The sequence below is a fragment of the Flavitalea plasmicola genome, assembly GCF_030546645.1.
In the GTDB taxonomy this organism is placed as follows: Bacteria; Bacteroidota; Bacteroidia; order Chitinophagales; family Chitinophagaceae; genus Puia.
On record NZ_JAUOTO010000002.1, the window covers coordinates 634,386 to 692,056 of the forward strand.

The window sequence follows — 57,671 nt, forward strand, 5'->3', positions numbered from 1 at the left end:
CTCCAGGCGCCTTTTTGCGTCAGCATGGGCAGGCTTTTGATCTCCAGGCGCCAGCCCTGGTCATCACTGAGGTGAAGATGAAGGGTATTATATTTATAACGGACCATTTCGTCGATGTATCTTTCCACTTCCTGTTTGGTAAAGAAATGACGGCTGACATCCAGCATCAATCCGCGCCAGCCGAAGCGGGGATAGTCGGTGATCTCCGCGCAGGGGATGGGAATGGGGCCTTTGGAAGCGGCGGTGGTTTCGGGCGGCGTTAATTGCAATAGGGTCTGCAAGCCGTAGAAGACGCCGGCAGCTTCGTTGGCTTTTATACGAACAGTGGAGGGCGTGATGGTCAGCACATATCCTTCTTTACCCAGGAGGTTGCGGTCTTTCATGGTACCTACTTCCAGGATTATTTGTGTTTTCCCTCCTTTGCCCTGTGGTAACGGTGTTCCCACCTGCGTGGAGAACCATGCGGCGGCTGGCTGCAGGGAAGGGTCGTTGGTCTGAAGATGGGTGCCGGCATCGATGGTAAACTTACCTGGCTTTTCTGTCAGGGCGACGGGCTGCGGGATCAAATGAATGGGTTCGGCTACGGCGCAGATACTGACAAAAAACAAAGTGAGGAGGGAAACTACCTTCATAACAACAATTTATATTGAAGTCATGAATTTAGGCATTATGGACGACCCTGAAAAATTCATCGCGATAAAATCTGCTGAGCGGGATCTCCGTTTTTCCTATCGTGATACTTTCATTGTGGATGCTACAGATCTTATCCACCATTACGATAAAGGATTTATGCACGCGAATGTGCTTGCCGGCAGGCAGCCGCCCGCCGATGGTCTTCATGCTTTGTTTGGATAGAATGGCCCGGGGGGAGCTGGCCAGATGGATCTTAATGTAATTTCCCAGCCCTTCTATATAAAGAATGTCGTGAATGAACAATTTCGTCAGCTTGTATGCGCTCTGGATGAAGATGTAATCTTTTTTTCGCAGCTCCTGGTATTCGAGGGCTTTATGGGCGGCCTTGAGGAACCGTTGGAAGCTCACGGGCTTTACCAGGTAGTCCAGCACGTCCAGGTCATAGCCATCGGCTGCGTATTTCCGGTAAGCCGTCATAAATATGACCATGGGCTTATCCTCCAGCTCTTTCAGCAGGCGAAGCCCGCTGATACCCGGCATTTCAATGTCCAGGAACACCAGGTCTATGTTCTCTTCCCGCAGGACGTCCCTGGCCTGGTACGCGTTCTTGCACTTCTTCACCAATTGCAGGAAGGGAATGCGGCTGATATTATCTTCCAGGATATCCAGGGCGGGCGTCTCGTCGTCAACGGCTATGCATCTGATCATTGCAGGGGTATTTGCAGGGTGATGGCAAACCAGCTTTCTGTCGCCGCGTTGTCGCTGCGATAGCTTCTGGTCGTTTCCAGCCTATGGGTGCCGGGATAGATCAGGTCCAGTCTTTTTTGAAGGTTGATCAGCCCGATGCCCGGCAGCTTTTCTTCTTCCTGTAACAATGGATTGTACTTGTTCTTTACAGACACCGAAAGCATTTCGTTCGCTGCAAGGGATATATCGATCCGGATGGCGGGTGCGTCCACCAGTCCTATGCCATGCTTGAAAGCGTTTTCTACCAGGGGGATCAGCAGCATGGGCTCGATCAGCTGGCCTCCCACGCAATCCGGGGTATCGAACCGTACGGTGACATCGTCCCGGAAGCGCAGCATTTGCAGGTCTATATATGTCCGCAGGTATTCCAACTCATCTTCCAGCCGGATCTTTTCATGTCCGGTCTCATAGACAGAGTAACGCATCAGCCCGGCCAGCTCCAGCAAGGCGGGCTCCAGCATCTCCGACCTTTTCCGGGCCATCAGCACCATGCTGTTGAGGACATTCAGCATAAAATGCGGGTTTATCTGGCCTCTCAGGAAAGAGAGCTCGGTACGGAGATGTTCCGTTTCTTTTGCTTTGCGGGCCTTCTCCAGCCGGGCATTTTCGCGGAAAGCACCCATGCTGGCGCTGGCCAGGATAAAAAAGAGGATAGCCACTATCCGGCGCAGCACCGTGTGGTAATAATCATGGCCGGGCGGATGGTCATGGAGATAATAGGACAGGGCGGAAATGAAGGCTGCCGCCAGCGCCCCCAGGGCCACGGCCACGCCGTAGGTCAGGCGCTTCTTCCGGAACAGGTAGGCCGGCATCAGCCAGTAAGAATGCACATAAAAAAAGCCTATGAAAGGGACGACAGTCCATATCACCTGCAAACTTGTCCAGGACATCTGGCGGGCTTCAGGAGGGCGGGGTCCAATCAGGAGCACGCAGCAGATCAGCGCCGACCAGATGAAGCAATGGAATAATATCTTATAAAAATTACTCAATATGCACCTTGGTTTTTCCGGAGCGGAACGTATGCGCGCTGAAGTACCCCAGGGCCCCGTTGCTGATGTTGGATACCGGGTTGGCGGGGGAAGCCGCTGTATTGAAAGCCCCTCCCCTTCCTCCGGCCTCATCCAGCTGGTTGAAATAATTGAATACGGGCTCGTCGATGCAATACATCTGTACTTCCAGGGAATCGCCTTCATGCAGGGTCTCGTCGGAATTGCGCAGGTCCCGGCTGAAATATCTTCCATCTGAGAGGCGGTCGTCAAAAACAAAGATATCCTTTGTTACCAGCAATCCGTTGAGGTATTCGTTGAACAAGTAGTAATTTTTTATGCCGGGGGGGTCCTGGAAGTTCGGCACTGCACGGATGTTCTTATTGCCAAAAGCGCCCGCTTTGCGGAAAGTGATGGAATCGAGGACCACCGGATAAGGCATGGTGGAGGTCGCCGTATACAAGCTGTCCAGCAGCTGCACTGACATTGTATAGGTGTTGCCGGGCTTGCCCTGCAGCGACTGTGTGGCGTACACGCCTGGAGAGGACTCGGTGAGGCTGTCGGCATGGCCTTCATTGTCGCTGATCTTTATACTTGCACCGCTGACGGCAGGGAAGCTATTCTCCGACCCAAAGCTAACGCTTTGATTGATCTTTACTATATAGGGACCACTGGCATCTGTGATCTCGCCCTGGATGACGATGTGGGGACCGGCGTCGTCCAGGTTGAGTTTGACTTCTTTCTTACAGGAGTACAGGCTGATGGAGGCGAGTACGAGCAGGATCGGTCGCATGCTTAAAATTTGAAGTTATAGGTAACGGAAGGCACCCAGCGGAAGAGGGCGTATTGCAGGGCGCGGGTCCTGGATGGATTGTCCGGGTCCTGTTCGAAGGTGATGCTGTAAGGGTTCTCCCTTCCGTAAAGGTTATAGATGGAAAAATTCCAGTTGCTGTCGAACTTCTTCGTCTTCTTACCCTGCAGCGTAGCGCCGACATCCAGCCTGTGATAAGCCGGCATGCGATAGGTATTCCGTTGGGAATAGAGGAAGGCGATCTGGCCATTGACCTCGTACTTACCGGTGGGCCAGGTGACTGCGTTGCCGCTGTAATACGTGAAGTCTGCGGAGAGGGTCCATTTTTTACCGGCCTTGTAAATACCGACGATCGAAAGGTTATGGGTCCTGTCCTGGTTGGCCGGGAAGTAACTGCCATTATTTATCTCGCTGAACTGACGCTCTGTACGGGAAAGCGTATAGCTCACCCAGCCATTGAACTTTCCGTATTTCTTCTTGAAGAACAGTTCCCAGCCATAGGCCCTGCCTTTGCCGAATACCACCTGGGACTCTACATTCTCATTGGCTATCAGCTGCGCTCCATTTTTATAATCTATCTGGTTCTTCAGGTCGCGGTAGTAGAGTTCCGAAGAGAGCTCGTATTGGTTGTCGTGGAAGTTGCGGTAGTAGCCGGCGGAGACCTGGTCAGCCAGCTCCGGCCTTACATTATTGCTGCTGGGTATCCAGACGTCCGTGGGATTGGCGGAAGTGGAGTTGGACAGCAGGTGCAGATTCTGGGTTGTCCGCGTATAGGCCACCTTGATGGAGCTGCCGGCCGTGAGCTTGTAGCTGGCGGAGAACCGGGGCTCCAGGTTGAAATAACTTTTCACTACTTTTCCCGAGGCATAAGTGAAAGTATCCACGGCGTTGCCAGCCTTGTCATAGGCGTAGAAGTCACCCGGCCCCATGATGGTGAAAGCGGTAGCCCGGAGGCCATAGTTGATGTTGAGCCGGCGGGAGAGCGAAAGGTCATGGGAGAAATAGGCCGAGCTTTCCAGCGCATGTTTGTCCTGCAGGTGCAGGGGGTTGAAGCTGGAAGTTTCCGACGCCGAGATCACGCCGGGGGAAGTGGTATGTTGGATGACATCGATGCCGAAATTCACTTTGTTGCTGGCATTGGCATAATACTGCATGTCTTCCTTAAAGTGCAGGTCTTTTATATAGGAGGTAATGCCGATGTTATTATTTCCTGAATTGATCCTGATGTCATAATTGTATTTACTATAGATCAGCGACGTGTTGGAGAAAAGCCGGCTGTTGAAAATATGGTTCCAGCGAAGGGTACCCGTTACATTGCCGTAGTCGATACCGAAAGTATTGCCGAAACCAAGGTTATCCTTTCCGAAATAACCGGAAAAGTAGATATGGTCTTTGGCGCCGACGCGAATATTCGCTTTGGCGTTGATGTCATAGAAATAAAGGCTATTCTGATTGGTCGAAGTGTCCTTTGACAGTTTGAGGAAAACGTCCGCATAGGTCCTGCGGGCGCTGACGATGAAGGAGCTTTTATCTTTTTCAATCGGTCCCTCTATATTCAGGCGGGACGAGATGAGTCCGATGCCGCCACTCGCATGGAATTCCTTGTTGTTGCCATCATTCATTTTTACGTCCAGGACCGAGGAGAGGCGGCCGCCGTATTCGGCGGGGGTCGCTCCTTTATAAAGGGTGACGTCCTTGATGGCGTCGGAATTGAAAGTGGAGAAAAAACCCAGTAAATGGGAAGGGTTATAAACGGTGGCTTCGTCCAGAAGGATAAGATTCTGGTCCGTGTTGCCGCCCCTTACAAAGAAACCGCTGTTGCCGTCCCCCGCCGACTGGACGCCAGGCAGGAGCTGCAGTGTCTTCAGAATATCTTTTTCGCCGAAGAGCACGGGCAGGTCTTTAATTTCACTGATAGACAGCTTCTGTACGCCCATCAGAGGTTTTGTGACATTGTTGTTCCTGCCGGCAGTGACTATCGCCTCCTGCAATTGCCGGCTGCCGGCATCCAGTGTAATGGAAATGGATGTGTCCTTTGCGAGGTCTACGGCGATACTGTCACTGGTGTAACCGGAGAAGCTCACTACCAGGGTATAACGACCGGGGAAAGCGCTGATGCTGTAAAAACCGTAGGAATTGCTGACAACAGCTGCATAGGGTATTTCCATCAACATGACGCTGGCCCCGATCAGCGTCTCTCCCGACTGTCTGTCCCGGATGGTGCCGCTGACGACATGCCGCCCCTGGGCCGAGGCCATCACCGGAAGAAGCCATATATATAGAAAAAAAACGAATCTTTTCGGCTGCATTGATAGGAAGATTTTGTTTGGCGGTACAAGGATAGCGAGGGCTTCTGTTAAAAAAAAGTTATCGGGGACAAGATACGCGAAAATGGTGGCAAGAAGCATGGCCGGGCATTTGCTATACTAAAGCTATGAACTACCAGCCAATTGAAAATTACGGCGTTATAGGCGACCTGGGCACGGTGGCGCTGGTAAGCCTGGAGGGGTCCGTCGACTTCATGTGTTTCCCCGATTTCGATTCCCCCAGTGTATTTGCCGCCCTGCTGGACTACGACAAAGGTGGGTTCTTTTGCATCAGGCCTCAGTTCAAGCAGATGCGGAACAAGCAGCTGTATCTTCCCGACACCAATGTATTGCTAACCCGTTTCCTTTCCACTGACGGTGTAGGGGAAATTACGGATTTCATGCCTGTGAGCGGTGAGCCCAATGGCGAAAAGAAACTGGTGCGAAGGGTCACGACGATCCGTGGAGAAGTAACCTGGTGGCTGCAGTGCAGGCCCCGGTTCAACTACGGGAAGGACAAACATAAGGCCACGCAGGAGGGACCGAACGAGGTCTGTTTCAGTCCTGACGGAAATAAGAGCCCACGCCTGCGGCTGCGGTCCAATCTTCCTATCAGGATCGAGGAAAATGACGCTGTGATATCATTCAAGCTATCGGCCAATCAAACGGCCGATTTTATCCTGGAAGATGCGGGCGATGGAAAGGGAGAAGGAACTGCGGTGGACGCCCTGACCACCGAATATCTTTTCCGGACGGTGAATTACTGGAAAGACTGGATCTCCCACAGCGTCTACAACGGGAGGTGGATGGAGGCAGTCAACAGGAGCGCATTGGTCTTAAAGCTGCTGACCTCGTCCAAATATGGTTCCATTATTGCGGCGCCTACTTTCAGCCTGCCGGAGCATATCGGCGGGGATAGGAACTGGGACTACCGGTACACCTGGATACGGGATGCGTCATTCACCGTTTATTCGTTCTTACGATTGGGCTATGTCAAGGAGGCAGGCGCGTTCATGGGCTGGATGGAAAAGATCTGCCGGGACGTCGGGGAAAACGACCGGCTGGGCATTATGTATTCGGTCAATGGCGATGCCCCGCTGCGGGAATACGAACTGGATAACCTGGAAGGCTATATGGGTTCTTCTCCCGTACGGGTGGGCAATGACGCCTATGGTCAGCTGCAGCTGGACATTTATGGAGAGCTGATGGATTCCGTTTATCTCTTCAACAAGCATGGGGAGCCCGTCTCTTATGATTTCTGGAAGGACCTGGAAAAACAAATGGACTGGCTGGCCGGCAACTGGAACCAGCCGGACGATGGGATCTGGGAGGTCAGGGGCGGGAAGAATAATTTCCTCTGTTCCCGGCTGGCCTGCTGGGTGGCGCTGGACAGGGCGATCAAGATCGCGGAGGCGCGCAGCTTTCCCACGAATGGGCATTGGCGGACCGAAAGAGATAAAATATACCACAGCGTTTATGCGGATTTCTGGGATGACGAAAAGAAAGCCTTCATGCAATTCCCCGGCTCGGCTACGGTGGATGCTTCCAGTCTGCTGATGCCGCTGTTCCGCTTTATCAGCCCCAAGGACCCCCGCTGGCTGTCCACGCTGGAAAGGATCGAAAAAGAGCTGGTGACGGATTCGCTGGTCTACCGTTACAGGCCGGAGATCGCGTCCCCGGATGGGATGATCAGTCATGAGGGTACCTTCTCCATGTGCACCTTCTGGTATGTGGAATGTCTCTCCCGTGCCGGGCAGTTGGAAAAGGCCCGCTTCTATTTTGAAAAGATGCTGGGCTATGCGAATCACCTGGGGTTGTACTCTGAGCAACTGGGCTTCGAAGGGCAGCATCTCGGCAATTTCCCGCAGGCTTTTACCCATCTCGGGCTTATCAGCGCCGCGCATAACCTGAACAAGCAGCTGAATGACAACCGGAATAAAAATGTGGACGGCGTTTACAAAGGTTTTCCGGGAGATCCAAATGAGTGATTTTGTATTACATTTGGATACATGAACGAGAAACTGCTTTTAGGATGGCTGCTTGTCCTATTGTCCTTTTCCCTCAAAGGGCAGATACTGAATATCGATAAGACCGATACGGCGGACTATGTAAGGCAGACCCGGGCTTCCTTCAATCTCAATTCCGGGCTGGAGATCGACCAGCAAAAGCAGACCCTTTATGACGCTACGAACACCGCCGAGATGATGCTCCAGGAGTATAAGGAATTGTTTATCCTGGCAGCCAGCTACCGCTTCACCTACAATGGCCCCGACGACATCCTCAATGCAGGCTATATTCACCTGCGTTACCGGCACAATTATAAGGACAGGATCCAGGCTGAGCCATTCGCACAATATCAATGGGACAATAAGCGCGGGATACGCTATCGGGCCCTGGGTGGCATCAATGCCCGATATAACTTCTGGAAGGGGGACGGGTTCGATCTCAACTGTGGCGTAGGCCCCATGTATGAAACGGAAAAATGGGACTATACGGCGGTGGATTCCGCGAAGATCCCTGTGAATGCCCTTCCCGTCGTGAACCGTCTGATCAAGCTCAACTCCTATGTCCGACTGGATTGGAAGATCACTGCCAACAGCGATGTAACTTTCAATGTCTTTTTGCAGACAAGACCGGACAGGTTTCAGCCGCGCATCGCTCCCCATGCGCAATGGGATATCAAGGCAGGCAAGCATGTAGGGTTTTCCATTGCTTTTACAGGGCTTTATGATACGCGGCCGGTGGTGCCTATCGAGAAGTTCTATTACAGTCTCAGCAATAGTCTGTTGCTGAGCTTTTGAATTCATCGAACATTTGATCGAATTGGTCGAAAAACTTTCGTCCTCCTGCGGATAAGACTAGCTTTGAAGTACAATAACCCCTTATGGAATACGATAACGACAGGGTCAGGCGGCGGACTAACCAAACCGAGATCTTTTACTGGGGCCTTTTCGTCCTGATCTATCCCCTGATCAACAGCGCCTCGATGTTCCCCTCCGATTGGCGGATCTGGCCGGTGTTAATACTGGTGAGCATGTTCCTGTTCCCTGCCTACCTGCTTTATTCCCGGATCATGGGCACCATTTTTCTCATTCAGCGGCGGCGTTTGAAGGCCGGTCTAATGACGGTGCTTTCCTTCCTGGTGGTGCAGGTAGTGCAACTGGGGATCCATTCTTTGATCCTGAAGTTTAATCTGAATGCCTTCGAAAGGGCTTACTTTTCCTATTCATGGAACACCTTGCTACGGGAGAGCTTTTGGACCATCCTGAACATGAGCTTTGCCATGGCCATCTTTTATATCCGCAAGTCCATCGACGAAAAGGAGCTGCTGGACAATGTTCAGCGGGACAGCAACTTCTTCAAGCTCCGCTACCTGCGGGCGCAGCTGAACCCGCATTTCCTTTTCAATACTTTGAACAGCATCTATTCGCTGAGCCTGCAAAGATCGGAGAGGACGCCGGAGGTAGTGGTAAAGCTGGCCGACATCATGCGTTATCTGATCTATGAGTGCAATGAAGAGAAGATCCCGCTGGACAAAGAGATCGAGTTCATCCGCAATTACATCGACATCGAAAAGATACGTTACAAGGCGGATATACGATTTACCGTGGAGGGCATTACCGCCGGGGTGATGATCGAGCCTTTCCTTTTCATCTCCTTCATCGAGAACGGCTTCAAGCATGCGATGGACAACTCGTTTGCCGAGCCATTTATCTACATTACGCTGAAAGTGGAGCAGGGACAGATCGTGCTGAATGTCATCAACAGCACCAATGCCGACCTGGAGACCCAGGCCAAGCGGAGGATGGCTGGCAAGGGCCTTGCCAACAGCCGCAGCATCCTGGAGCTGCTGTACCCCGATGCCTACGAGCTGGATATCATCCAGACGGAAAAAGAGGAGAACAGGAACAGCCAGCTGAGGCTCCACAATGCCCGGGAAAGACTGGAAAGCCTATATCCCGACGCTTTCACCCTCGATGTCCTGTTAAGTAACAGCGCTTTCACCGTATCTTTAATTATAAAAACGGCCGCTTGATAAAATGTATCATTGTGGAGGATGAGACCCTGGCGCAGGACGTCATCAAAAGTCATTTGCAGCAGATGGGGCGATGGGAGCTCATAGGCGTTTACCGCAACGCCCCCGAGGCCGCCGAGGCGTTGCGCACGCACGAGGTCGACGTCATGTTCCTGGACATCCGGCTGCCGGGGATGAGCGGTCTTCATTTCCTCCGCAGTCTTTCCGACCCTCCCCTGGTCGTGCTGACCACAGCGTATGCGGAATATGCGGTGGAAAGCTATGAGTTCAGCGTGATCGACTATTTGCTGAAGCCTATCTCGTTCGAACGGTTTTCCCGGGCGGTGAGCAGGATCGAGGATGGGCGGCTATTTTCCCCGACCAGTAAGGAGGTGGAGAAGCCACAGGGCGACCATATCTTCATCAAGTCCAACAGTAAATTTTTCAAGGTCAATTTTTCTGAGATCATTTATGTGCAGGGGATGAAGGATTACCTGAAGATCCATACGCCGGAATATGCCCTGGTGACGCATCAGACGATGAATGAGCTGGAGAAGGCCCTGCCTGTGCGTCAGTTCATCCGGGTGCATAAATCCTATATCGTCGCCGTCGCACATATCCGGTCGATCTACGGCAATTCCATCGAGCTGGGGAAGGTGACGATCCCCATTGGCATCAATTACAAGGAGGCTGTCATGGCGCTGGTGGGGCGGCGGCAATGACAGGCTCAGTTCTTTAAATACCGTTCCAGGTACTGGAAGCTCACCGTCGAGATCAGCAGGTAGCTCTGCCAGTTATAGGCCGCGCCGTGCGCTCCCGGGGGATAGATCCGCAGATCCACATCCTTACCCACATTGGTGAGCGCCGTCAGCAGCTGCATGGTATGTGCAGGATGGACGTTGTCATCGCTCATGGAATGGATCAGCAGGAGGTGGTCTTTCAGTCCCGCGGCGTGGGTCATATCGGCGCTGATCCTATACCCTTCCGCGTTCTGCGGCAGCGTACCCATATATCGCTCCGTGTATACGTCGTCGTACAAGCGCCAGTCCGTCACCGGGGAATTGGCAATGCCTACTTTGAAGACGCCGGGATGGGTCAGCAAGGTGTAGGTGGTGCTATAGCCGCCGTAGCTGGTGCCCATGATCCCTATTTTACCGCCATCCACGTAAGGCAGGGAGGCGAGATAGCGTGCAGTTTCCGCAAAGTCGTTGCTCTCCCATTTTCCCAACTGCCCGTATACGATCTTCATGAACTGGCTGCCGTAATTGGCGATGCCCCTGTTATTGACGTCGACGACGATATAGCCGTTCTGCGCCAGCCACTGCTGCATGCCCCCGGCGGCCCATTTGTTAAAGACGCCATGGGACTCGGGTCCTCCGTAGATGGCCAGCACGACGGGGTATTTTTTAGCAGGGTCGAAGTTGACGGGCTTGATCATGCTGCCGTCCAGTTGAATGCCATCAGCCGTTGAAAAATGGAAAAGCTCCAATGGCGAATAAACATGCGTTTTGACATAATCGCTCGTAGCCTGGTTGTCCTGCAAAAGCTTCAGCAGCCGTCCTTTCGAATCATAGAGGCCTACGTGCACGGGCGTGCTGGTGTTGCTGTATTCGTCGATGTAATATCCTGTGTTCGTGGACATGTCGATATTATGGAACCCTTCCACCGCCGTGAGCTTTTTCTTTCCCGTGCCGTCATATTTGATGGAGTACAGCTGCTGTTCGAGGGGAGAGGCTTCCGCCGACAGGTAATAGATGGATTTCGTGTCCGGGTCGATGCCCGTCACCTTGATCATATCCCAATTGCCGTTGGTGACCTGGTTGATCAGCTTGCCGTCATATCCGTAATGATAGATGTGGTAGAAGCCGCTGCGGTCCGACACCCAGAAAAAGTCTTTTGTCTTCTCAGGGAAGTAGATCATGTCATTGACATTGGTATAGAAATTAAAGATCGCCACCCACGTACTGTTCCCTTCCTCCAGGACCAGCCGGCGCGCGCCCGTCTTCACATTGAAGAAGTAGAGCTTCATATGGTTCTGTGCGCGATTGAGGGTCATCAGCGCCAGCTCGTCGGGGTTGCTGGTCCAGTAAATGCGGGGGATATAGAAGTCTCCCGTCTCTTCCGGCTCCAGCCAGATCTTTTTGCCTGACCGGACATCTACCACGCCTATCCTTACCGTAGGGTTCGCGTCACCCGGCTGGGGTATGGGGATCGTCACCTGTTCCGGATGAAAACCTTCATAGTTCGTCATATGGAACGTGGGTACCGGGCGTTCGTCAAACTGCCAGAAGGCGATATACCGGCTGTCCCTGGACCAGTTCCATGCCTGCGCCTGGCCGAACTCTTCTTCGTACACCCAATCAAAGTGACCGTTGAATATACCATTTTCGGTGGTGCTGTCGGCGGTGAGCTGTTGTTCCTTTCCCGTTGAAAAATCATAGACATACATATTGCCGCCTCTTTCAATTCCCACCATCGCGCCGTCGGGGGAAAGCTCCGCCGAACGGGCGTCACGGGCAGCAGGCTGCAGCTGGCGGGACGCCACGTCATAGATATAATAGTCGGAAATGCCGCTGCGGCGGTAGAGGCGCCTGAGATTCGTTTTAAACACCAGGTGCTTACTGTCCTTGCTCCACTGAAAGGACTGGTAGTTGAATGGCTTATCCGATCCGGGGAAATGCATTCCGCTGTTGGAGTAGACGGATGTCTCCTGCAATGTTTTCGGGTCCATAACATGGATCTCGTTGCCGGAGATAAAGGAATACTGTGCCCCACCCTGGATCCAGTTGAGGCTTTCGGGACCAGCCTTACCCTTTAATACACCGGAGGATTGCAGGGCATCGGTAATGCTGACATACGGCTTTTTGTCCTGGGCTTGCAGGCTGGTGAAGCCCAACAGCAGGGCGGAAAGGATATATTTCATTTTTTATTTTTTTGGAGGGAGACTAAAAGCAACTGCGTCGTGCTCAAAATGGCCTTTATGGCTTCCATCGCAGAAAGGCTTGTTCTGGGAGAGGCCGCAGCGGCAGATGGAAATGATCTCTCTTCCGGCGAGATCATAGGCGGCCCCTGTTTTATCTACTATTTCAAAATCGCCTTCTACTTTCAATGATCCATTGCTGTTGACTGTAATCTTTGTTTTTGACATATCCTGTTTTTTAGGGGACCCATGGTCCATTTTGGGCGGCAAAATAGGGAAAATATCCGGGAAACGGTTTCCTGAGAAATGCAACCCGTTTCCCGGAAACATCTTTTTTCGGACAGGCGGGTTGGATAGTTTATGAACGGCGGGTATTGTCTTGTCCGGCAGGGAAGATTAGTCTATTTTAGATCGATAAACTTTATAATAACAACGGATGCAACGAAAAGACTTTCTTTCAATGGCCGGCATGGGCATAGGTGGTGTATTGCTGGGAAGGATCCCTGTGTTAGGCTCCTCTTTCCGGCCACGTACTGAATCAGCCTGGATAGATACGGGAGTCAAGAAGCAACTGGCGGATGTGGCCCTCAATGCGGCCAGATCGAAAGGCGCCACCTATGTCGATGTACGTATCGGCCGGTATCTCAACCAGTTTGTCATCACCAGGGAGGACAAGGTGCTGAATGTAGTGGACACGGAGTCTTATGGTATGGGCATCCGCGTTATCGCCAATGGCTGCTGGGGTTTCTCCGCTACCGACAAGCTGGACAAGGACAGCATTGCCCGTTCGGCAGAGATGGCCGTATCCATCGCCAGGGAAAATGCACGGCTGCAAACACGGCCTGTGCAGCTGGCGCCGCAAAAAGGCTTTGGCGAAGTCACGTGGAAGACCCCCATTATAAAGAATGGTTTCGATATCCCTATCAAGGAGAAAGCGGACATGCTGCTGACCGTGAATGACGCGGCCATGAAAGGAGGCGCCAGCTTTATCGACACGGCCCTTTTCCTGGTGAATGAGCAGAAGTATTTCGCTTCCACGGACGGCTCCTATATCGACCAGGACATCCATCGTATCTGGCCTACATTCACCGTGACAAAGATCGACAGCAAGACGGGCAAGTTCGAGACAAGGGATTCACTGGGCTCGCCGATGGGAATGGGATATGAATACCTCACGCCGGATGACAGTAAAAAGATCAAGACCGTGACCACCTTATATACGGACCGGTATGACATGCTGGAAGACGCCAGGCTGGCTGCGGTACAGGTGGGCGAAAAACTGGCCGCAAAGTCCGTGGAGCCTGGAAAATATGACCTCGTGCTGGACCCCAGCAACCTGTACCTTACGATCCATGAATCTTCCGGCCATCCATCCGAGCTGGACAGGGTCCTTGGTTATGAAGCCAATTTTGCCGGCACCAGCTTCCTCACCCTGGACAAGTGGAAGACGAAAAAATTCAATTATGGCAGCAAGCTGGTGAATATCGTCGCCGATAAGACCCAGCCTGGATCCCTGGGCGCCGTAGGGTACGACGATGAAGGCGTAGCCTGCAAGGAGTGGGACATCATCAGGGACGGGGTGCTGGTGAACTACCAGGCGATCCGCGACCAGGCCCATATCATCGGGCTGGACGAATCTCAGGGCTGCTGCTACTCCCAAAGCTGGCAGGATGTGCAATTCCAGCGCATGGCCAATATCTCCCTACGTCCGGGAAAAGCGCCGCTGACCCCTAACGAGCTGATAAAAAACGTGGAAAAAGGTATTTATATCGTAGGCGCCGGCTCCTACTCCATCGACCAGCAGCGGTATAACTTCCAGTTCAGCGGACAGCTGTTCTACGAGATCAGGAACGGCAAGATCGCGGGCATGCTGAAGGATGTGGCCTACCAGGCAAATACGCAGGAATTCTGGAACTCCTGCGCCGCCATCTGCGATCAGCGCGATTACCGGCTGGGCGGGACATTTTTTGACGGCAAGGGACAACCGCCGCAAAGCAATGCCGTATCTCATGGCTCGGCCACCACACGTTTCAACGGCATCAATGTTATCAATACAGCTAGAAAGATTTAACCAAAACATATGGCACTTTTAACCCAGGACGAAGCACGCACGTTGCTGCAGAAGGTCCTCAGCTTTTCCAAGGCCGATGAATGCCAGGTCTCCCTCAATGGCTCAACGGGTGGGAATATACGTTATGCGCTGAATTCCGTATCTACCAGCGGCGCGCTGGATCAGCTGAACCTGCAGATCGGATCTGTATTCGGAAAAAAGCTAGGCATCAGCACCATCAATGAATATGATGACGCATCTCTGGAAAAGGCGGTGCGCCGCAGCGAGGACCTGGCAAGGCTGGCGCCGGATAACCCGGAGCATATGCCTTTTTTGGGCCCTCAGACCTATGAAGCGCCTTCCAGGACCTATTTCCCGGACACGGCGTCCATCCATTCAAAATTACGTGCCGACCTGGTGCAGCAAAGTCTGCAGGTATCCCGCGACAATAAGCTAGCCGCTGCCGGATTCCTGGAGAACAGTGCCGGCTGTTATGCGCTGATGAACTCCCGTGGGCTTTTTGCGTATACCACCAGTACGGCGGTGAACTTTTCGGTGACCCTTCGTACGGAAGATGGAACGGGATCGGGATATGCAGCCAGGGGGTACAATGATATTGCGAAGCTGGACGTGCTGGCAGCTTCGAAGACGGCGGCATGGAAGGCCAGCAGGTCCTCGGGGGCCAAGGCGCTGGAGCCGGGGAAATATACAGTGATCCTGGAGCCAGCCGCTGGCATAGTATTGCTGGAGAACCTCTATGGCGCCCTGGATGCCCGCAGCGCCGACGAAGGCCGCAGCTTCCTCAGCATGCCGGGAGGTAAGACGAGGCTAGGCGAAAAGCTCGTGGACGAACGGGTGAACATCTACTCCGATCCCCACAACGAAGAGCTACCCACCTTTTATTACAATGGTGAGGGGCAGCCGCAAAAGAAAATGAGCTGGATAGAGAAAGGGGTGGTGAAGAACCTTTTCTATTCCCGTTATTGGGCAATGCAAAAAGGCGTGACGCCCGTGCCTCAGCCGGACGCCATCATCATGGATGGCGGCACCTCCAGCACCGAGGACCTGATAAAAAGCACAGAGAAGGGAATTCTTGTCACCCGCCTGTGGTATATCAGGTCTGTCGATCCTCAGACCTTGTTATTTACGGGTCTGACCAGGGATGGTACGTTCTATATCGAGAATGGAGAGATCAAATTCCCGATCAAGAACTTCCGGTTCAACGAGAGCCCGGTCATCATGTTGAATAACCTGGAGGCATTGGGTAAGCCGGAGCGGACGATCAGCGGGGAATCGAATGGTTCGGCTATGATACCGCCGATGAAGATCCGGGATTTTACGTTTACTTCGCTATCTGATGCGGTGTAGCCCGGCCTTGCGAGGCTTTAACGAAAAAACCCCCAAGAGTTAGTCAGGGGCTTTTCAAGAGAAATTGGAATTTAATGCTTTCTTTGAACACGAGCACGAAAGCGGTTTTTCTGGATTTTTGGATATTCGGTTACTTCATCGGTATTGGATAGCACAAATATCGGTCAAGGATAGTTGTTAACAAAGAGCAAAGACCCTCGATTTTTATCGTAGATCTACGATAGCGATACTCGTCACATTTCCGAACAGTTTCATCACATTTGCTCCCCCAAGGGTCGGGAATGTCCTAATCTTGTGAAAAAGAAAGGATAATGGCAACCCAATCCCCGCAACTTTCCGCCCTGCGTCCCCGCTGGAGGGAGCATGAACTGATCCTGGCCACCGTCATCTGTGTTTTGAGCATCGCCGGGGAGGTCTGGAGGATCTTAAGAACTCCCTGGTCGGAGCTGAACAGCGCGTATGAGCGGCCCTTTGTCGAAAACAATATTCCATTCAGCTATTTATCCAATGTATTCCTGCCGGGCGTCTGTGTCGCCGTCCTGTTGTACCTCTGCTTTCTTCAGATGAACTTCTTTATCCTGCCCCGGCTATTGCAAACCGATGCCCCCGTAAAAGGCAATTTTACCTTTCATTTTTCCAGGCAGGGGGGTATCGATATGAAAGGAGCGGAAGGCGCCGTGCTGAAACGCACGATCTGGGGCATTGTCTATACCCTGCTGCTCATCGTTTTCCTGGGGGCAGGCTGGGGCCTGGCCGATTACTATCGGCACGCCTATGCGTATTTCATTCCCGGCAACAGGGATGACAGCCGGCAGATCATCCTGGGAGTGGGGTTGAAGAAGGCCTTTACCTGGACGGTTATTTACCTCCTGTATGCCAGTCTGCGCGAGGCGGCCATTGTCCGACTTACCGCCTCTTCGCAATGGAAGGCGTTCCGGATCCGGCTGTCCAACCAGGTCACCGGCTATTTTGCGGCATACTTTATTTTATTCTTTTACTTCCGCAGCTTCGATATCATCGATGATAAGGTCTACGGTGTGCTTTTCTCCTGGCCGCCGTCGGTGGTGCTGAACTACCTGTCCAATGTTTTCTGGCTGTTCCCTTTTAAAGGGAAGCGGTCTATATTCAAAGGCGATGTCTTCCGCCGGCTGTTGCTGTCCACGCTCCTATGGGCCGTGCCCTTCGCCATCGGGTTAGCCATTGCCGTCGACGAGGCCAAGATCTTTATGCCCTTCCTGATCAGCGGGTGGCTGGTGCTGTTGATCGTGGTCACTCCCCTCTCCTATTGGATCTATGTGCGTCGCAAGGACAGCATTCTCCGGTTCCGGGGACTGGAGATCGCGCTGGATAAGTCCGAGGCGGACCTGCAGTTCCTCCGCAGCCAGATCAACCCTCATTTCCTTTTCAATTCATTGAATACGCTATATGGCACGGCGCTCCAGGAAAATGCTTTTCGCGCGGCGGAGGGCATCCAGAAGCTCGGCGATATGATGCGTTTTATGCTTCACGAGAACCACCAGGAGAAGATCCCCATGTATAAGGAGATCGAATACCTGAAGAATTATATCGACCTGCAGCAACTGCGGACGCAATCGTCCCCGGACATCCTCATCGAATCGGAGATCGACGGCGCCGGCTGCGACCATATGATCGCACCCATGCTTCTCATCCCCTTTGTGGAAAATGCCTTCAAACATGGCATCAGCCTGAAGGAAAGGTCCTGGGTAAAGATCCGTTTGCATTGCGATGCCAAGGGTATACTCTTCGAGGTGAGGAATAGCGTGCACATACGAAAGGAGGTGGATCCGGAAAAGGATCAGTCCGGAGTGGGGATGAAGAATGTGGTGAACCGTTTACGCCTGATCTATCCCGGCCGGCATGACTTTTTTGTAAATGGGAATGATAAGGAATTCTTTATCCAGCTGCTGATCGAGCCGGGAAAGATCACTACATTCGAATAAATGCAGCGTAATCTATGTTAAAGGCGGTAGCAATCGACGATGAGCCCATGGCGCTGGAGGTGATCAAAAGCCTCTCGGTAAAGATCCCCTTCCTGCAGCTGCAGGCTTGCTTTACCAATGCATTCGAGGCAATGGGCTACCTCAAAAAGGAGGAAACGGACCTTATATTCCTGGATATCAAAATGCCGGACATTTCGGGCATGGACCTGCTGCGCAGTTTATCCCGTCCTCCCATGGTAATCTTTACGACCGCTTACAGTGAACATGCGGTCCAGAGCTTCGAGCTGGATGCCATAGACTACTTGTTGAAGCCGTTCTCGCCTGCCCGCTTCCTAAAAGCATGCCACAAGGCCTATGAGCTGTTTTCTTTGAAAAAGCAGCATACGGGTGCGCAGTCATCCACCGACCATATTTTTATCAAGAGCGGGTATGGCCAGATCCGTATAGACCTGGGAGAGATCCTTTATGTGCAAAGCACGGGGAATTATATGCAGTTTGTATTGCCGGACGAGAAAATACTTTCCCGGCTTACCATGAACGAGGTGGAAGCGCTGTTGCCCACCGGCGCATTCGTCCGCATCCACCGCAGCTATCTGGTAGCCAGGAGCAAAGTCAGCCGCATCGAGCGGGGCTCGGTATGGATAAAGGACAAGGAACTTCCCATCGGGGCAGGTTATGCCCACGAGGTGGACAGGATCACGCGACCCTGATCAGCTCTCTTTTATTTCTATTTTGTCCTGGTAGACAAGGATTGTCCCCGATCTTCCTGCGGCGGCCAATTTCTGATACACTTTATTCACTACGCATTTATTCAAAAAACGGGAAAGATATTCCACTGGGGTGAGATGGTTGGGGTCTAAATGATTGCCCCTTTCGTCGACTAATTCAATACGGATGTTCATTGTTCTTCTCTTTTATTGGATTTTAATATTTAAAGGTCTTAAAGGTACTAATTATTTCTCATGTACAATTTATTTCTCATGTACAATAATTTCAGCGCGGCGATTGAGCCAGGCCCGGTTGGGATCTGTATTGTCCGCCACGGGATTGTCGCTGCCATAGGCTTTTGCCTTCATCAGGTCTGAAGGGATACCCCGGCTGTTCAAATAGTCCAGTACCATTTTGGCCCTTCTCCTGGAAAGGAAATTGTTGTACGTTTCCGTCCCTACGTTGTCTGTGTACCCTTTGATCTCTATGGAAAGCTCGGGTCTGTGGCGCAGGTGCTGGATGACGTTGTCGATGGTGGAAAAGGCCTTGGAGTTGAGACCATATTCATTAAACTCGAAATAGACCACAAACCGCACTACCGGCATGCCATCGATCGTGTCCACTTTATAGTCGTCCGCACCGAAGTCGTCTTCCAGGTTGAGCGAGGAGGAAAGGCTGTTCTTGCGCTTGCCGCCGGAACGCCTGCGTCCGCCCCCGGAGCCATCCGAGCCGTCCGCCCCATTGCGTCCTCTTCTGCCGTCGGCGCCGTCCTCGTCATCATCGTTGAGGCCGTGTGCCTTTTTGACGGAATCCATGTTGATCGTGATGTAGTTATTGATCACGATGCTGCCATTTTTCGCGGAGGTATCCTTCTTTTTATCATCCTCTTTTCCAGGCCTGTTATAGGGGGAATTGTCTTCTTTTTCCTGCTGCTTTTGTTTCTTATTCTTTATAGGCAGATATATGCCAACTGCGTACATCGTCGTATTGGAGATGCTTTTGCTTACGGCATACCCATAGGTGATCTGTCCCAGCACCATGATCTTTTTTGCATTGAACTTGGCTCCTACGCCGATGGGCGCGCTGACAAAAGAAGCCTCGTTGATGACGTCGTTGATGCCGATGGTAATATATGGCTGCAGCCGGTAGGAAGCGGCCAGCAGGTGATAATAGATGGATGCGTTCAGCAGGTTGTAGGTTTTGGATTTGGTCTGGCTGATCAGGACGTCGTCATTGGTGACATGTCCGAATGAAAGGCCGATGTCCGCGCTAACTGACAGGCGGCCTGTAATATTTTTGTAGGCAGAGGCGGCAAAAGACCCGTTGCCTCTTTTTTGAAAAGGCAGTGTATTGGCGTCGCTGAGATAGCCTTTCCTGTTCTTTTCCAGGAACCCAAAATCCTGGAATTGTCCTTTCAGGAGCGGGGAGATAAACCAGCGGGTGTCCAGCTGTCGCGGAGCCTCCATTGAGCTGGATTCGGGCGCAGGGAGGGAGCTGCCGGACTTAGCCGCAGTGTCCTGTGCCGGCTTGTCTGCTTCGAATGGCGTCCCCATGGCAGTCGATGTGGTATCTACCTGCGTTTGGCGGACGGTGTCTGCCGGCGTCCGCCCGGCGGTGTCTGTTGCAGGAGGGGTCTGCCTGACGGTGTCCGCCGGCGGCAGCTGCTTTACGGTGTCCGGGTATTGCCCGACAGTATCTGCGGCTTGCCTGACTGTGTCCACACTTTGCCTGGTATTATCCTGCGCCCGCAAACTCCCGAGAGACAGCAGGATACCACCTGTTAAGCAAATAATTACCTTGTTCATGGGTTAGTATTTAAAACCTTGTACGTTTTTTATCTAAAAATCTATTTTAAGCGCCAGCTCCAAGCCATTGCGGGTAATCCCTGCGGCGCTGATGGTCGATATATTGATGTCATATAGTACGCCTATCACCAGCTTCTGGTACCTCAGCTCCAGGTCAGGGACGAGGGCATCATCATAGCGATAGCCCAATCCCAGTCCAACGGCAGCGCCGCCGGTGACGCCGGGGATCGCCTTGGTGTAGGAAAAATTATAAAAGTGCCGATAGGCCGGTCCCTGCCAGTTCATGGACATATAAAAGGCCACTTCATCATCTGTTTTGGTGACATACCGATAGCCGCCCTGTACGCCGAAATTGGTCTTCAGGCGGGTGGAATCCGATTTTACTTTGTAGGAGTAAGGCTGGTTCACCTGCATGGCGGAGACGCCCAGGTACCATTTATCATACCGTGCGTTGCTGAATACGGAGACGCCTGCATTGAGATTGAAATGGCCATAGGACCAGCCGCTGGCCAGGCGGTCGCTGCTGGGTGCTCCTTCAATGGGACCGTAGTTGTCGTACTGGTCGCCAAAGGCGTTGGACACTCCATTAACATTGAAATTACTTTGGTAGTAAGCGCCCTGGAAGCCGGCCGCCATATAGGTTTCTTTCCGGCCGATGGGCACAGCATAGGAAAGTCCCAGCATTCCGAGGGTGTTATTTAAGATCCCTGTATTCGACTTGTCGGAGGCGGCGCCTGCGCTCAGGCTGAGGTAGGAGGAATTGGCCTTGCTCCTGGCTTCTTTTGACATCAGGGGCATATCGAAAAGGGCGGCTACGCTGTTGTATGCGATCTGGCCGCCGTACTGGACATTGCGATAGTTGAGCTTGAGACTGTTTTGCTTATCGGTTTTAAGGGATTGGTTATACCAGATTGCCATATCCTGCACACGCGAGAAGTTGATCTCCTGCCCGCGGGCGATCCCTGCGAATAACAGGAGACACAGTATGATATAATTCTTCCTCATCTGGATATTGGATTTACTATTTTATATATATCGTTACAGCGCAGCCGGCGAATTACTTCACCAGCGACGTCATACCTTTCGCTACGATCTTCTTCCCGTTGAGATCAACTCCTTCCGCGATCCACAAATACGTCTCTACGGGTTGCGGTACGCCTTTGAACCTGCCGTCCCATCCATTATTCGGGTCCTGTGTCGTAAAGATGAGGTTACCCCAACGGTTGTAGACGTTGAAATAATGGAAGGCGGATATGCCCACCAGTATCGGCTTCAGCACGTCGTTGTTACCATCGCCATTGGGCGTGAATACCGGCGGCACATAGATATTGATGGCGGCGAACTTCACGCGTGCCGGGCTGCCGAATGTGATGGCCTGGTCGTTGACAGTAGCCGTTATCAGCGCAAAGCCGGGTTTGCCGCTGGTGAGCTCGATGGAGACGTCGCCATTGGCGTCAGTCGTCCATGGACCAGGCGTGATGATCTGGGCGGCGCCGGAGTCGACCTTGAAGGCGACGTCCCAGCCGGGTAATGGGTCACCGTGCTGATCCACTATGTGGGCTTTTACCACCGTGGTAGAGGTGCCGTCGGCCAGGGCTTCATATACGATGACGATCAGCCGGGTGGCGGAATTGGTCACATCCGGGAAATTGGTGAATGTCACCTCCTTATAGCTGCCGTCTATCAGCGCCGTGGGGTTACCGTTGTAGTCGATCGTCGCATCGATCCATACGGTACCAGCCACTGTATTGGTGATCTTCATAATAGCATTGCCACTTGCGTCTGTTGTTACAGTCACTGACCCCACCAGCGCGGCTGTGGCGGTGGAAGTGCCGCCTGCCCGTATGGAGAAGGTAACTACTGTGTTCGGAACTGGATTGCCCAGCGCATCGGTGATGTGGGCATTCACGATGTCGGTAGCCACACCGTTGGCCGGGGCGAAATCTTTTGTAATGGTCAGCATGGTGCCGGTGCCGCTGGGTGCATTGGGTGCACTAGGTACAGCAACGCCTGAGACGAAAGTTACGGGGGCAGGGCTGCCAGTGGTGATGGCGACACCGTTGAATTTAGCGCCCAGTTTTACAGTGCCGACCTTGGTATTTTTGATGGTCAGAATGACATCCCCGGTGGGACTCGTCGTCACTGTCTGGCTTCCTATCAATGAGAGCACCGCCGTAGCTTCCGGGCCGCCGGAAGGGATAATGAAAAAATCTATGGTCACCGATACGTTCTTCAGTGCGCCGCCAGCGGCATTCACCAGGTGGGCGTGAATTTGCGTAAAGTCGACCCCATCGGCTGTTGCGGTTGCCTTGTCCACTACCAACATGTTGGCCGGATTGGAAGGATCCGGGATGCTGGGATCTACGAATTTCACCGATGCCGGGCTGCCATTGGTAATGATGACGGTCGTGGTCACCCCCTTGTATGTGTACGTGACCTTTGCGCCTATCTGCACCGTGCCCGCCGTCGGATCCGTAATCGTCAATGGTAAATCTCCGTTGACAGGCGTCACGCCAGTGGCGCTGCCTATCAGCACCGCGGTAGCGTCGGCCGAGCCGCTGGGGATAATGAAAAAGCTTATATCTACGGGATAATTGATCAGGTTGCCAGCCTTGTCCACCAAATGGGCATGAACGTTGTTGGCGTCTACGCCGTCAGCCGCCGCGATGCCTTTATCCACGACCAGCATGGTCTGGGGGTTGGTGACATCCGGCGGGCCCGCTATGAAATTGACAGTAACGTCAGTACCTCCGCCGCTACCTTTGATGAACACATCGACACCATTTATTTTTACCGTAGCGCCGACCTTCACATTACCCACAGTGTTGCTGACCAGCTTTGCATCGATGGTACCGCCGGTGGATGAGCCCGATGACGGGCTGCTAAAGGTTGCGGTGCCGCTAAGTATACTAAAAGTCACCGGCACATTCAATAGATGGCCATACTGGTCAAGGATATGCGCCCTCACGATGTCTTCGGAAGCCCCATCCGCAGCCGCCGGATTTTGTATCACTTCAATATAACTCTGGGAAGGATCAGGTACGTCTGCGATGAATTGCACCGTCACCGTATTGCCGATGTAACCATCAGGCGTCTTGGCTTTTATGACCACATCGCCCACTACCGTGCTTACCAGGGTGGCAGTCGCTTCTCCGGGATTGGCGCTGCCTTTAGCACCTGTAGTCAATGACGGACCGGCCACAAAGCTGGCTGTCCCCGATACGATCTCGAAATCCACCGGAGTGCTGTACGCGAGGTTCCCATAAATATCTATGAGATGCGCCATTACGATGTCCTGGTTCGTGCCGCTGGCTGTTTCGGGGCTATGCACCACGGTGAGATAGCTTTTTGCCAGATCGATCGGACCTGGAGCAGCAATAAAATGCACCTGGACGGTGGCGACGGTCACCCCGTTCCTTATTACCTCCACATCCACGGGACCGACGATCGTTCCCTTAAAGGATAGCACCGCGTTGCCATTAACGTCCGTTGTAATGACAGGAGTATAGCCAAACTTACTGATATTAAAAGTGATATCCTCCGGGGGAGAAGGAATGGGTTCGATATGCACCGTTATGATATCGGGCATGTCATTGATGATGGAATAATCCTTCGTGATCGTAATGGTCATATTGTCAGCCCCGGAATGAGGACCGACCGGCGTCGCCTCCCCGTTGACGGGGAGACCTGCTATAAAAGCAAGCCCGATGACCAGCGCTGAAAGTAATTTCCGGCGGCGGCCTGAGTTGCTGAATACATTCAAAAGGGTCAGTATAGTCGGTTTCATGGGGGCAGTCATACGATACGGTTTTAGTTCAGAATACCTGATAGCGGACGCTTTGCCGGAAGGCATGGCGAAGGATCAATCAGGAATTATTGTGTAAAAGGACGCGTCGCAGGTGCCCGGGGGGGAATAACAGGTTTTGGGGGTTGGGTCTCATAAAAATTGGTTTTTAACGATTGGATTTTCAAGTCAACTTAAAGAAAAATTTGCTAATATAAAAGGGATTAAGGGATATTTTATTGTATAAACCCTTAGATTAATTTAATCGTTATACGAATTTTCGTTAAACCAAATATATAAAACGAGAAGATTCAAGGCTTTATTCAGGCAAAGGAAAAGGTTTCCTGCCGGGGCTGCAGCACGCTGTTGAAAAGCTGCTCGTCCAGCAGGTCTTTTACGGAATTGATGATGAAATCGGGAGAATATCCGTAGTGTTCCAGGTCTTTTGCATTGGTAACTCCTGAAAGGGTAAGGATGGTCGTGAAGCCCATGGACCCTGCGCCCAGGATATCCGTCCCCATCGTATCGCCGATCATGATGGTCTCATCGGTGGAAAGCCCCAATACTTTGCGGGCCATGCGCATCATGACAGGGCTGGGCTTAGCGCCGCCCATGATCATGTTGATGGCTTTGTCGACGGACTCCAGCATGATGGTCCTTCCTTCCCCGATGATGACATAATCGGGATGATCGTCGACGATGGAATAGCCGATGTTGTGCAGTTCCGTCAGCAGGCCGCCTTCACCGATGACATAGGCGGTGCCCTGTGCTTTTTTGGATGCCAGGTATCTTGCGGTGGCCATAGCGCAGGTGAAAATGTCTTCATCGTTGACATGGAAGCCCATTTTGCGAAGCTTGTAGCATACGTCTCGATTGGTCCGCTGGCTGTTGTTGGTTAGAAAGAGGAAGGGATAAAAACGTTGCGGCTGGTCTTGTTATTGTTCTTAATTTTTTATTTCTTCTTCCTCTTTGCAGCTTTTTTAGTGGAAATAAATCGAAGTGAGAAAAAAGATAAAGTAAGATAGATAAGAGAGAGGACGATCATGTCGGGTCTGTCGGCGTCCAGTAAGGTGCCGCCACCGAGACGAAGGATAAATAATAAGATGTAACCCATCAGCACTGCTGTAAGCAAATTCGCGGGTGGCAGAAGGAGGAGCACCCCCCAGTTCCTGGAGCGGAATAGGATCCCTTGAAGTATAAAGTACAGGTAGCCGCTGATGAGCAGGAACTTCAGGTAATACCATCCATGTTTCCGGGGTGATATATAAAGGGTGTATAGCAGCACGAACAGGCAGTAAACGATCGTAAGGAGGTGACTTCGGGTGAGTTTCATTTTTAGTATATATTTGCGATCTTTTATATGCTATTTACGGAAGCCGCATTAACCAGAATTGCCGTCCATTATACGGGAAACAAGCAGAACGGCCAGGCCCTGCTGCTTTCGAAGCAGGAGCAGGAACTGGACAGCGACAGCCGTGTGCGGCTGTGCGAGGCGCTGCTTGCCCGGTTTAAAGACTGCCATGAGCGCTATTCCTTTCACCATACTTCTTCGCTGGATTACCATGAGGTGTATAATTTTGTGAAGGCCGTATTCAATGAACCCGGAACATTCCAGGCCCAGTCCGAGCTTATGGCGGCCCATCTTTACGAGGTCTCGGTGCATCCAAAGATAAAGCCTGGCGAATTGTATATTGCTCACTTTACAGACATTCTCATCGGGGAACAGCCTGTCGAGGCCGTCGGGCTTTTCAAAGCGGAGACAAAATCGTTGTTTGCGGACATCGATCCCAGCGCGGAGCAGCTCCATTTTCAGGTGAAAGAAGGGGCCGAGCTTTCCCGGATCGACAAAGGTTGTCTTGTTCTCCGCCAGGAAGAGGAAAAGGGTTACGAGCTGGTGATCTTCGATTCCAACGGCAAAGGGGAAGAGGCGCAGTATTGGAAGGACAAATTTCTGGGGGTGTTGATCCAGCAGAACGAGTTCCTGCATACGCAGGGCTTTCTCACCATTACGAAGAATTTTGTCACGCAGCAGATGCCGGGTGAGTTTGAAGTATCCCGGACGGAGCAGATAGATCTGCTAAACCGTTCGATGGATTATTTCAAGACCCACGACCAGTTCAATAAGGCGGAGTTCGAGACGGAAGTGCTGCACCATGAGAACATTATCCAGTCGTTCCGGCAATTCGACCAGCAGTACAGAGAATCCAATCCTATGGCCCCTTCGGATGAATTCTTCATTTCCCCCCAGGCTGTGAAGAAGCAGGCGCGTGTGTTCAAAAGCGTTATCAAGCTGGACAAGAACTTCCACATTTATGTGCATGGGGATCGCGAGCTCATCGAAAAAGGTTATGACGAGGCAGTGGGCAAGCATTATTACAAGATCTATTTCGACCGGGAGGCCTGAGTCGGCCGGATTGCTTATCTTAGTAACATGCAAAATAAGACGGCCATCGTCACCGGGGCAGGACAGGGAATTGGCTATGAGATCTGCCGGCAGCTGATCGCCCGCGGGGTGAAGGTACTGTTGAATGACAGCGATGAGACGCTCGTGCAGCAGGCGGCGGAACGGCTGGGGAATGATTGCATCCCCATGGCGGGCGATGCGGGGGATGTTGATTTTATCAGGGGCATGGTGAAGGAGGCCGTAGCCATCAGCGGCAGGCTGGATATTGTGATCGCGAATGCAGGCATTACTTTGTTTGGAGATTTTCTAACGTATACAGAGGCGTCATTCAACCGGGTGATGCAGGTGAACCTGGGAGGCAGCTTTTTCCTGGCGCAGGCGGCGGCCCTGCAAATGAAACGACAGGGTGAAGGCGGCAGCATTCTCTTCATGTCTTCGGTCACGGGACACCAGGCCCATAAGGACCTTGCGGCCTACGGCATGAGCAAGGCGGCGCTGGAGATGCTTGCGCGGCATCTCGTCATCGAACTTTCGCCCTATCGTATTACAGTAAACGCCGTTGCACCCGGCGCTACCATGACCGAAAGGACTGCCGGCGATGCGGGCTATGAGCGTACCTGGTCATCCCTAACGCCGATGGGGCGTCCCGCCGGCGTAGCGGACATTGCGGAGGCCGCGTTGTTCCTTGTCTCATCACAGGCGCGCCATATCACCGGGCAGACGCTGATCGTGGATGGCGGGTGGACGGCAGTAAGCCCTAATCCTTAACGCACGGGCCGTCGCACGCTACTTCTTCAGTGCGGCGTCATTTTCCTTTCGCAGAAAATCCTTCTGGTCCGCCGGGCCCGTCTCCCATTGGAGGATGGCCTCATCGGGCACCGTGTCGACGGGCACTTTCCAGGCAGTTGAATGTTCATTGTAAGCTATATTGGATGCCGAGCAGTAGCAGGAGATCAGCGACCAGCGGGGATACTCCGAAAGGTTGGCCTCGCTGCGGTGAATGAGGTTGCTGTGAAAGAACAGCACGTCGCCGGGTTCCAATTCACAATATACCAGTTCCATCGTGCGAAGGGCATTTTCCACCATTGTCATGTCGGCGCCCACCTGTTCACCGGCAAATCCGTGGTTGACGCGGCCCATTTTGTGGCTGCCGCGAATTACCTGCAGACAGCCGTTTTCTTTATTGGCCGGGGTGAGGGCCAGCATGACGCTGATCATCTGATCGGGGAACATGAACTGATCCTTGTACCAATACCCGTAATCCTGGTGCCATTCCCAGGCCCCTCCCACCCTGGGCTCTTTCTGCATGAGCTTGGAGTGAAAATGGCAAACGGGCGCATCACTGTCCATCAGCTGCCAGACAGTATCGATGATACGACGGCTTCGCGCAAAATAGCCAAAGACGTCGTCACCAGGCGTGAACCAGAGGGAAAGGCGGGTCTTCTTGCCTGTCTGGTCGTTCAGGTCCAGCGCATTATTCTTCATGGCATTGTCGGCAAGGGCCGCCGCGTACAGTTTGTCTATTTCCTCCGAAGAGCAAAGCCCTTTTATCACAACAAATCCATCCCGTTCATACAGGAGAGACTGTTCCGGCGCCAGCAATTGAAATGACATAGCGATCGTTTTATCTGTTAAATGCTCCTCAGAGGCTCCATCCCTGGCGGTAGGTCCGCCGGACGAACTGGTTGGCCTCGTCGAAGTTGGTGATCTTCATGTTTGTGCCATCCCAAAGCAATTTGATATGGCGGCCCGGGTAGTCGAAGCCATTGTTGGCCCTGGGATGTCGGATATCATAGGCCCGGATAGCCAGGTTGCCCATCAGCACCGATTCGGTGAGGGGGCCTGCCACCTTGAAGTTGCTGCTGAGGTTCTTTTCTTTGTCGCTGCCATAGCCGGCAAGGCAAGCTTCTACCCAGGCATTATAATGGCCTTCGCGATCGGCTCCCGGCACTCTTGCAATGGTCTGAGGCACCGTCGTCTGCGCCGTACGGGAAGTGGGCAGCAGTTGAGGATTCTGACCATACGTGGCGCACATCATCTTGCCTTTGGTGCCGATGAAATAGGTGGCGTTGTCGCCATCCCCGAATATCTCGTTGGGCCCCAGCTCATCGGGACGTTCCGGCTGTATGCCGCCATCCATCCAGTGGAGCTTGACATCAGGCTTGCCCGCCGCGCCTTTGAACTTTAAAGTGATATGGGAGGAAGGAGGACAGCTGTCCGGGAAATAGCCACGGGAGAACTCGCCGACATACACGCTGCCGACGCTGCATTCCGCCTCAGTAGGATAGCCCAGCTCCAGCACCTGGAAGGCGGGGGCAATGATATGACAGCCCATGTCACCCAATGCGCCCGTACCGTAGTCCCACCAGCCACGCCAGTTGAAAGGCACCAGGTTATCTACATAATCCCTATAGGGGGCCGTGCCCAGCCAAAGGTTCCAGTCCAGCCCGGCCGGGACGGGGGCTTTTTTATCAGACCATTGAATGCCCTGGGGCCACACCGGCCTGTTGGTAAAACAGTAGACTTCGGTGATATCTCCCAGTATGCCGGCTCGGTACCAGTCTACGAGCTGCCGGACCCCATCGCCGGAAGCGCCCTGGTTGCCCATCTGGGTCACCACCTTATAGCGTGTGGCGGCCTGCGTCAGCATACGTGCTTCGTAGATGTCATGGGTCAGGGGTTTCTGGATATAAACATGCTTGCCCAGCTGCATGGAGGCCATGCCGATCACGGCATGCATATGGTCCGGGGTCGATATACTGACGGCATCGATGTGCTTGTGTTCCTTATCCAGCAACTCGCGGTAGTCTCTATAGTATTTCGCAGCCGGAAATTTGTTCCGGATAGTGGCAGCACGCCTGTCGTCGACATCGCAGAGGAAGGCAATGTCGGCCTTCCCGCTGCCGGATATGTAATTGACGTCTACCTCACCCTTGCCGCCGACACCTATTGCGGCGACGGAGAGGCGATCGCTGGGAGCTATAAAACCTTTTCCTAATACATGACGCGGTACGATATAAAAGCCGGCGGCAGCCATCAGGCCTTTACGGAGAAATTCATTTCTTTTCATAATTAGATCGTTAATGCGATCCAATTTATGGGAAATTCCCCATTTAATTTTCCATTCCGGGAAGGGAGATATATTTTTTACCTGAAAGGATACGGGCAACTGCGGTGATCAGTTCCTGGGGGGCGGCGTCTTTGCCGATGAAACCCGCGGCGCCGGCCCTGAGGGCCCGCACGGCATAATTTTGCTTGGGATATAAAGTCAGGATGAGAACAGGCAGATGGGGGTAATGCTGGCGGATCCGCTGCAACGTGTCAAACCCGCCTCTGTCGGGCATCGGCAGATCCGAGATCATCATATCCCAGGAAGTTGCATGCAATTTTTCGGTCCACTCCTCCCCTTCTTCCAACTCTTCGATCTGGACATTCGGATAAGCCTGTGAAAGTATCTGCCGGACCCCTTTCCTGATAATAGTATAGTTATCCGCCAGTAGAATCCTGATCATTACGATGGTATTAGGTTTAAAAATGGGGCGAACCAGTTTGTTTGGGGGCTACCGAGGATCCTTATCCGGGATGTTAATTGTCAGCTTGCAGTGAATCCTAAATTTAAGGTGAATTCTTTAGATTAAATAAAAACGCCCATACGTGAAAACACCTATGGGCGTAAATATTGATTTTCGTCAAGTCAGTGATTTACTGCTCTTTGTTGTCGCGCAGGGATGATTGCATCTCGTCCAGGTCGTGCTGGGTAAACTTACCGGCGAACCGGATGAACAGCCCGCCGTCCCCGTCACCTGCCAGGAACGCTATTTCTTTCAGGCCCTGCCGGCCATCTTTGGACATCAGCTGCAACCTGTCGTTGCCTTTGCGGATACTAAACAGGTCTTCGAAACGCTGGTCGCGGAGGTCATGGGACAATTTGCTCCACTGCCGGGCGTCGGCCGCCTGTTTTCCGTCCATGACCATCACCTGTAGCTGCGTGACCTTGTGGATCCAGTCCCCTTCGCTGCTGCCCTTGAAATTAGCGGTCAGCATAAAGGATGGATCGATGGAAAAAGAGGCGGAGGTCTGTGCGCCGCCTGTAAGGGCAAGCAGGCAAATTACGATGGGAAGAAAGAGCTTTTTCATGTTTATCTGTTTTTTCTTTTAGCGTTTTTCAAATTCTCCATACCCTTGATCGACAGGGAGGAAGACAGTTTCGACATTTTATCCAGGTCAATGTCCCCCACGAAGCTCATCAGGGTGAAGCCGTCCTCGTCAACGGCGATCATCAGCAATTCATGGATGGTCCCTCCGCTCTCTTTCACTACAAAATGTACATTGTCGTTCTTGTCCCGGACTGTGATGAGCTCTTCATATTCTTTCATATCGATCCTGGACAGCGCCTCTTTATAGAACTGGCGGGGTGTGGTCTCCGTGCTGAGTATCCGGAGGCTATGGAGGCTGGTCACCGTCTGCTTCAGGTCGGGGGGAATGGAATCCCAGTTGGCCTTCGCCAATAGCCTGAACATCTTCGGGCTGACGGACACTATTGTAAACCGGCTGTCTTCCACGTACTTCCCGAAAAATTTTCCAATGGCGTCGTCCTGAGAGAATACGGCTGTCGCCAGGAACAGGAGGGGAAGAAAGAATAGTTTTTTAAGATTATCCTGCATCTTATTATTTTAAAGGATGAAGCCCTTTGTTCATTTTTACCGAGGCCTTGAAAAGGGCTCTTTGGACGGCAGCCAGGGCTTGCTGCGGGTCGTCGTAGGTATCTTTTATAGAAGCATCATTCAGGGTGCGGCTGGCATATTGGGCTACCGAAGGGACAGCAGGCTCCGGGGCAGGCTGCAACAACGGCACCAGTCCGGCAACCAGTATGATCACTGCGGCGGCGGCCCACCAGGCGAAGCGGAGACGGGTGCGGGCAGGCCCCACGGCAGGCAGCGGGCGGATGTGTTCCAGGATCTTCTCTTCAAGGTCCTGGCCGGCCCTCACTTCGGCCTCTTCAGCGAAGAAGGAGAAGATACCGCGGTAGGGCTCCCATTCCGGAGGAATGTCGTTGCCTCCGCGAAAATAGGCGGCCAGGGTCTTCTCCTCTTCCACCGTTGTCTCAGCCTGCCAGTATCGCTCCAGCAAGGCGGCTATGCTTTCCCGTTCCATTCAGCTGTGGATTTAATGATTGATCTTTTTATTGCGTTCCTGGCCCTGAACAGGTTTACCTTCACCTGGTCCAGGCTCATGTCCAGCACGTCGGCTATCTCATTATAGCTGAAGCCTTCGATCTCCCGCAGCTGGATGACCAACTGCTGGTGCTGCGGAAGCCCGTCCATGCATTTCCTGATCTGTATCGTTGCTTCTTTCGCCATCATTTTTTCCAGCGGGTCTTTATCTGCGCTGGCGACCTCCCAGGCTTTTTCTTCTCGCAGCGGCTGCACCTTTTGTTTCCGGAGCCTGTCAAGACAGCCATTCCTCATGGAGATCATACAATAGGCTTCCAGGCTCTTCCATTTGTCCCATTCTTCCCGCCGGCCCCAGATCCTGATCATCGTCTCCTGCACTGCATCTTCCGCCTCCTGCACATTTTGGAGCAGGCGGAGGGCAAGCCGGTAAAGCTTGTCCTTCATGGGCAAAATGCGCTGTTGGAAGACTTCTAATGACATTATCAATGGGATTGACGTAATATTTCCGGGAATGTTACAGGCAATGTATCGAAAACGAACAATAAACGGACAAGGATTTACATAATCAATTATTTATCATTAAATTAGAAGAGTGGCACGAGTTTGATCCCATTTAACTTACAAACGTGAGAAAAGATGATAAAGAACTACTTCACCATCGCGTTCCGGAACTTAAAAAAGCACAAGGTCTTTTCCCTGGTGAATGTAGCAGGTCTTGCCGTTGGACTGGCCGTCTTCTGGCTGATGGCCTTATACATCGCCGACGAGCTGAGCTATGACAGATGGGTCGCCAATGCGGATCGTATCTACCGGGTGGTGCACAGTGCCGAATGGGCTGGCGGAAAGTTCCGGCTGGCGCCCACATCCGCGCCGTTCGCCGGGGCCCTGAAAGAAGATTTTTCCGAAATAACCGAGGCTGCCCGTATGGATCCTGAAGGAGGCGGAACGTTGGTCTACCAGGATAAGAAGATCGAGGCGGGAGATATCTTTTTCGCGGACAACACGTTGCTGACCATTTTCCAGTTCTCATTCCTGTCGGGAGACGACCGCCAGGCGCTGTCTGCTCCCGGGTCCATTGTGCTGACGAAAACCCTGGCGGAAAAACTCTTTGGTGATGCCGCCACGGCCCTGGGCAAGACCGTGACTTTCCAGCATGGGGGGCCTCAAAAAGTGACAGGCGTCATGGAAGACGTGCCTGCCAACTCGCACCTGGCGTTCAGCGCCTTACGGTCCATGCCCGACCTTTCCGGGGAAGGCTGGCCCAATTTTTCCAAGTACACCTATGTCCTTTTGCGCGAAGGCGTGAAGGCGGAGCAGGTAGAAGCCCGTTTGCCCGCCTTCTTTCAACGTCACCTGAAGCCTTTTATGGGTGAGGGAACGCATTATAACATGTGGCTGCAGCCCCTGACATCCATCCATCTCCATTCCACCGGACTGAGCTATGACGACAGCTATAACAACAGCGATATCCGCTATGTCTGGCTTTTCTCGACCATCGCAGGGTTAATACTCATCATTGCCATCATCAATTATATCAACCTGGCGACGGCCCGCAGCTCCATCAGGGTGAAGGAAGTGGGCGTGCGTAAGGTGATCGGTTCCGGGAGGCGGCAGCTCATCGCGCTGTTCCTGGCCGAATCGGTGCTGTTCACCCTCATTGCCGCCACCATTGCCACGGTCCTGGCCGGCATGCTGATCCCTTTTTTCAACCAGCTTTCCGGGAAAACGCTGACCCTGTGGCGCTTTGGGATGACGCCTACGTTGCTGGCGCTGTCGCTCTTCTCCCTGCTCACGGGGATGGTGGGGGGTATCTACCCTGCCCTGTTCCTCTCCGCGTTCCGGACCATTCCGGCCCTGAAAGGCCAGCAGGGCAGCCAGCAGGCCAGCATCCTCTTCCGTAAATCCCTGGTGACCTTCCAGTTTGTGATTACCATTGTGCTTATCGCGGGGTGTACCATCCTCTACCAGCAACTGCATTATATGCACGACAAGGACCTTGGGTTCAACAAACAGCAGGTGCTGACCTTTCATATACATGATCCGGCCGTACGGGCCCGCTTCACCGATCTGCGAACGCAGCTGCTCCGCAATACGCTGATAGAAAGTGTTGCCGTCGCAGGCAATCCCATCGGCAATAACGATATTGGCAGCAACAGCTTTAATTTCGAGGAGAACAACGGGGAGATCGCCCCTTCGGGCAGGATGGTACAAAGCTTTTATATCGATGCCGGCTATCTGAGCACACTGCAGATCCCGCTGGTGCGAGGGAGGAATTTTGCTGCCGACCGGCCGGCGGACCTGCATGGCGCCGTACTGGTGAATGAGGCGCTGGTGAAGGAGCTGGGGTGGAAGGAAGCCTTAGGCAAGAGAGTGCGCATACGCACGGACCAGCAGGGGCATACCCAGGATGCGCTGGTCATCGGCGTGGTGAAGGATTTTTCCATTTATTCGCTGCAGCATAAGATCGAGCCATTGCTCCTGCAGCTGCCGCCGGTGCCGAAGGAGGGGGATAACTGCTATATACGTGTCAGCAGGAGCAATATACCTGCGGCCATCCACCAGATCGAATCGACGTATCGAACATTCGATGCGGCTTCGCCATTCGAATACCATTTCCTGGATGAGAACTTTCAGAAGCAGTATGCGACGGAGGAACATGAGGGACGCCTGCTGCTGGTGTTCACGGCACTGGCCATCTTCATCGCCTGTCTGGGTCTTTTCGGCCTGGTGACCTTTACCGTGGAGCAGCGGACAAAGGAGATCGGCATCCGGAAAGTATTGGGCGCCAGTGTAGGCGGCATTGTCCGGCTTGTTTCCAAAGACCTGATCCGGCCTGTGGTCCTGGCGATCCTGGTGGCTACGCCCGTCGCGTGGTATGCGATGCACCGGTGGCTGGAAGGGTATGCCTATAAGGTACATATAAATATCCTGGTATTTGCCGGGGCCGGTCTGCTGGCTTTGCTCATTGCCGGACTCACCGTCTCGATCCAGGCGATACGGGCGGCGCGGGTACCGCCGGCGAAAACACTTAAAACTGAGTAGCTCACAGCTGGGAGCTGGGAGCTGCAAGCTGCAAGCTTCAAGCTACAAGTGATTATTTAAGTCCTGGCTTGCAGCTTGAAGCTTGTAGCTTGTAGCTAAAAAAAAACAATATGCTTAAACGTAATTTCTCCATTGCCTGGCGCAACCTGCTGCGTAATAAGACGAATAGCCTGATCAACATTGGCGGGCTGGCCATCGGCCTCACCTGTGTGATCTTTATCACGCTGTACGTGCAGGACGAGCAAGGGTACGACAAGGGATTTAAGATGTCGGACCGGATCTGGCAGGTGACGCTGAATGCAAATTTCGGGGGACAGGAGTTCAATACGTCCAATACGCCGCCGCCTGTGGGTATCGACATGCGGGCGACCTTTCCCGAAATAGCCGATTATACCCGGATCTACAGGATGGGCAGTGAGGTAATAAGGAATGGAGAAGGCGGCCAGGCGAGCCGTTTTTTTACGGAGAAGAATGTCTGGGCCGTGGACTCCAATTTCCTGCAGGTATTCGATTATGCCATTATGGAAGGCGATCCGGCCAGCTGCCTGAAGAAGTTCCACTCCATCGTCATCACCGAAACCATGGCGAAAAAGTATTTCGGCAAGACGGCCGTTGTCGGTCAGTCCATGACGATGGATGAATACCAGGCTCCTTTCGTGGTCACCGGCGTGGTGAAGGACCTGCCATCGAATGCCTCCCTTCAGTTCGACATGCTGGTGCCCGTACAGGACTGCTGGCCCGTACAACATTTCAGCTGGAGCTGGGTATGGTGCCAGATGACCGCTTATGTCGTGCTGACGCCGCAGGCTGCACATGATCCTTCCGCCATCGCGCGGCTGGAAAGCAAGTTCCCCGCCATGGTGCGGAAGGATGCCGCTCATGCTTTTGACCGCATCGGACAGCCCTTCAGCGAGTTCATCAAAAAGGGCGGCCGGTGGGACTTTCATCTGCAGCGGCTGACGGACGTGCACCTGCATTCCGCCGATCTGGGCACGCCCCTGACCAACCTGGGAAATATCAAGTACGTCTATATCTTTTCCTTTATCGCCCTGCTTGTCGTCGTGCTGGCCTGTATCAATTTCATGAACCTCTCCACCGCCCAGGCTGCGCGCAGGGCCAAGGAGGTAGGCATCCGGAAAGTATTGGGCTCGCTGAGGGGACAAATGATCCGGCAATTTCTCAGCGAAGCGCTGCTGTATACAGGTATCGCCACCCTCTTCGCATTGTCGCTGGTGTTTATCCTGATGACGCCTTTCAACCAGGTGGCAGGCAAATCGCTGGAATTCCGGGAGATCTTTCAGCATGGGATCTGGCTGTTCATTCTGGTGATCTCCGTCGTCACCGGCCTGCTGGCGGGCAGCTATCCCGCCCTGTACCTTACCTCCTTCCGGCCTGTAGCCATACTGAAAGGCAGCGGTCTGTTTGCAAAAAGCCCCGGCAATCAACTGGTACGTAATGGCCTGGTGGTGTTCCAATTCTCCATCTCCATCGCCCTGATCGTCGGTACGCTGGTCGTATTCCGGCAGCTCAACTTTATGCAGACAAAGGACCTAGGGCTGAATAAAGACAATGTCCTCATCTTTCCCAACGTGGAGAAGCTTACCGATCACGGGCCTGCTCTGCTGGGCAAGGAAGAGTCTTTGCGGCAGCAGATCGCGTCCATTCCTGGCGTCATACATGCGGGCTTGTCCACGGGCACCCTGGCAGACGATTATTCGGGCTTCACAGATTTCTACACGCCTGTGACCACGGGCGTCACGGAGCCACTGGCAAAAGACCTTACCCTTACTTCCTTCATAGCTGACGAACACGTCGTTCCTGCCCTTCACCTGCAGATCATCAAAGGGCGGAACTTCTCGCAGAACTTCGCCGATTCCGATGCCGTCATCGTGAACGAGAAGGCCGTGCGGACCGTGGGATGGAAGGACCCCATCGGAAAAAGGATCAGCTATCCCGGCGGCAACAACCAGACCTTCCGTGTCATAGGCGTCGTAAAGGATTTCAATTTCCGCAGCCTGCGCACGAATGTCGAACCTTTCGCGCTGTTTTATCCTACCTCGAAGACCTACCATACCAATACCGACTTTATCGTCGCGGCTACCAATGCGCAACATACCCGTGAAGTTTTGCGGCAGGCGGAGAAAAAATGGAAGGATCTTGCGCCCGGCATTCCCTTTGAATACTCTTTCCTGGACAAGAACTACGAGGCGCTGTATCGCAGCGAACAGCGTATGAGCAATGTTTTCGCCGTCTTTACTACGCTGTCTATCCTGGTGGCCTGCCTGGGCCTTTTCGGGCTTTCCGTGTACACGGCAGAGCGGAGGATCAGGGAGATCGGCATCCGTAAGATATTGGGTGCGTCCACGGAAAACCTGGTCCGACTGCTCTCCAGGGATTTCCTGAAGCTGGTGCTCCTGTCAGCGGTGATCGCGTTCCCGCTCGCATGGTGGGCCATGAACAAGTGGCTGGAGGATTTCGCATACCGTACCTCCATCGGCGCGGGAACATTCGTAGCGGCCGGTGTGCTGGCCATCGGCATTGCCCTGTTCACTGTCAGCTTCCAGGCTATCCGGGCGGCGACGATGAATCCGGCGAAAACACTTAAAACAGAATAGCTGCAAGCTACAAGCTGCAAGCTACAAGCTGCAAGCTGCAAGCCAGGACCTAATAAGTCATTTGTAGCTTGAGGCTTGCAGCTTGTAGCCCCAAAAAAATACTATGTTTCGCAACTACCTTAAAATAGCCATTCGCAACCTGGTGCGCCATCGGCTGTATACTTTCATCAACATCGGCGGCCTTTCCATCGGCATCAGCGCTTGCCTGCTCATCCTGTTGTTCGTCATCCATGAACATAGCTATGACAGCTTTCACCTGAACGCCAGCCGTATCTATTCCATCTATGCCAGGATAAAGATGGGTGGCGACACCGTGCAAACACCGGGAATGAGTCCCGGTACCGGGCCCTCGCTTTTCAAGGCGGATCCTTCTGTCGCGGCTACGTTGCGGATGGCGGCGAGCACTCAGAAAAAATCCGTGTTCAACCCTTCGGCTCCGGAAAAAAAGTTCGGGGAAAGTCATTTTATCTTTGCAGACAGCAATTTCTTCCGCTTCTTCTCCTTTCACCTGCGTAAGGGTAATCCCAATCATGTGCTGACACGGCCTTTCGGCGTCGTCATCACGGAAGAAACCGCGCTTAAATATTTCGGCAGGGAAGACCCCATCGGCAAGCTGCTGCGCTATGACAGCGCTTATACGTTCGAGGTGACGGGCGTGGCGGAAAAGGCGCCTTCCAACTCCAGCATAACCTTTGATCTTGTCGCTTCCCTTTCCAGCGAGCGCCTGATGTCCGGACGGACGGGCAGCGGTGATGACGAAGTCGTATTCGGCAACTACATCACCTATTTCCAGCTAACACCCGATGCGAAGCCTGAAAATGTGGAGCATACCCTTCGCCGGCTTGCCGGGCAGAATAAGATCAATAAAGATGCGCCTGCCCGCTATATCGCCTCTCCCCTTATGAGCAGTCATCTGGAGGCGAACTTTACGGGGGGCGATAATTCCAGGTACCTGGCTATCTTCCCACTGGTAGCAGGGCTGATCCTGCTGCTGGCCCTCATCAATTACATGAACCTATCTACTGCAAGGGCCACTTTACGCGCCAAGGAGGTGGGTGTCCGCAAGGCCAACGGCGCCAGCCGCAGCCGGATAGCCGGACAATTCTATGTCGAGTCGGCGTTATATGCGCTGGTGGCATTCCTGCTTGGTTGGGTGCTGTTCAGCATTGTCCAACCTTATTTCTCCAACATTATCGGCGTGACCATCGATACAGACTTCATTTATCAGCCCCGCGTGCTGACCGCATTTGCAGGCCTGCTGCTGATCACCATCCTGGTGGCAGGCGCTTATCCATCCATCGTGTTGTCCTCCTTCAAGCCTGTGGAAGTGTTGTATGGCAAGGTCAGCCGGCAGGCCGGAGGCGCCGGATTGAGAAGGATGCTCACTGTTCTGCAGTTCTTCGTCAGTGTAGTTCTCATCGTCAGCAGCATCGTCATTGGACGGCAGCTGTACTTTTTCCGTCACACCGGTACGGGAGTCAACCGTGAAAACGTCGTTACCGTGCCTTTCTATAATATAGGAAGCCATTACGCCGACGTTGGAAGAGAAGTGGCGCAGCTGCCCGGCATCAGCGGTGTGGCAGCGGCCCGTTATGCCATGTACAGGGGGTATGATATGTCCGAAGTGATCTTACCTGGCTCCGACAAACCCGTCTTCATGCATACCCTGGCAGTCGACACGGCTTTCATTTCCGTATTGGGCGTCGAATGGAAGATCAGGCCGGCAAGCGCCCGGCTGTCCGGCGACCAGCAGATCGTGATCAATGAGGCAGCCGCTGACAAGCTGCAATTATCGTCCAATCCCGTCGGCCAACGGATACATATGGGGGACAATAAGATTTATACGATCGCGGGCGTCGTCAGGAATTTCAATTACAATTCACTTCATTCCAAGATAGATGGGCTTTTTCTCTTCATCCAGCAGGACGGCGTAACAACGGAGAATGTATTGCGGCGGGGCGTCCTTTTCGCCCGCATCGCACGGGGTGTCAACCTGCCCAATACGCTTGCCGCCATCAAGAAAATATACGAACGCCGGAACATCAGCGCTCCTTTCGAATATGAGTTCATGGATGATGCCTTCAATGCCAGTTACAAGGCAGAGGATAAGCTGGCAGGTGTGCTGGATATCTTTACGGGTCTCACTGTCCTCATTGCCTGTCTGGGTTTGTTCGGACTGGCGGTCTTTTCCGCCGGCCAGCGATCCAAGGAGATCAGCATACGGAAAGTACTTGGAGCAGACGCTCAGCAAATCGTAGTTCTGCTGACGAAAGATTTTATCAGGCTGGTAATGATCTCCATCCTGCTGGCCATTCCCGTGGCCTGGTACCTGCTGCACAAATGGCTGGAGAATTTTGCCTATAAGATCTCCATCGGGTGGACAGTATTCATCATGGCAGGTGGGGCGGCTATCCTGGTGGCCATGCTCACCGTCGGGGCGGAGGCATTGAGAGCTGCGGTGGCCTCGCCGGCGAAGGGACTACGATCGGAATAGCTTGAGGCTTAAAGTAATAAAAAATGGGCCCGAAGGCCCATTTTTTTTAATGCATTTTCTTGCACTTCTCCGCCTCCTGGAGATGGTGCCTCAGGGTATGCAGCGTGCTGTCGGCAAAAGCCCGGATATCAGCGTCTGTTCCCTTTTTTGACTCGTCCTCAAATGCGCTGATGACCTTCTTATGATCGTCGACCATCATGTTGATATATGCTTTGTCAAAATCTTTTCCACTTTTTTTCTGAAGGTCGTCTATGTTCTTCTGCATATCAGGTGAAACAGCCGTAGGCAGGGTGATGTTTTTCGTCGCCGCCAATGCCTTTAATTTGTTGCCTGCAGCGGTATGGTCTTTTTCCATCATTGCTCCATAATCCTTTACGTCCTGCGCCATTCCTTTTTGCTGGGCAAGCTGTCCCAGCTGCACTTCCGTCATGCCTGCATCGGCTGTGTTGACAACAAAAGTGGCGTCATCCTTAGAGACCGAGGCGGGAATGGTGGTAGCTGATCCCGCTCCAGCCGTGTCACGGCCGGTACTGTCCATTTTGGTCATATTGGAATCCTTGGCATCTTTCGTAGCGTCCTGCTGGCTGCCGCCGCAGCTGATCGCAAAGAAAGTGAGTGATGCCGCAAAACAAAGGTTAGACAATCTTTTCATAATTAATATTTTAGGTTAATACGCCATAGATATTCAAAACCTATGCCACCGGCCTTAGCATGGGCATGGGCGCGTCCAGCTGATAGGGCTTGTAACCGGGACGGGTATTGAAAAGCCAGGCATGCAACTGCGTCCGCAGGTCACGCCACCAGCCCGACTGACGGGCGCGCATGGCGCTTTCGAAATAATCCGCCTTTCCCATCTTTACTTTTATCAGCACCATATGGGGTGACACCTGTTGTCTCAGGTCGTCGAACAGCAGGCTATTGATCTCTTCCGGATCGTTGACGATGTAAGCCTTCCCGGTAATATGAAGGAAAAACCCTTTCCCCTTGCGGAAGAACTCGAGCTTTACGGGAAATTCCCGGTCGAATTCCTGGAGGGCCTGGGTGGGACGAGGCACAAAAAACCATATTTGTCCCAACTCATCCACCTTTAAAATAGAGACGATGGTCGTAGCCATTCTCAAAAGAGAGCTGTGCTGGCTGAAGAAAAGCGCGTTCTTCAGCTCCTGTATCTTTTCCCGAAGAAAGGGTAAATCCGAATTGAATGAATGATTGTACATAATGAAGCATTTTAACAAATAATTTCAAATCCAATACCATTCAGGAGTCCGGGGACCAGGCCGTGAAAATCAAGCCTGTAGAAGGATGCGAGCGTGCTACCGAAAGGGACTGACGGGAAGATTGAGGAATTTTTTGCACAAACCGCAGTTTATCCGGCCCTGTTCATGTGGCACAATTTTTTAACAACTATAACAGTCAATAAACCTGAAAGAAAAGAATACAATCGCGCCCCGTTTCCACGGGGCACTATTTTTTCAAGTGTGCATTAAAACTACTTGTATGATACGCAAACTAAAATCGGGGCAATTCAGGATCTATTCCCGCAAAATTGACCCCAAGACGAAAAAGAGAAGGAACCTGGGGACCTTTGACTCCATGGAAGCGGCCAGGAAACATGAAAGGGAGATACAATACTTTAAGCATTAATGAGATGTAATCAAAGAGGCCCCGCGATGCGGGGCCTCTTATTATAGGTTTGGAATTTTCTTTTTTGTTTCATCAGGGTTGTCATCAAATTTTGGAGCGTTGTCCGGATTGTCCGGATCGTTTTTCGCTTCCCTGTTCGCTTCGCGGGAAGGCTCTTCCGTTCCGTCCGGCATATACTTTTTTTTGGGATCGATGTTCTTCTTATCCGGAGAATCCTGTTGCTGTTTATTTTTATTATCGTTGTTTGACATATAGCTGAATTTAGATCGTTAATAGGCATGTTTCCATTATAAGGATTAAAAAACCATGCCACCCTCCACCTGCTAAAAAGGGTATCCGATGGCCAGGTTCAGCACCATATTGGAGATGTCGGTGGTTTTGTTGAACACCCATTTATGTCCGTTGGGGAGCCAGGGATATCGCACGGGGGTAGCGACGTCTACGCGTAAGACGATGATGCTGAGGTCAAAGCGCAATCCGGTGCCGATGCCCACCCCTACATCATTCAGGAAACGGCTGGAGAAAGCGGAACCTACCCGGGAACTGTCATATGTGCGCGTCCAGATATTACCTGCGTCAATGAATAGCGCCCAGCGGACGATGGAGAACAGTTTGGTCCTGTATTCCAGGTTCATTTCCAGCTTGACATCCCCGGGCTGGTCGGGCAGGAAAGCATTTTTGTTGGGATTGCCGGTATAAAAGGAACCGGGGCCCAGCGCTCTTGCCCGGAAGGCGCGGATGTCGTTGGTACCGCCCGCGAAAAACTGTTTTACAAAAGGCATGGTGCTACTATTACCATACGCGATGCCGATGCCTCCGGTGATCCGGGAAGCCAGCATGCTGTATCTGCCAAAACTGAGATAGTGGCGGATATCCCCCTCCAGCCGGATGTATTGGGAGAAGGGCGTGTTAAAAATGTGGATTTCCTTGCCTTTGTCGAGGTTGGCGCCCGTGAACAGTCCCAGAAGGTTGCCTGAGAGGTCCACATTGCCATTAAGGTAAAAATTATGTGTTTTCCGGTTGGGCCTTGCCTGGGAATTGTAGTTGAAATTATAAACGCTGCCGATGATAAATTTTGTTTCTATGGCCCTTGCCAGGGCAATAGTTGTATCCAGCACCGCCTGGTAGTTGGGGTTGATATTGGTGGGCCGGACATAGTTGATCCCCAGTAACGTTATCGTATGCTCAGTAGCCAGGGATTGTTTAAAGATATATCCAAAGCTTGTTCTTGCGGAAGTCAGCGTATATTGACTGCTCCTGTCAAAAAGGTCATAACCGAGGTTGATCCTTGTCTTTGGAACGAATTGGCTGCTGGTGCTCCAATGAAATGGCCCGGATATGATACGGGGGAAATATAAGTTCAGGTCTACTCCCCCTCTCCTGGTGCCTATTTTCACGCCCTGGCCCAACAGCTGTTCTTCCAGGCCTGCATAAATGCTGGTCGTAAACAGCTCCGCTCCTTTAAACAGGTTGCGGTTACGCCAGCTGACCGATATTTCGCCGCCCGTCGTATTGTCGCTCCGGGTTAGACCCGATACTTCAAACCGGATGGATTTTTTTTGCGTGGGGTTCAGATAATAGGTGAGAGCGAGTTGGTTAGCGCCCGAATCTGATTTTTCGTACCGGGCCTTGACAAATCTGAATACGCCCAGGCTTACAAGGCGGCTGAGGGTCTGTGTGTGCGTATTGAGTCCGTAAATGCTTCCCGGCCTATAGATGATCGTGTTGTTGAATAAGTATGGCTTGAAAAGATGGGCGGTGTCGACGAGCTGTATACCCCCGGGGATGACGACACCCTTGCGGCTGGTATCCGAATGCAGATCATATTCGGCAAATACCTTTATCTTATTGATACGCCAAATCTGGCGGGCCTCGTCCGGTGTCTCATCCTTTAACTTCACAAACATATCCAGTTGGTGATTGCCTACGGTGGTATCCAGGTCTACCACGAGATAGTTTGGATTGAAGAAGTAAAACCCTCTTTGTTTTAGCCGTGTATCGATGCGTACGCGTTCGTTCTTGATGACGTCCAGGTCATAAGGATTACCCTTTCGCAGACGGCTCCGTCGCTTGACGCTATCGATCCTTCTGCCGAGGTCGGTGCTGTCGCCGGGGAAGCTCACATTCCGTATGGTATATTGCGGGCCAAACACCGCGGTATAGATAGCCGTGAGCTTTTTATTTTTCACGGGCGCCTCCAGCTTGACCGTATCCCTGAAATAACCTTTGTTCTCCAGGTGATTCTGCAGCACGTCCCGGTTTTTTTCCAGCAACGTAGGGGTAGCAAGGACGGGGGGCTCACCCACCTTGTATTTCAGCCAGTGTTTAAACCCCTTTTCCTTAGTAGTTGTCCCTGCGATGTTGTAGATCCAAAGCCTGACACGGAGGCCCAGGATCTTGTTGTTGAGGCGTGGGCGCATAAGGTCTCCCAGTTCGGAGGCCATCGCTTTGGCCTTCTTTTTTTTGACGTCCGTGGTTTGTGTCTTTACCTTATTGGCAACATATAAATTCTGCCCTTCGGACAGATATTTGGATTCGTTGCAAGCCGCCAACAGCGATACGATATATAAAAGATATAGGAGTCTCCGGATCGTCATACTTATTATTTTGGGGATTCGGCCTGCGCCTTTTTAGCTCTGCGTCGTTCTTCGAGTTTTTCTTCCCGCGTACGGCCGAATATTTCCTTGAGCTTGTTATAGTCGAATGTCAAAATAAAACTCACGCCTGTCTCTACTACCTGTCCCTCTATTACGGCCTGGTATTGATTTTTCCGGTAGGCCCGCACCATATAACGGCCGTCCTTGGTGAGCTTGTAATCCACTGCCAGATCGCCCGCAATGTTGGAGGCTTGCTGGTTAGGGTTGCCTTCCCCCTGTACATCGAAGTTGCTGCCCACACTGACCTGGATACGGTCGTTGAAAAGCCGCTTGGACACCTGGACGGTGGCTTCGGTATAATCCCGTTCGACACCTGTGCTGAAATCCTGCTGCTGATTGAGATCGAAATGAATATCAACGCCCTTAATAAGACTGGCTGCCAGCTGGTCCAACTGATTGGTGAGGATCTGGCTCGCGCTCTGGAAAGCCAGGCTGCCGACACTGCTACCACCTCCCGCCGCGCTTTGCAGGGGGTCGTCTCCTACAAAACGGTTTAAGAGGAGCAAAGCGAATACCTGCTTATCCAGTTCGGACTCCTGCACGCGTATCTGCTGCAGCTTTTGATCCACATCCGGCCAGAGGGCCAGGTAGCTGGGCGGCAGGGTAATGTCGAAAGTTATCTTGGGTTTCATCAGTTCGCCTTCCATCTTCAGGGTCACCAAAAAAGGCAGCTTTTGTTTGAATTTATTAATCTCCGCCTGGGTGCGGCCTGCAATTTCGTTTGCTATCAGATCGATGGAAGGTGTATTGGCCGCATAGGTAGCGGTGATATCCAGCTCTGCCTTCATGATATCCCCTGTCCAGGTGATGGTGCTGCCCCGCTGGATGTCAAATTTCCGTTTCAGCACATTAAACGAAAGGTTATAAGCGCCACTCTCCACTTCATATCCACCCGTCAGCTCCATCCGACCCGATTGGTCCATGGAAAACACGAGGTTGGATCTGCCTCTGGCCGTAAGCGCATCGCCATTCCGTTCGTCCACGATGATGGTGAACAGGGCGCTGCTGTCTGTGGCGACGTTGAGGCTGATGTCCATTCCCTTGATGACGGACTGCGCGGCCATTAGTTTAGCACGCTGATCTACCAATGTGTCACCCGGGTGACCCTTATCCATAAAACGAACTACCCCTTGTCTGTCCACTATTTCCGGGTTGTTTTCCGGCAGGACAAAGGTGAAGTCCGTTCTCTTGTTGACCCGCAGGTCCCCGTCCACCTGCGGGGTGTTGCCATCTCCGGACAGGCTGACGGAAGCATCCATATTCAAGGCGCCGTAAAACATCCTGTCGCTGGCCTGACGGGCATTCACCAAACGGAAATTACTTGCATTCAAAAAGATATCAAATTTGAAGTCGCTGTAATTCTTCGTGTACACGTTGCCATCAATAGTGGCTTTGTTGCCGGCGGAGTCCTGAAAGGCAAATTCGGTGAAGTTGAAGCCATCCGAGTCGAATTCGATGTTGTCATTCGCAAGTTTCAAGGGCTCGCCCGAGATCACCGGAACGATGAAGGCATTGTCGAAGTGCAGGTTGCCAGTGATACCCGGCTGGTCCATGGTGCCTTTCAGCGCCAGCTTGCCTTTGAGGAATCCTTTCAGATCCTTCACCTGGGAAGTAGCAAAAGGTTTCAGGGAAGCCAGGTTCAGCTGCCGGAGGTCCAGCACCAAATCCATGCGGCTGTCCTTCATATAATATTCTCCTTTGACGGCTACGTCATTCTGGTGACCCGTGAGGCGGACATCTGCGGTGAGGGCGTCGGCCTTCTCATTGCCGACCTTGATAGCCAGGTCGCCGACGGAGTCCTTCCTGTAACTGAGATCCTTTATCTGCAGGTCCGAGGTAAACAGAGGCGAGGAAGTCGGGTTCTTCACTTGTGCCTTGCCGTTGAGGACGCCTTCCACGGACAGGGAGTCCTGGTCGGCAAAGCGCGACAACGTGCCCAGCCGAAAGTTGGAGAACGTCACGTCGATGGGCGAATTGGAAATATTTTGCGTGCTGTTGACCTGCAATGCTTCCCCTTTGTTTTCGATCCTGAAATCATGGACGAGGACGCCGGCGGAGTCGTATTGAAAGAAATTGTCCTGGCTTACCTGCCATTTGTCGTAATTCAGCAGAAGGCTGTCGGGGTGAAGGGTGAACTTCAGCCCATCTATCAGCTTCTCCAGCTGACCTGCCAGCCTGTAGCGGTCTTTCCCTTTTCTGTCTTTCAGCAGCGCCGTGGTGAACAGCTTGTCCTCGGCCAGCCATCCGTGCACGGAGGTCTGGTAAAGGGAAAAGCCGCTGCCCTGTCCGGAGGCTATGTCGACCGTGTAGCGCAGCTGACCGCTGTCGGCTCCCGCGCTGTGCGCTGAAGCCGTCATATGCTGGAACACCTGCGTTCCCACCTGGACGCGGGGAGCGTTCATGGAGAGGCGGATGTCATCGTAACGACTGTTGAAGTAGAGGAAGCCCGTCACCGTATCGGTGCCCTTGAGAGCGGGCATGTAGGCCAGCACAAGCGGGGAAGTCCTGAAACGCAGCTGCATACGCCACTCCTGCTCTGTAAAGGCCGAGTCTTTATACCCATTGATCCTGTAATAATTGTTGATCGTATGCTGAAGAGCCCGTTGCACTTCCGTCAGCTTGTAGCGGCCATTCCAGTCCAGGTCGGCCATTTCCGCATGCAGCTGTATGTCCTGGATCCCGTTGGCATGGTCTGCTGTCAGGATGATGCTGTCGGTGGCGAATTTTTTTGTGCCCTGCAGCAGCGCCAGGCTGTCCATTCTCAGGTGGCCGATAAGCGAGTCCGGGTTCGTGCTGACAAAGTCCGCGTTCACGTGTCCTTTGAACTGCAGGGTATCTTTCACGAGGTGGAGGGCGTGCAAGTCGGCCGTATCGATGCGCCAATCCAGGCGCACGGCGGGGAATTTACCGGCCAGCCCGGCGGAGGCATGAAGGTCGAAGCCGATGGCGGTATCATGGATGGCGGATCGCAACTCCGCATGTTCATTGGCCACTGATCCGTCGAAGAAAAAGTTATGGTAGGTATATTGCCGGATCGTGGCGGACTGAAGGCGGCCATGCAGCACCGCATTGGCCGTGTGCTGATCCAGTCCCCTTCCTTTTGCCGTGAAGTCAGCGGTGATCAATCCCCATTGGACACTGTCCTTCAGGATATAGCCCAGGTCCAGCGCCTTTGTCTGCAAGGCCAGGTCATAGCGGGCATTTTTGGGATCCCTGAACTGCTGGATATAGCCTTTCAGGACCACCGTCCCTGAAGTGGTCGCCAGCACCAGGTCGCTGTTGAAGCCCGACATATCACCCTGCAGTCTGCCGCGCACGGTGAAGCGGGCGGGGATGGCGATGTTGGCGGGTAATGTCCCTTTAGGCAGCAACGCTTCCAGGCTTTTGCGGCTGCCGGACATGCTGGCTATGTTCAAGTTGGCCGAGACATGTTTGACATCCATGGGATGGAGTACTGTGCCGGAGAGGTCCACGGCGATATCCTGCAGGCCGCTGAAACGGAAACGTTCCACCTGCAGGGCATCCAGTGTCCCTTTGACACGGGCATCGACATTCCAGGTATCGTTGGGGTGAAAGGCCGGCTGTGCGGCCAGGGATGGAATGAAGAGCAGCACATCCTTCACCTGTATGCGGCTGCCGGGCAGGTCCAGGTCGACCAGGGTGTGTACCGGGTCTTTTACCATCGCGGCGGGGGAAGAATAATGAAGTGTCAGGCTTCTTTGGATCAGCGTTCCGGGGGTACGGAGCAGGAGGTTCTGCAGGCTGGTGTGGTGGGCGGTATACAGGAAGGACGACTGCAGCTGCCGCAGGTCGAAGCCGGAACGCTCGGTGAGCTGACCTTTGGTGATGACGCCGCTGAGCGAATCCGCGCTGTAGAAGAGGTTGTTACCATGCAGAGAGAGATCATGGATATCCAGGTGGGCGTAATCCATTCCCTTCGGCTGGCGACGCTGCGTATTATCGTCATAGCGGGCATCCGTGCTGTCCAGCTCCAGGGCTTTTATCCTGAACACCTGTTTGTCGACGTCGACCGACTGCACTTCTGCCGCCAGCCGTCCCAGCCGGAGGCTGGTGGTCATAGAGGTGACCTCGTTGCTATAGTCGATCCTGCTGTCGGCAAAGCCGATCCTCCCTAATTGAAAGTCCATGGGGGCACCGGTGGCGACAGCGTTGGCAATGGCGGTGTCCGGGATCACCAGCGGCTTATACTGCCGGATACGAGCCTGCAGCCCTTTCATCTGGAACTGGGTCACATGGAAGGAAAGCTTTGCAGGATCGAAGGCGTCCAGGTGGGTGACGCTGTGATCGATCCATATTTCTATGTCATTCCCTGTCAACGTATCCTTATACAGGAACCGGACCTTATTCAGCTGCAGCTCCCGTAGCGACATTTTCATAGAGGAAGTGCCTTTATCAGCGGGCTGCTTGCCCGCAGGGCTGGAAAAGGCATCCGCAATGAACTGGAAATTAAAGGTCGTGTCCGGCAGAAGACGTTTTATCTTCATCGTAATGGCTTCCAGCTGCACCTTGCCAATGTCGATATTGTTGTGCAGGAGTCCCCACATATGGATGTTGACGTCGATCAGGCCGGCTGAGAGCAGCGTATCCTTCTGCCTGTCTTCCAGATAAATATTCTTCAGCACTATGTTTTCGGGGAACCTGATATAGAGGTTGCCGATATTAACCCGGGTTTGCAGCTTCCGGGAAAGGTATTTTTCGGCTTTGCCACGTATAATGTTCTGGATATAAGGGGTCTGTATCAAAAAGATCACGATGATCAGGATGATGATGATGGAAGCCGTGATCTTTAGAAATATTCTCGCCAACCTGCGTATGACGGATCTGCGCGGTCTATTTTTAGGCTGGCTGCTCTGCATAGTCTGTGATTCGATGATATTTAAGTTATAGTATTAACCTTATTTGACAAAATACAGACCATTTTCTCCAACTGTTCAAATTTTCATTTACAAGCTACCGTAAAGGGAAAATATTGTAACTCAAGGGATTTGTTACGTTTTTTCCCCAGGGGCGTACCTATTTTTCTACACGGGGCGTCTTTCATCCCACCCCCGGGCATGCTTTAAAGCAGCGGAATTTCTGGCTTCCGATTTGTCGTACTCCTACTACAAAATTCCGTGGATTATGCTCAAGCAACTTCAAACGCAGAAGCAACAGCACACGATCCTGCCCCAGCAGATTGAATTACTCAACCTTTTCCATTTGAACACTTTGGAGCTGGAACAACGAATACAGGACGAATTGACCGAGAACCCGGTTCTCGAAGAGACGGCATCCGGCGACGAGAGCCTTTCGGACAAGTTCTCCAAAGATACGGTGCAGGATTTTCAGAATTGGGAAGAATATGGCTACGACGATATTCCTGATTATAAGACTGAATATAAGAATTATCTTTCTACGGAGAAGATCCCCGAAAAGCCCATGGCCGAGCAAACGGATTTCCGGGAAGAGCTGAAGCGCCAGTGCCGTTATCTCAGCGTACCGGAGGAAAAGTATTATCTATTCGACTTTCTCATCGACTCTTTGAACGAGAGCGGTTTCCTGGAACAGGACCTGGAAGAGCTGGCCTCTGAGATATCTTTTTCCAGGAAGACATGGATCGAGCCTTCGGAGCTGGAAGAAACACTTACCCATATACGTGAACTGGACCCATTCGGGGCCGGCTGCAGGAACGTACAGGAATATATGCTGCTGCAGCTGAAAAAAATGAATATCAAGCAGCCGGATGTGCGGATGGCTATTTGCCTGCTGGAAGAACATTTCCAGGACCTGCGGGGCGCCAACCTGGACAAGCTGAAAAAACAGCTGGGCCTGGAGGACGACGAGATCCGGATCGTACTCAGCCTGCTGGCCCATCTGAAAACGCGTCCTTTCACGCAGCCGGTGGCAGCGATACAGGTGAATCCTTCCATCCTGCCGGATTTTGTCATTCTCGATGAAGGCGAAAAACTGGAAGTGGCGTTGTATCGTCAGCGATCTTCCAATCTACATATCAGCCAGTCCTGGGTAGAGATGGTGCAAAACGCCGCACATAATGACAAGGTGGAAAAATCCGCCCGTCAATATCTTCGCAGCAAGCTGTCATCCGCACAATGGTTCATCAACGCCATCCAGCAGCGTGAATCGAATATGCTGAAGATCATGAACGCCATACTCGACATGCAATATGAATATTTCAAATACGGGGATATCCTGCTGTTGAAGCCCATGAAGCTAAAGGACATTGCAGACAAAGTAAAAGTAGATATCTCTACCGTCAGCCGCCTGACCTGTAACAAATATGCCGAGACGCCCTTCGGGACCATACTGCTGAAAGACCTTTTCACAGAAGGCATCGTCAATAAGGAAGGCAATAGCATCAGCAACAAGGTGATCCAGAGCATCATCAGCGAGCTGATAGAAACAGAGAACAAAAAAGAGCCTTATACGGACAGGCAGCTGGTGTCCATCCTGGCTAACAGGGGATATTCCATCGCCCGACGGACCGTGGCCAAATACAGGGAGTTGTTGAATATACCGGTGGCGCAGATACGGGGGTTGTGGGAATAAATAAAAAAATCCGTCTCTTGCGAGACGGATTTTTTTTTTGCTCATTTAGAATGCAAATCCCGCATAGAACGAGAAACCCGCATTCTTAGCGTTGCCGAGGAGCGTACCCGACGCTTCACCGGATTTGCCGATGTGGCTCAGGCCATAGTTGTACCGGGCTCCGAGCGTAACATGCTGGATGTCGAATCCCAGGCCACCTGCCAGACCGAAGTCCCACTTGTTGAAGTCACTCGTTTTGAGATCCGTCGCGCCCTGGACGTCGCCATTGTTGTTGACGTTCTTCACATTCGCATTGACCAGGTAACCGGCATAAGGTCCCAGGTGCAGGTTGAAGTTCGACGCCAGGTTTACGACGGCCAGCACAGGCACTTCCACATAGCCCAGGTTAAACCTGTATTCTCCGCTGCCCTGCAAAATGTTGTCGTAATTTGACTTGTTTCCCTTCAGGCTGTACAATATTTCAGGCTGAATGGAAAAACCCCTGGTGACGGGCAACTTTGCGAATACACCCGCGTTGAATCCGGCTTTCATATGATCGGTGTTGGCCTGGGAGCTGTAGAGATTGGTCAGGTTGAGCCCGCCCTTGATCCCGAACTTCGCCGTTGGACCGCTATCCGTAGCGGTTTGCTGTTCCTGCGCGCACACCGTCATCCCGGCGATTAATAAAGCCGCTGTAAATAAAACACTTAGCTTTCGCATCGATTGATTCTTTTTCATAACAGATCATTTAGTTAATACGTCGGTTTATTTTCATAACTTCTTCAATTGTCGTGCCGCGCCGGGTATGCATGCAGGTGCCACAAGCGTGGTTTTGGCATAAAACTTCGTATATTTTAATAAAACACTCAGCTATGAGAGCAATATGGACAGGGGCTATCGGCTTCGGCCTCGTAAACATCCCCATCAAGCTATACAGCGCCACGGAAGAGAGCTCGCTCGACCTGGACATGCTGGACAAGAAGGACCATGCCAATATAAAATTCAAACGCGTGAACGAGCATACGGGCAAGGAGGTGGCCTGGGAGAACATTGTCAAAGGATATAAGCTGGATGATCGTTATGTGGTGCTGACGGATGAGGATTTCCAGAAAGCCAGCCCGGAGAAAACAAAGATCATCGAGATAAAGGAGTTTGTCGAAGAGGTGGAAGTGGATGGTCTTTACTACGAGACGCCTTACTACCTGGAGCCGGAGAAATCCGGCGGCAAGGCGTATATCTTATTACGGGATGCCTTGTCGAAAACGGGCAAGGTGGCGTTTGGCAGTTTTGTATTACGCAACAAGGAGAGCCTCTGCCTGCTGAAGCCGGTGGACAATGCGCTCGTGCTCTACAAGATCCGCTGGGCCCAGGAAGTGCGGTCGACGGAGGACCTGAACATCCCTGCCGGCAGCAGCAAGCCGGCTGAGCTGAAAATGGCTATCCAGCTGATCGATCAGTTGTCGGGTCCGTTTGACATCGACAAGTATAAAGACACCTATTCCGATGAATTGATGAAGCTGATCCATGCCAAGGCGAAGGGACGCAAGCCTCCGAAGCCCGTGATGAAGGTGGTGCATAGGGAAGGCAAGGATCTGTTGTCTCAGCTGAAAGCCAGTCTGCAGGGCGGCGGGGGTCGCAAGCGCAAGGCTTCCTAGATGTCCCTCATTCCAGCTCCTGTACCTCTCTTTTAAGGATAAAGACGGCTGTATCAGAGGGCCTGATGCGGCCACCGAAGAGCTGTGCATAGACCTCTGTGAATTCAGCGCCGAAATACAGGATGATCGAGGAATAATATACCCAGGTAAGAATGACCACAATAGAGGCGGCGGCGCCATATGTGATGCCCAACCTGGAATTTCCCAGGTACAGACCGATGAGAAATTTACCCAAAATAAACAGCAACCCGGTGAAAACAGCCCCAATGAACGCGTCTTTCCAACGTATGACGGCATCCGGCAGCACCTTGAAGATGATGGTGAACAGCAGGGTGACGGCTGCCAGGGTCAGTATCATATTGACGATGTAAAAAACTACCACCGTGCCGTGTGAAAAATAGTTCTTCAGATAGGTGCTCAGGAGGTCCATGAGGGAATTGATCAGCAGCGATACCATGGCGATAAAGCCCAGCCCTACGATCAGGCTGAAGGACAGAAGACGGTTGCCCAGGAGCTTTAGCCAGCCTTTTTTCGGCTTGGCCTGGATGGACCACATATAGTTGATGGATCCCTGGATCTCCGTGAATACGCTGGTCGCACCGATCAGCAGGATGATGCCGCCAATGATGGCGCCTGCCATCGTGTGACGGGAAGCCTGGATATTCTTGATGATCTCCTGGATCTGCAGCGCCGCACCACTGCCTACCAGTCCCTTTATCTGGTGATAGATCCTTCCTTCCACGGCATCATGGCCAAGAAAGATACCTGCCAGTGATATAACGACGATCAGTAGAGGCCCCATGGCAAAGATAGTGGAGTAAGATAAAGAAGCGGCAAGCTTAAAGCCATTGTCGCCATCGAACTCTATGGCTGCTTTTTTAAACACTTTCCAAAAGTCTGAAAGCTTCTTCATGTATTTAATATAAATAAGATTATGCCAGGGTGCGGAGCTCCGGGGATTTAATTCCCCAAAACTGGACGAAGATAGGGCTAAACGACGCTTTATCCCGTTTTGTTCCATATTGGCAAGCATTTTTCTTAGGGTAATAGAAGACAACGAAATTCCTTACTACTTAAAACTTTTTTTATGAGCGGTCTACTTTATTTAATAGCAGTGATACTTATCATAGGTTGGATCCTGGGTGTGTTTGTATACAGCGTCGGAGGGCTGATCCACGTGCTGATCGTACTGGCGCTGATCTCCCTGATACTGGGTATCATCCGGAGAGCCTGACCGGTCCTGAAATGTCTTTGGGGGTAAAGGGTTGATCTATGGACCCTTAAAGCCGGTCGTCGCGACCGGCTTACTTTTAATCTTATTGTCACGCGACGTTTATGAATGAAATTAAGTTCGCCAATCCTTTGCGCATTGCGGCTATCCTGATCATACTGGTGATCTGCTTTGTTATATTGGCATGGGCTGAAGTGCTGATCATCCCGCTCCTGTTCGCAATTATATTCTCCAGCATGCTGTTCCCTATTTGTCTGCGGCTGGAAAAATGGGGATGGCATAAGGGATTGGCGTCGTTCTGCGCCGTGCTGGCCGCCGGCGTTCTGCTGGCGTTGTTCCTTGCCGTGGTGGTCATACAGCTGCTGCACCTGATAGGACAGGCGCCGGAGCTCATTCAAAAAATGGGTGGACTCATTGACAAGGGGGAGACTTATATATCGCAGCATTGGCGGATAGCGAAATCCATACAGGCGGACCACGTCCATCAGTTGCTGGGCAAAGTGATGGAAAATAGCAGCACTTATTTTTCGTCGGGCATGACCTTTACCGCCAATCTCATTTCTCAATTCGTGCTGGTATTGCTCTTCAGCTTTTTCTTATTGTACCTGCGGGTATTCTTCCTGGAATTCTTCTATAAGGTCTTTGCTTCCTCCGACAAGCTGCTGATAGACGACACGATGCAAAAGATTTACGAAGTCATTCAAAATTACCTGGTAGGCCTGTTGAAGGTCATCGGCATCATCGGCGCGCTGAACTCCGTCGGACTCTGGTGCCTGGGCATCGAGTCACCTTTGTTCTTCGGTTTCCTCGGGGGTATATTGGTGATCATACCTTATATCGGCATACTCATCGGCAGTGCGCTGCCCATCCTCGTGGCGTTGATCACAAAGGACTCTTACTGGTATGCGGTGGGTGTGATGGCCGTATTTCTCTTTGTGCATATCCTGGAGGGTAATCTCATTACACCGTATGTGGTCGGCTCCAAGGTGAGCATCAATCCGCTGGTGGCCATTTTTGCCCTTTTGCTGTTTGGAAAGCTCTGGGGGCTGTCCGGATTGATCCTTGCTTTACCTGTGACGGCCATCTGTAAGATCATCTTCGATCTGCTGCCGGGGTTCAAGGCGGTGGGATTCCTGTTGGGCAAGCCGCAAAAATATCATTTCAAGCCTTATTCGCGGCTGCATGCGAAGCTGCGCAGCCGCGTGACGGTGACAGAGCAGGAGACGACCGTGACCACCACCACCACCGTCACGACCCCATGACGGGCGAAGCGCTGATATATTCCTTCAATATTTTCATCAGGATCTTTTCCTCAGCGGCGAGGCCTGCATCGGCGCCGGGAACAGGGGCATTCTCCATTTTATCCAGTTCGTGGAGATATTTCACCAGCTTATTCTCCTCGTACAAACGGATGAGCCCGGGATGGACATAGTATTTGCGGCAAACCGTGCGTGTATTGCCCAGCTTTCCGCTGACGCTGTCCAGCACGGCGTTGATATTCTTTTTCAAGTCGGCGGCTGTCAGCGCTTCCCCGATGGAGCGAAAGGCCTGCAGGGCTTCGAGCGAACCGGCCCAGGTGCGGAAGTCCTTGGCGGTGAAATCCTGTTGGGCGGCATCCCTGATATAACCATTGACCATTCCCGAATCAATGGGATGGCGGTTCCCGTCCGGGTCATAGTACTGGAATAATTCCTTTCCGGGGATGTCGTGGCATTGGCTGACGATGCGGGCAAGGCGTTTGTTGCGCAGGCTGACGTCGTGGTGGATACCTTTTTTACCCGTAAAAGAGAAGACCAGCTTATCCCCTGAGATGGCTACATGTTTGTTCTTCAATGTAGTCAACCCATAGGAACCGTTGGTCTTCTCGTATTCGTTATTACCTATGCGTATAAATGTCCGCTCCATCAGGCTGACCACGGTGGCCAGCACTTTTTCCTGGGTGAGCTCCCTGGACTGCAGGTCCACTTCCAGCCGTGTCCGCAGCAGGGGCAAGGCCTTGCCAAATTCATACAGGCGGTGAAATTTCGTCTCATTGCGCAAAGAATTCCACAATGCATGGTACCTGTATTGCTTGCGGCCGCGGAGGTCAAGGCCCGTGGCCTGGATATGTCCTTTTTCGCTGGCGCAGATCCACACCTGAGTCCAGGCCGGCGGGATCACCAGCTTGCGGATACGTTCGATCTGATGCTTGTCCTTCACCGGCTTGTCCCCGAAGAGATAGGTGAAGCCTTTCCCTTTCTTAAGGCGCACGATGCCCGGCTGGAGATCCGTCACATATACCAGGTGAGCTGCCGCGGCTGCTTTTTCATGATCCCTGTCCACCGACAGGAACTCTTTATGGGTAAGGGCAAGTAAGGTTTCCATACTTTGCCTAAGGCCATAATCGTGCCTTGCCTGCGGCGCTGCAACTAATTGTATCCGGGATTCTGGGACACGTTAGGGTTCAGCAACCTTTCATTATTCGGGATCGGGAAGATGAAATTCACCGTGGTCCCCGGCGTCACCGTCACACTTTTGTTAATGGCATTTGTCCCATCCTGTGACTGGGGGTGGACAAAGGTCCTTTGCAGACGATAGAGGTCCCAGAAGCGGTAGCCTTCAAAAGCCAGCTCCTTGGCCCTTTCGTTGAGGATATCCTCCAGCACCTGCGCGCCCGTGGAGGCGTATCCCGCAAAAGACGGGTCGCGTTGTTTGGCCACCATATTCAGGTATTTCAGGGCGTTGGTCTCATCGTTCAGGTTGTAATAGGATTCCGCCAGCATCAGCAATACTTCCGCAAACCGTACGATCTTCACGTCATCGTAGTTGACCACATCGATGGGGTATTTCGTGACATAGTAAGCAGTGCCCAGCTGGCCGCTGCGCGTGGAAGGATTGTACAGGCTTTTGCGTGCATCCGTCGGAGAATAAGAGTCGTAAAACGCCTTGGTCGCCAGGATATCCCCGTAGCTTCCCAGGGGCTTGGGGACGTAGATATTGGCCAGGGTGCCATCTGCTACGTTGTTATTGGCATCAGAAGTCACCTCGAACATCGTCTCGATCTTATCGTTGGAAACACCGGCATTCTGCCAGTATCCCACCAACGCCGTGCTGGTGGCCAGGGAATAGCCCCCGTTGTCGACGATGTCCTGCGCCTTGTCATGTACGGCCTGCCAGTTGCCCATGTGCTGGTAAACGCGGGCCTGCAGGGCCTCGATGACATATTTCGTCACGAAAGTATAGTTCATGGTCCTGTTGACGCCCGTGCTGGTGAAAGCCATGGTCGCTGTCTGGGCATATTTTGACAATAGCAGGGCCGAATCCAGGTCCGACAGGATCTGGGTATAGACCTCTCCTACTTTGCTACGGGCCGGCAGCGCTTTGTAGTCGAAGAATTTTACGATGGGCACGCCGTCATTGTCAGCCCCTGCCGCATAAGGCATGGAGTAATTGCGGGCCAGGTCGAACAGGAAGAGGCCTCTCAGGGCGTACGCCTCGGCGTACATATGGCTGATGGGATTATTCGTATTCGGCAATCCGCAATTGATGATAAAATTGGCGTTCTTGATGCCCGCGTAGGCGTTGGACCAGCAATCCCGCGGGTAGGCATTGGTCTTGTCCATATCGTAGTTATTGAAGCCCAGGTACCGTCCGGAGTTGCTGGAAGACAGGAAGGCGTTGTCGGCCATCAGGTCCCCCTTGATGGCATAGGTCCTGCCATAAAAGTCCGTGGCGCGCATGGAAGAGTACAGGCCCAGGATGGCCGTGTACATGGTGGCCTCGCTGGTGATGGCCGTGGAAGTCGGCGCTCCGTCCTTCGGCGTCTGGTTCAGGAATGATTTGCTGCAGGAAGAGAGCGTGAACATCAGGTAGCTCACTCCCAGTATCCCTGCCATATATCGACGTAACAAACTTGTTCTTTTCATTGTAGTATGAATTTTTACGCTGCTGCGATTAGAATGTAATGTTTATACCGCCCGTGAAAGATTTGGAGGGCATCACCTGCTGCTGGTTCAATCCCAGGATCCCTTGTTCCGGATCGTTCAGGATGTCCTTGTCATAGCGTTTGGTCCATAGGTTCGTACCGCGGACATAAACGTTGATGAAACTGACATGCAGCCTTTCTGTGATCGACT

At 52.6% G+C, this 57,671-nt stretch carries 48 protein-coding genes and 1 pseudogene (2 of these 49 cut by a window edge); 18 read left to right on the forward strand and 31 right to left on the reverse strand.

Annotated elements, in window-relative coordinates; all coding sequences use genetic code 11:
• The 5 genes in view from Q4E93_RS07755 to Q4E93_RS07775 are tightly spaced (at most 28 nt apart) and all read right to left on the reverse strand, a layout consistent with a single transcriptional unit that may run on beyond the window.
• Positions 1 to 632, reverse strand: partial view of a beta-N-acetylhexosaminidase gene (locus Q4E93_RS07755; RefSeq protein WP_303584017.1) — the beginning only. It extends 1,225 nt beyond the left edge of the window; the window shows 632 of its 1,857 coding nt (coding positions 1-632); its start codon is at positions 630 to 632; its stop codon lies off the left edge, out of view.
• A gap of 28 nt (positions 633 to 660) precedes the next feature.
• On the reverse strand, positions 661 to 1,341 hold the full coding sequence (locus tag Q4E93_RS07760) for a LytR/AlgR family response regulator transcription factor (protein ID WP_303584018.1): 681 nt from the start codon (positions 1,339 to 1,341) through the stop codon (positions 661 to 663).
• Positions 1,338 to 2,369: a sensor histidine kinase gene (locus tag Q4E93_RS07765; RefSeq protein WP_303584019.1), complete on the reverse strand. Its 1,032-nt coding sequence runs from the start codon at positions 2,367 to 2,369 to the stop codon at positions 1,338 to 1,340. Before Q4E93_RS07765 ends, Q4E93_RS07760 begins: the two co-directional genes overlap by 4 nt.
• Positions 2,362 to 3,159: a DUF4249 domain-containing protein gene (locus Q4E93_RS07770; RefSeq protein WP_303584021.1), complete on the reverse strand. Its 798-nt coding sequence runs from the start codon at positions 3,157 to 3,159 to the stop codon at positions 2,362 to 2,364. The genes Q4E93_RS07765 and Q4E93_RS07770 overlap by 8 nt, the downstream gene beginning before the upstream one ends.
• Before the next feature lie 2 nt (positions 3,160 to 3,161).
• On the reverse strand, positions 3,162 to 5,486 hold the full coding sequence (locus tag Q4E93_RS07775; protein WP_303584023.1) for a TonB-dependent receptor: 2,325 nt from the start codon (positions 5,484 to 5,486) through the stop codon (positions 3,162 to 3,164).
• A gap of 125 nt (positions 5,487 to 5,611) precedes the next feature.
• On the opposite strand from Q4E93_RS07775, the gene Q4E93_RS07780 reads away from it, so the two are divergent.
• From Q4E93_RS07780 to Q4E93_RS07795, 4 genes are all read left to right on the forward strand, one after another.
• Positions 5,612 to 7,471, forward strand: coding sequence for a glycoside hydrolase family 15 protein (locus Q4E93_RS07780; protein WP_303584025.1), 1,860 nt, complete (start codon positions 5,612 to 5,614; stop codon positions 7,469 to 7,471).
• Between the two features lie 21 nt (positions 7,472 to 7,492).
• Positions 7,493 to 8,284, forward strand: coding sequence for a DUF481 domain-containing protein (locus Q4E93_RS07785; protein ID WP_303584027.1), 792 nt, complete (start codon positions 7,493 to 7,495; stop codon positions 8,282 to 8,284).
• A gap of 83 nt (positions 8,285 to 8,367) precedes the next feature.
• Positions 8,368 to 9,519 carry a sensor histidine kinase gene (locus tag Q4E93_RS07790; RefSeq protein WP_303584028.1) on the forward strand — a complete coding sequence of 384 codons (1,152 nt, stop codon included), beginning with the start codon at positions 8,368 to 8,370 and terminating at the stop codon, positions 9,517 to 9,519.
• Positions 9,516 to 10,220: a LytR/AlgR family response regulator transcription factor gene (locus Q4E93_RS07795; RefSeq protein WP_303584029.1), complete on the forward strand. Its 705-nt coding sequence runs from the start codon at positions 9,516 to 9,518 to the stop codon at positions 10,218 to 10,220. The genes Q4E93_RS07790 and Q4E93_RS07795 overlap by 4 nt, the downstream gene beginning before the upstream one ends.
• A gap of 5 nt (positions 10,221 to 10,225) precedes the next feature.
• On the opposite strand, the gene Q4E93_RS07800 is transcribed toward Q4E93_RS07795, so the two are convergent.
• Together Q4E93_RS07800 and Q4E93_RS07805 are read right to left on the reverse strand one after the other, a co-directional pair.
• Positions 10,226 to 12,421 (reverse strand): S9 family peptidase, encoded by a 2,196-nt coding sequence (locus Q4E93_RS07800; protein WP_303584030.1) that lies wholly within the window; start codon positions 12,419 to 12,421, stop codon positions 10,226 to 10,228.
• Positions 12,422 to 12,424: 3 nt separating this feature from the next.
• Entirely contained in the window at positions 12,425 to 12,646 is a 222-nt protein-coding gene (locus Q4E93_RS07805) for a CDGSH iron-sulfur domain-containing protein (protein ID WP_303584031.1), read from the reverse strand.
• Between the two features lie 208 nt (positions 12,647 to 12,854).
• Here Q4E93_RS07805 and Q4E93_RS07810 point away from each other — a divergent pair, with 208 nt between their 5' ends.
• The 4 genes from Q4E93_RS07810 (at position 12,855) to Q4E93_RS07825 (ending at position 18,507) form a co-directional block, all read left to right on the forward strand.
• The gene (locus Q4E93_RS07810) at positions 12,855 to 14,489 is read left to right on the forward strand and encodes a TldD/PmbA family protein (protein WP_303584032.1); all 1,635 of its coding nucleotides are present in this window, start codon (positions 12,855 to 12,857) and stop codon (positions 14,487 to 14,489) included.
• Between the two features lie 9 nt (positions 14,490 to 14,498).
• Positions 14,499 to 15,836, forward strand: a complete 1,338-nt coding sequence (locus tag Q4E93_RS07815; protein ID WP_303584033.1) for a TldD/PmbA family protein — start codon at positions 14,499 to 14,501, stop codon at positions 15,834 to 15,836.
• Positions 15,837 to 16,147: 311 nt separating this feature from the next.
• The gene (locus Q4E93_RS07820; protein ID WP_303584035.1) at positions 16,148 to 17,797 is read left to right on the forward strand and encodes a sensor histidine kinase; all 1,650 of its coding nucleotides are present in this window, start codon (positions 16,148 to 16,150) and stop codon (positions 17,795 to 17,797) included.
• A 14-nt stretch (positions 17,798 to 17,811) separates the two neighbouring features.
• Positions 17,812 to 18,507: a LytR/AlgR family response regulator transcription factor gene (locus Q4E93_RS07825; protein WP_303584037.1), complete on the forward strand. Its 696-nt coding sequence runs from the start codon at positions 17,812 to 17,814 to the stop codon at positions 18,505 to 18,507.
• Here Q4E93_RS07825 and Q4E93_RS07830 read toward each other — a convergent pair whose 3' ends face one another.
• The 7 genes and pseudogenes from Q4E93_RS07830 to Q4E93_RS07855 all read right to left on the reverse strand — a co-directional run bounded on the left by Q4E93_RS07830 (position 18,508) and on the right by Q4E93_RS07855 (position 25,427).
• Positions 18,508 to 18,699: a hypothetical protein gene (locus Q4E93_RS07830; protein ID WP_303584040.1), complete on the reverse strand. Its 192-nt coding sequence runs from the start codon at positions 18,697 to 18,699 to the stop codon at positions 18,508 to 18,510. It abuts the gene before it with no gap.
• Positions 18,700 to 18,768: 69 nt separating this feature from the next.
• Positions 18,769 to 20,310: an OmpA family protein gene (locus Q4E93_RS07835; RefSeq protein ID WP_303584042.1), complete on the reverse strand. Its 1,542-nt coding sequence runs from the start codon at positions 20,308 to 20,310 to the stop codon at positions 18,769 to 18,771.
• Between the two features lie 33 nt (positions 20,311 to 20,343).
• Complete coding sequence (locus Q4E93_RS07840) at positions 20,344 to 21,315, reverse strand: type IX secretion system membrane protein PorP/SprF (RefSeq protein ID WP_303584044.1); 972 nt, start codon at positions 21,313 to 21,315, stop codon at positions 20,344 to 20,346.
• A gap of 52 nt (positions 21,316 to 21,367) precedes the next feature.
• Positions 21,368 to 24,097, reverse strand: a complete 2,730-nt coding sequence (locus Q4E93_RS07845; RefSeq protein WP_303584045.1) for an Ig-like domain-containing protein — start codon at positions 24,095 to 24,097, stop codon at positions 21,368 to 21,370.
• 320 nt (positions 24,098 to 24,417) lie between these two features.
• Positions 24,418 to 24,744 carry an HAD hydrolase-like protein gene (locus Q4E93_RS34415; RefSeq protein WP_368501866.1) on the reverse strand — a complete coding sequence of 109 codons (327 nt, stop codon included), beginning with the start codon at positions 24,742 to 24,744 and terminating at the stop codon, positions 24,418 to 24,420.
• 66 nt (positions 24,745 to 24,810) lie between these two features.
• Positions 24,811 to 24,996 (reverse strand): annotated as a pseudogene (locus Q4E93_RS34420) (TIGR01457 family HAD-type hydrolase); the annotation flags it as partial.
• A 50-nt stretch (positions 24,997 to 25,046) separates the two neighbouring features.
• Positions 25,047 to 25,427, reverse strand: coding sequence for a hypothetical protein (locus Q4E93_RS07855; protein WP_303584046.1), 381 nt, complete (start codon positions 25,425 to 25,427; stop codon positions 25,047 to 25,049).
• Between the two features lie 27 nt (positions 25,428 to 25,454).
• Here Q4E93_RS07855 and Q4E93_RS07860 point away from each other — a divergent pair, with 27 nt between their 5' ends.
• Together Q4E93_RS07860 and Q4E93_RS07865 are read left to right on the forward strand one after the other, a co-directional pair.
• Positions 25,455 to 26,498: a nucleoid-associated protein gene (locus Q4E93_RS07860; protein WP_303584047.1), complete on the forward strand. Its 1,044-nt coding sequence runs from the start codon at positions 25,455 to 25,457 to the stop codon at positions 26,496 to 26,498.
• 27 nt (positions 26,499 to 26,525) lie between these two features.
• Positions 26,526 to 27,266, forward strand: a complete 741-nt coding sequence (locus Q4E93_RS07865; RefSeq protein WP_303584048.1) for an SDR family NAD(P)-dependent oxidoreductase — start codon at positions 26,526 to 26,528, stop codon at positions 27,264 to 27,266.
• A gap of 18 nt (positions 27,267 to 27,284) precedes the next feature.
• Here the strand turns inward: Q4E93_RS07865 and Q4E93_RS07870 are convergent, their stop codons facing one another.
• From Q4E93_RS07870 to Q4E93_RS07900, 7 genes are all read right to left on the reverse strand, one after another.
• Positions 27,285 to 28,112, reverse strand: a complete 828-nt coding sequence (locus tag Q4E93_RS07870; RefSeq protein ID WP_303584049.1) for a phytanoyl-CoA dioxygenase family protein — start codon at positions 28,110 to 28,112, stop codon at positions 27,285 to 27,287.
• Between the two features lie 28 nt (positions 28,113 to 28,140).
• Positions 28,141 to 29,568, reverse strand: coding sequence for a Gfo/Idh/MocA family protein (locus tag Q4E93_RS07875; protein WP_303584050.1), 1,428 nt, complete (start codon positions 29,566 to 29,568; stop codon positions 28,141 to 28,143).
• A 43-nt stretch (positions 29,569 to 29,611) separates the two neighbouring features.
• A complete protein-coding gene (locus tag Q4E93_RS07880) occupies positions 29,612 to 30,010 on the reverse strand; it encodes a response regulator (protein WP_303584052.1) in 399 nt (132 codons plus the stop codon).
• Between the two features lie 190 nt (positions 30,011 to 30,200).
• Entirely contained in the window at positions 30,201 to 30,635 is a 435-nt protein-coding gene (locus Q4E93_RS07885) for a DUF4252 domain-containing protein (protein WP_303584054.1), read from the reverse strand.
• A gap of 2 nt (positions 30,636 to 30,637) precedes the next feature.
• A complete protein-coding gene (locus Q4E93_RS07890; protein ID WP_303584055.1) occupies positions 30,638 to 31,162 on the reverse strand; it encodes a DUF4252 domain-containing protein in 525 nt (174 codons plus the stop codon).
• A gap of 4 nt (positions 31,163 to 31,166) precedes the next feature.
• Positions 31,167 to 31,652 carry a hypothetical protein gene (locus Q4E93_RS07895; RefSeq protein WP_303584056.1) on the reverse strand — a complete coding sequence of 162 codons (486 nt, stop codon included), beginning with the start codon at positions 31,650 to 31,652 and terminating at the stop codon, positions 31,167 to 31,169.
• The gene (locus Q4E93_RS07900; protein WP_303584057.1) at positions 31,634 to 32,152 is read right to left on the reverse strand and encodes an RNA polymerase sigma factor; all 519 of its coding nucleotides are present in this window, start codon (positions 32,150 to 32,152) and stop codon (positions 31,634 to 31,636) included. Before Q4E93_RS07900 ends, Q4E93_RS07895 begins: the two co-directional genes overlap by 19 nt.
• Positions 32,153 to 32,308: 156 nt before the next feature.
• On the opposite strand from Q4E93_RS07900, the gene Q4E93_RS07905 reads away from it, so the two are divergent.
• The 3 genes from Q4E93_RS07905 to Q4E93_RS07915 all read left to right on the forward strand — a co-directional run bounded on the left by Q4E93_RS07905 (position 32,309) and on the right by Q4E93_RS07915 (position 39,823).
• Positions 32,309 to 34,714 (forward strand): ABC transporter permease, encoded by a 2,406-nt coding sequence (locus tag Q4E93_RS07905; protein WP_303584059.1) that lies wholly within the window; start codon positions 32,309 to 32,311, stop codon positions 34,712 to 34,714.
• Positions 34,715 to 34,824: 110 nt separating this feature from the next.
• On the forward strand, positions 34,825 to 37,329 hold the full coding sequence (locus Q4E93_RS07910) for an ABC transporter permease (RefSeq protein ID WP_303584061.1): 2,505 nt from the start codon (positions 34,825 to 34,827) through the stop codon (positions 37,327 to 37,329).
• Between the two features lie 103 nt (positions 37,330 to 37,432).
• Positions 37,433 to 39,823: an ABC transporter permease gene (locus Q4E93_RS07915; protein ID WP_303584062.1), complete on the forward strand. Its 2,391-nt coding sequence runs from the start codon at positions 37,433 to 37,435 to the stop codon at positions 39,821 to 39,823.
• 46 nt (positions 39,824 to 39,869) lie between these two features.
• Here the strand turns inward: Q4E93_RS07915 and Q4E93_RS07920 are convergent, their stop codons facing one another.
• Both Q4E93_RS07920 and Q4E93_RS07925 read right to left on the reverse strand, forming a co-directional pair.
• On the reverse strand, positions 39,870 to 40,475 hold the full coding sequence (locus tag Q4E93_RS07920; protein WP_303584064.1) for a DUF4142 domain-containing protein: 606 nt from the start codon (positions 40,473 to 40,475) through the stop codon (positions 39,870 to 39,872).
• A gap of 40 nt (positions 40,476 to 40,515) precedes the next feature.
• Positions 40,516 to 41,040, reverse strand: coding sequence for a pyridoxamine 5'-phosphate oxidase family protein (locus Q4E93_RS07925; protein ID WP_303584066.1), 525 nt, complete (start codon positions 41,038 to 41,040; stop codon positions 40,516 to 40,518).
• 280 nt (positions 41,041 to 41,320) lie between these two features.
• Here Q4E93_RS07925 and Q4E93_RS07930 point away from each other — a divergent pair, with 280 nt between their 5' ends.
• A complete protein-coding gene (locus Q4E93_RS07930) occupies positions 41,321 to 41,467 on the forward strand; it encodes a hypothetical protein (protein ID WP_303584068.1) in 147 nt (48 codons plus the stop codon).
• 41 nt (positions 41,468 to 41,508) lie between these two features.
• Here the strand turns inward: Q4E93_RS07930 and Q4E93_RS07935 are convergent, their stop codons facing one another.
• The 3 genes from Q4E93_RS07935 to Q4E93_RS07945 form a co-directional block, all read right to left on the reverse strand.
• On the reverse strand, positions 41,509 to 41,718 hold the full coding sequence (locus Q4E93_RS07935) for a hypothetical protein (protein WP_303584070.1): 210 nt from the start codon (positions 41,716 to 41,718) through the stop codon (positions 41,509 to 41,511).
• A 72-nt stretch (positions 41,719 to 41,790) separates the two neighbouring features.
• Positions 41,791 to 44,064, reverse strand: a complete 2,274-nt coding sequence (tamL, locus tag Q4E93_RS07940; RefSeq protein WP_303584072.1) for a translocation and assembly module lipoprotein TamL — start codon at positions 44,062 to 44,064, stop codon at positions 41,791 to 41,793.
• Between the two features lie 5 nt (positions 44,065 to 44,069).
• The gene (locus tag Q4E93_RS07945; protein WP_303584074.1) at positions 44,070 to 49,001 is read right to left on the reverse strand and encodes a translocation/assembly module TamB domain-containing protein; all 4,932 of its coding nucleotides are present in this window, start codon (positions 48,999 to 49,001) and stop codon (positions 44,070 to 44,072) included.
• Between the two features lie 265 nt (positions 49,002 to 49,266).
• On the opposite strand from Q4E93_RS07945, the gene rpoN reads away from it, so the two are divergent.
• Positions 49,267 to 50,691: an RNA polymerase factor sigma-54 gene (gene rpoN / locus Q4E93_RS07950; RefSeq protein WP_303584075.1), complete on the forward strand. Its 1,425-nt coding sequence runs from the start codon at positions 49,267 to 49,269 to the stop codon at positions 50,689 to 50,691.
• Between the two features lie 45 nt (positions 50,692 to 50,736).
• Here the strand turns inward: rpoN and Q4E93_RS07955 are convergent, their stop codons facing one another.
• A complete protein-coding gene (locus Q4E93_RS07955; RefSeq protein ID WP_303584078.1) occupies positions 50,737 to 51,408 on the reverse strand; it encodes a porin family protein in 672 nt (223 codons plus the stop codon).
• A gap of 134 nt (positions 51,409 to 51,542) precedes the next feature.
• Here Q4E93_RS07955 and ku point away from each other — a divergent pair, with 134 nt between their 5' ends.
• Positions 51,543 to 52,325, forward strand: a complete 783-nt coding sequence (ku, locus tag Q4E93_RS07960) for a non-homologous end joining protein Ku (RefSeq protein ID WP_303584080.1) — start codon at positions 51,543 to 51,545, stop codon at positions 52,323 to 52,325.
• 7 nt (positions 52,326 to 52,332) lie between these two features.
• On the opposite strand, the gene Q4E93_RS07965 is transcribed toward ku, so the two are convergent.
• Entirely contained in the window at positions 52,333 to 53,238 is a 906-nt protein-coding gene (locus Q4E93_RS07965) for a YihY/virulence factor BrkB family protein (protein ID WP_303584082.1), read from the reverse strand.
• Between the two features lie 174 nt (positions 53,239 to 53,412).
• Here Q4E93_RS07965 and Q4E93_RS07970 point away from each other — a divergent pair, with 174 nt between their 5' ends.
• Together Q4E93_RS07970 and Q4E93_RS07975 are read left to right on the forward strand one after the other, a co-directional pair.
• A complete protein-coding gene (locus Q4E93_RS07970) occupies positions 53,413 to 53,559 on the forward strand; it encodes a lmo0937 family membrane protein (RefSeq protein ID WP_303584083.1) in 147 nt (48 codons plus the stop codon).
• A gap of 101 nt (positions 53,560 to 53,660) precedes the next feature.
• The gene (locus Q4E93_RS07975; RefSeq protein WP_303584084.1) at positions 53,661 to 54,818 is read left to right on the forward strand and encodes an AI-2E family transporter; all 1,158 of its coding nucleotides are present in this window, start codon (positions 53,661 to 53,663) and stop codon (positions 54,816 to 54,818) included.
• Here the strand turns inward: Q4E93_RS07975 and Q4E93_RS07980 are convergent.
• The 3 genes in view from Q4E93_RS07980 to Q4E93_RS07990 are tightly spaced (at most 44 nt apart) and all read right to left on the reverse strand, a layout consistent with a single transcriptional unit that may run on beyond the window.
• The gene (locus Q4E93_RS07980; protein WP_303584086.1) at positions 54,805 to 55,920 is read right to left on the reverse strand and encodes a DNA topoisomerase IB; all 1,116 of its coding nucleotides are present in this window, start codon (positions 55,918 to 55,920) and stop codon (positions 54,805 to 54,807) included. The genes Q4E93_RS07975 and Q4E93_RS07980 overlap by 14 nt on opposite strands.
• 44 nt (positions 55,921 to 55,964) lie before the next feature.
• A complete protein-coding gene (locus Q4E93_RS07985; RefSeq protein ID WP_303584089.1) occupies positions 55,965 to 57,461 on the reverse strand; it encodes a RagB/SusD family nutrient uptake outer membrane protein in 1,497 nt (498 codons plus the stop codon).
• A gap of 28 nt (positions 57,462 to 57,489) precedes the next feature.
• Positions 57,490 to 57,671: the end of a SusC/RagA family TonB-linked outer membrane protein gene (locus Q4E93_RS07990; protein WP_303584091.1), read on the reverse strand. It continues 2,899 nt past the right edge of the window; the window shows 182 of its 3,081 coding nt (coding positions 2,900-3,081); its start codon lies off the right edge, out of view; it ends in the stop codon at positions 57,490 to 57,492.

Excerpts from the sequence above, each read along its gene's own strand:
- Q4E93_RS07925 (WP_303584066.1), bottom strand. The coding sequence starts at position 41,040 with ATGTACAATCATTCATTCAATTCGGATTTACCCTTTCTTCGGGAAAAG.
- Q4E93_RS07870 (WP_303584049.1), bottom strand. The coding sequence starts at position 28,112 with ATGTCATTTCAATTGCTGGCGCCGGAACAGTCTCTCCTGTATGAACGG.
- Q4E93_RS07945 (WP_303584074.1), bottom strand. The coding sequence starts at position 49,001 with ATGCAGAGCAGCCAGCCTAAAAATAGACCGCGCAGATCCGTCATACGC.
- Q4E93_RS07865 (WP_303584048.1), top strand. The coding sequence starts at position 26,526 with ATGCAAAATAAGACGGCCATCGTCACCGGGGCAGGACAGGGAATTGGC.
- Q4E93_RS07760 (WP_303584018.1), bottom strand. The coding sequence starts at position 1,341 with ATGATCAGATGCATAGCCGTTGACGACGAGACGCCCGCCCTGGATATC.
- Q4E93_RS07915 (WP_303584062.1), top strand. The coding sequence starts at position 37,433 with ATGTTTCGCAACTACCTTAAAATAGCCATTCGCAACCTGGTGCGCCAT.
- Q4E93_RS07860 (WP_303584047.1), top strand. The coding sequence starts at position 25,455 with ATGCTATTTACGGAAGCCGCATTAACCAGAATTGCCGTCCATTATACG.
- Q4E93_RS07800 (WP_303584030.1), bottom strand. The coding sequence starts at position 12,421 with ATGAAATATATCCTTTCCGCCCTGCTGTTGGGCTTCACCAGCCTGCAA.
- Q4E93_RS07970 (WP_303584083.1), top strand. The coding sequence starts at position 53,413 with ATGAGCGGTCTACTTTATTTAATAGCAGTGATACTTATCATAGGTTGG.
- Q4E93_RS07875 (WP_303584050.1), bottom strand. The coding sequence starts at position 29,568 with ATGAAAAGAAATGAATTTCTCCGTAAAGGCCTGATGGCTGCCGCCGGC.
- Q4E93_RS07900 (WP_303584057.1), bottom strand. The coding sequence starts at position 32,152 with ATGTCATTAGAAGTCTTCCAACAGCGCATTTTGCCCATGAAGGACAAG.
- Q4E93_RS07890 (WP_303584055.1), bottom strand. The coding sequence starts at position 31,162 with ATGCAGGATAATCTTAAAAAACTATTCTTTCTTCCCCTCCTGTTCCTG.
- Q4E93_RS07895 (WP_303584056.1), bottom strand. The coding sequence starts at position 31,652 with ATGGAACGGGAAAGCATAGCCGCCTTGCTGGAGCGATACTGGCAGGCT.
- Q4E93_RS07835 (WP_303584042.1), bottom strand. The coding sequence starts at position 20,310 with ATGAACAAGGTAATTATTTGCTTAACAGGTGGTATCCTGCTGTCTCTC.
- Q4E93_RS07910 (WP_303584061.1), top strand. The coding sequence starts at position 34,825 with ATGCTTAAACGTAATTTCTCCATTGCCTGGCGCAACCTGCTGCGTAAT.
- Q4E93_RS07805 (WP_303584031.1), bottom strand. The coding sequence starts at position 12,646 with ATGTCAAAAACAAAGATTACAGTCAACAGCAATGGATCATTGAAAGTA.
- Q4E93_RS07785 (WP_303584027.1), top strand. The coding sequence starts at position 7,493 with ATGAACGAGAAACTGCTTTTAGGATGGCTGCTTGTCCTATTGTCCTTT.
- Q4E93_RS07840 (WP_303584044.1), bottom strand. The coding sequence starts at position 21,315 with ATGAGGAAGAATTATATCATACTGTGTCTCCTGTTATTCGCAGGGATC.
- tamL (WP_303584072.1), bottom strand. The coding sequence starts at position 44,064 with ATGACGATCCGGAGACTCCTATATCTTTTATATATCGTATCGCTGTTG.
- Q4E93_RS07810 (WP_303584032.1), top strand. The coding sequence starts at position 12,855 with ATGCAACGAAAAGACTTTCTTTCAATGGCCGGCATGGGCATAGGTGGT.
- rpoN (WP_303584075.1), top strand. The coding sequence starts at position 49,267 with ATGCTCAAGCAACTTCAAACGCAGAAGCAACAGCACACGATCCTGCCC.
- Q4E93_RS34415 (WP_368501866.1), bottom strand. The coding sequence starts at position 24,744 with ATGCTGGAGTCCGTCGACAAAGCCATCAACATGATCATGGGCGGCGCT.
- Q4E93_RS07845 (WP_303584045.1), bottom strand. The coding sequence starts at position 24,097 with ATGAAACCGACTATACTGACCCTTTTGAATGTATTCAGCAACTCAGGC.
- Q4E93_RS07985 (WP_303584089.1), bottom strand. The coding sequence starts at position 57,461 with ATGAAAAGAACAAGTTTGTTACGTCGATATATGGCAGGGATACTGGGA.
- Q4E93_RS07965 (WP_303584082.1), bottom strand. The coding sequence starts at position 53,238 with ATGAAGAAGCTTTCAGACTTTTGGAAAGTGTTTAAAAAAGCAGCCATA.
- Q4E93_RS07980 (WP_303584086.1), bottom strand. The coding sequence starts at position 55,920 with ATGGAAACCTTACTTGCCCTTACCCATAAAGAGTTCCTGTCGGTGGAC.
- Q4E93_RS07975 (WP_303584084.1), top strand. The coding sequence starts at position 53,661 with ATGAATGAAATTAAGTTCGCCAATCCTTTGCGCATTGCGGCTATCCTG.
- Q4E93_RS07830 (WP_303584040.1), bottom strand. The coding sequence starts at position 18,699 with ATGAACATCCGTATTGAATTAGTCGACGAAAGGGGCAATCATTTAGAC.
- Q4E93_RS07885 (WP_303584054.1), bottom strand. The coding sequence starts at position 30,635 with ATGAAAAAGCTCTTTCTTCCCATCGTAATTTGCCTGCTTGCCCTTACA.
- Q4E93_RS07790 (WP_303584028.1), top strand. The coding sequence starts at position 8,368 with ATGGAATACGATAACGACAGGGTCAGGCGGCGGACTAACCAAACCGAG.
- Q4E93_RS07770 (WP_303584021.1), bottom strand. The coding sequence starts at position 3,159 with ATGCGACCGATCCTGCTCGTACTCGCCTCCATCAGCCTGTACTCCTGT.
- Q4E93_RS07775 (WP_303584023.1), bottom strand. The coding sequence starts at position 5,486 with ATGCAGCCGAAAAGATTCGTTTTTTTTCTATATATATGGCTTCTTCCG.
- Q4E93_RS07920 (WP_303584064.1), bottom strand. The coding sequence starts at position 40,475 with ATGAAAAGATTGTCTAACCTTTGTTTTGCGGCATCACTCACTTTCTTT.
- Q4E93_RS07855 (WP_303584046.1), bottom strand. The coding sequence starts at position 25,427 with ATGAAACTCACCCGAAGTCACCTCCTTACGATCGTTTACTGCCTGTTC.
- Q4E93_RS07780 (WP_303584025.1), top strand. The coding sequence starts at position 5,612 with ATGAACTACCAGCCAATTGAAAATTACGGCGTTATAGGCGACCTGGGC.
- Q4E93_RS07820 (WP_303584035.1), top strand. The coding sequence starts at position 16,148 with ATGGCAACCCAATCCCCGCAACTTTCCGCCCTGCGTCCCCGCTGGAGG.
- ku (WP_303584080.1), top strand. The coding sequence starts at position 51,543 with ATGAGAGCAATATGGACAGGGGCTATCGGCTTCGGCCTCGTAAACATC.
- Q4E93_RS07955 (WP_303584078.1), bottom strand. The coding sequence starts at position 51,408 with ATGAAAAAGAATCAATCGATGCGAAAGCTAAGTGTTTTATTTACAGCG.
- Q4E93_RS07905 (WP_303584059.1), top strand. The coding sequence starts at position 32,309 with ATGATAAAGAACTACTTCACCATCGCGTTCCGGAACTTAAAAAAGCAC.
- Q4E93_RS07935 (WP_303584070.1), bottom strand. The coding sequence starts at position 41,718 with ATGTCAAACAACGATAATAAAAATAAACAGCAACAGGATTCTCCGGAT.
- Q4E93_RS07930 (WP_303584068.1), top strand. The coding sequence starts at position 41,321 with ATGATACGCAAACTAAAATCGGGGCAATTCAGGATCTATTCCCGCAAA.
- Q4E93_RS07880 (WP_303584052.1), bottom strand. The coding sequence starts at position 30,010 with ATGATCAGGATTCTACTGGCGGATAACTATACTATTATCAGGAAAGGG.
- Q4E93_RS07825 (WP_303584037.1), top strand. The coding sequence starts at position 17,812 with ATGTTAAAGGCGGTAGCAATCGACGATGAGCCCATGGCGCTGGAGGTG.
- Q4E93_RS07815 (WP_303584033.1), top strand. The coding sequence starts at position 14,499 with ATGGCACTTTTAACCCAGGACGAAGCACGCACGTTGCTGCAGAAGGTC.